This window comes from Streptomyces sp. UNOB3_S3 (genome assembly GCF_020740895.1).
GTDB lineage: Bacteria > Actinomycetota > Actinomycetes > Streptomycetales > Streptomycetaceae > Streptomyces.
In genome coordinates, this window is sequence record NZ_JAILXP010000010.1 from 1 (window position 1) to 42,804 (window position 42,804).

A 42,804-nucleotide genomic window follows, 5' to 3' on the forward strand; every position below is an offset into this window, starting at 1 on the left:
CCCACCCGATTACCCGGAACGGAGCATCCGTACGTGCACGCCAGAGGCCATGGACGCGACCACGCGGACCGCGCGGAGGCCGGTGGCCTCCTGCGGGCGTTACGGCTCGAACGTGGTGTGTCGCTGGCCGAGCTGGCCCGCCTGGCGTTCTACAGCAAGGGGTATCTGAGCAAGGTCGAGAACGGCGAGAAGCCCCTCACCCCGGAACTCGCGCGGGCCTGCGATCAGGCGCTGGACACCGGCGGGCGGCTCGGCGGGCTGCTCGCCGCCGGCCGGGCGCCCGGCCGTCCCCGGAGCGAGGACACCTGTCCGTACCAGGGGCTGTCCTCCTTCGGCCCCGAGTCCGCCCGCTGGTTCTTCGGGCGCGACGAGGCCACGGCCGATGTCGTCGCGCAGCTGACGGAGCGGCTCCGGCGGCCGGGGCCGCTGATGGTCGTGGCTCCCTCCGGAGCGGGAAAGTCCTCTCTGCTGCGGGCGGGGCTGCTGCCCGCGCTGGCGGGCGGCGTGCTGCCGGTGGAGGATTCGCGGGCCTGGCCGGTGGCGCTGCTCACCCCGGGCGAACAGCCCGTCGAGGAGCTCCTGGACCAGGTGGCGCGGGTGACCGGGGGCTCGCGGCGACTGCTCGGCAAGGCCCTGCGCGAAGGGCCCGGCACCTTCGCCGAGGCGGTGCGTGCCGCCATGGTCTCCGCACGGCCGAACGCCTTGGTGCTGCTGGTGGACCAGTTCGAGGAAACGTTCACCCTCTGCCACGACGAGGACGGGCGCGGCACGTTCGTGGCGGCGCTGCTCGCCCTCGCCGGAGGGCGGGAGCAGACCGGGGAGGGCCTGCCGACGGCCCTGGTCGTCCTGGGCGTCCGCGCGGATTTCTACGACCGCTGTCTGGCCTACCCCGGGCTGGCCGCCTCCCTGCGGCACGGGCACGCCACCGTGGGGCCGATGAACGACGCTCAGTTGCGCGACGCCATCACGGGCCCGGCGGGCGAGGCCGGCCTGGAGGTGGAGGCGGGGCTGGTCGAGGTCATGCTGCGGGACGTCGGCCTCACCCCGGGGACCTCCCCGGAGGCCGCGCCGCCGGGCGCCGGGGTGCTCCCCCTGCTGTCCCACGCCCTGCTGGGCACCTGGCAGTGCCGCGAGAACGCCACCCTGACGGTCGCCGGTTACCAGCGGACCGGCGGTATATCGGGGGCCGTGGCGGCCACCGCGGAACGCGCGTACGGCTCGCTGCCGCCGGGGCAGCGGCCGGTGGCCCGGGACATCCTGCTCCGGCTGGTCCACGTCGGGGAGGACAAGGAGACCGGCCGCCGCGTCCGGCGGGCGAGCCTGCTGGAGGGTGGCGCCCCCGAACGGGAGGCGGCCGAGGCCGTCCTCGAGGCGTTCACCCGGGCCCGGCTGGTGACGGTGGACGCCGAGCACGTGGAGCCGGCCCACGAGGTGCTGCTGCGGGTGTGGCCGCGCATGCGCCGGTGGCTCGACGACGACCGTGCCGGTCTGCGCGCCCGTCAGCTCCTCATGGAGACGGCCGCCGAATGGGAGCGGGAGGACCGCGACACGAGCCTGTTGTACCGGGGGAACCGGCTGGCCTCAGTGCGCGAGTGGCTCGCGGACACGCGGCACACCGCCGCGCTCGGCCCCCTGGCGCGGGCGTTCCTCGAGGCGAGCACCGGTCTCGAGGCCGCCGAGCGGCAGGCGGAACGGCGCCGGGTGCGACGGCTGCGGCAACTCGCCGTGGGCCTCGCGACCTTGCTGGTCCTCTCCCTGATCGCCGGCGGGATCGCCGTCCAGCAGAGCCGCACCGCCCGCCAGCAGCGGCACATCGCCGCCTCCCGCGAACTGGCCGCCCGTGCGGACGTCGTGGCCGCCGAGCGTCCCGAGGCCGCCATGCTGCTCGCCCTCGGCGGCTACCGCCGGGCCCCGTCCGCGGAAGCGCGCGGCAGCCTGCTCAGCGCGTACGCCCAGTACGGCGCCCGCGAGTTCACCGGGCACACGGGGCGCGCGAGTGCCGTGGCCTTCAGCCCCGACGGCCGCACGCTGGCCACGGCGAGCGGGGACCACAGTGTGAAGCTGTGGGACGCCTCGACGCGTGAGGTGCTGGCCACGCTGTCGGGGCACACCGACCACGTCGAAGGGCTGGCGTTCGCTCCCGACGGCCGCACGCTGGCCACCGCGAGCTTCGACGGCAGTGTCAAGCTCTGGGACGTGGCCGCGCGCCGCCCGGTCGCCACCTTGCTCGGCCATCGCGGCGAGGCCGGCCCGGTGGCGTTCTCACCCGACGGCCGCACGCTCGCCACGGCCGGGGCCGACCGGACGGTCCGGCTGTGGGACGTGGCCGGACGCCGGCAACTCGCCGCGCTCACCGGCCACACGGACACCGTTTTCGCGCTGGCGTTCTCGCCCGACGGCCGTACCGTGGCATCGGCCGGTGCCGACCGTACGGCACGCCTGTGGGACGTGGCCACGCGGCGGACCCGCGCCGTGCTGACCGGGCACACCGACATGCTCATGGGCCTCGCCTTCGCACCCGACGGCCGCACCCTGGCCACCGCCGGCTACGACAACTCCGTACGTCTGTGGGACGTGGCCACCCGCCGGCAGACCGCCGTGCTCTCCGGGCTCACCAAGGCCGCCTCCGGGGTGGCGTTCTCGCCCGACGGGCGCACGCTGGCCACGACCGGCTACGACCGCACGGTCCGGCTGTGGGACGTCACCGACATGACGCACCCCCGGCAGACCGCCGCCCTCGACACCGGTGCGGGCGACGACGTCGGCACGGCCGTGGCGTTCTCCCCCGACGGCCGTACGCTCGCGGGCACCAACAGCGGCGTCGCCTTCGCCGATCTGTGGGACGTCTCCACCCATGAGCGGATCGGCACCCTGTCCGGAGCGCCCGTCCCCGGCACGGTGACGCGTTTCAGTCCCGACGGCCGCACGCTGGCCACGGCCGACGCCGACGGCCGCGTCCGGCTGCGGGACGCGCGCTCCCTGCGGACCACGGCCACCCTCACCGTGGGAACGGCGGCCGTGCGGGGCCTGGCGTTCGCGCCGGACGGCCGTCGGCTGGCCACCGCCGACGACGCGGGAGCCGTACGCCTTTGGGACCTCGCCACCGGCCGGCCGACCGCCACCCTCACCGGGCACACCGACGCCGTGCAGGCGGTGGCCTACTCCCCCGACGGCCGTACGCTCGCCACCGCCGGCGCCGACGCCACCGCACGGCTGTGGGACGTGGCCACGCACCGGCAGATCGCCGTCCTCACCGGACACACCCGCCTCGTGGCCGATGTGGCGTTCAGTCCCGACGGCCGCACCCTGGCGACCGCGAGCCATGACGACACCGCGCGGCTCTGGGACACCGGCACCCACCGGGCACGGGCGACGCTCACCGGCCACACCTCCGCGGTCGGGGCCGTCGCCTTCTCGCCCGACGGCCGCACGCTGGCCACGGCGAGCAAGGACCGGACGGCACGGCTGTGGGACCTCGCCACCCACCGGCAGACCGGCACGCTCACCGGACACACCAACGGCGTCAACGGGGCGGCCTTCGCGCCGGACGGCCGTACGCTCGCCACCACCGGCGCCGACCGTACGATCCGGCTGTGGGACGTCGCCGCGCAACGGCCGGCAACCCTCCTGACCGCACGTACGTCCGAGAGTTCTCCTGCTTTCTCCCCCGACGGCCGCACGCTGGCGACCGCGAGCGCCGAGAACACCACGCGGTTGTGGTCCCTCGACCCCGACGAGGTGGCCGATCGCGTCTGCGGGCTCGACGACGGCCACCGCTGGTCACAACTGATCCCGGAGCTTCCCCGGCCGCGTCCTTGCGGGTGACGACCGGTCCGCCGGAGTGTCCGGAACACCACGCCCACCATCCGACGCATCCTTGACTCCCCCACCCGCCCGAGCGAGCCTCGGCGCTGAGACACCGGTGTCGCCTGAGGGGTCGTGGTCGCATGAGGGGTCGCAGAAGAGTGACGGTGGCGCTCGCCGTGGCGGCATCGCTGGTCGCCGTCAGCCCCCCGACGGCGACGGCGACCGCCCCCGACGGCGACCTCACCAGCCTCGTCAACCCCTTCATCGGCACCGAGAACGAAGGCAACACCTTTCCCGGCGCCGCCGTGCCCTTCGGCATGGTGCAGCTCTCCCCCGACACCGGTCACAGCACCGGCTACGACTACAAGGACCACCACATCCGCGGCTTCAGCACCGTCCACCTCTCCGGGGTGGGCTGCCGCATCGGCGGTGACCTCCCCGTGCTGCCGACCACGGGCGAGATCACCCAGACCGACAACGCCCGCTACGCCGCCGAGTTCAGCCACAAGAACGAAACGGCCCGCCCCGGCTACTACCGGGTCCGCCTGGGCTCCTACGGCGGGATCACCGCCGAGCTGACGGCCACCACCCGCACGGGCCGGCAGCGCTACACCTTCCCGGCCACCGAAAAGGCGAACGTCCTGTTCAACGCGGGCCAGTCGCTCCACCGGGCGGTCTCCAGCTCCGTCCAGATCGTCGACAACCGCACCGTGCGCACCACCATCACCGGCCGCGGCTTCTGCCAGGACACCCGCCCGTACACCCTCCACACCCTCACCCGCTTCGACCGCCCCTTCCGCGCCTACGGCACCTGGAAGGACGACCAGGTCACCAAGAACTCACGCTCCTCGTCCGCCGCCACCGGCCGCAACGGCGCGTGGGTGCGCTTCGACACCACCGACGAGCGGGAGGTGGAGGCCACCACGGCGATCAGCTACGTCGACGCGGCGGGCGCGGAGCGCAATCTGCGCGCGGAGGAGGACGACTTCGACCGTACGGCGGACGCGGCGCAGGAGGCGTGGGAGAAGCGGCTGCGGGACGTGGAGGTCCAGGGCGGCGGCCCGACGCTGCGGCGGACCTTCTACTCCTCCCTCTACCGCTCCTTCCTCTCCCCCAACGTCGGCAGCGACACCGACGGCCGCTACACCGGCTGGGACCAGCGGATCCACCGCACCCGCGGCTTCACGTACTACCAGAACTGGTCGCTGTGGGACACATACCGCACCCAGGCCCAGCTCCTCGCCCTGCTCGCCCCGCGCGAGGCGCGGGACATGGCCCTGTCGGTGCTGCGCGTGGACGCCGAGGGCGGCTGGCTGCCGAAGTGGGGCTACGGGACGGTCGAGACGAACATCATGACCGGTGACCCGGTGACGCCGTACCTCACCAACGCCTTCCACCACGGGCTGCTGTCGGGCCATGAGGAGGAGGCGTACCGCGTGCTCAGGAGAAACGCGGACGGGGTGCCTCCGGCGGGGAACCCGGGAGTCGGCCGGGAGGGCAACGTCCAGTATCTGCGGAACGGGTTCGTCCCGTACCTGCCGGACCGGCCCCGGGCCAAACCGGGGGACTCGGACTTCCACGAGGGCGCGTCGGCGACGCTGGAGTACGCGCTGGCCGACGGGGCGCTGGCGAGGATGGCCCGGGCGCTGGGCCACCGCGAGGACGCGCGGCGCTACACGGCCCGCTCCCGCAACTACCGCACGCTCTTCGACAGGAGCACCGGCTTCTTCCGGCCGCGCGGGGCCGACGGGGCGTTCACGGGGTCCGCCGACCCGGCGAAGAGCCCGGGCTTCCACGAGGGCACGGCCTGGCAGTACCAGTGGCTGGTGCCGCAGGACCTGCCGGGGCTGGTGGAGCTGATCGGCGGGAAGGACCAGGCGGACCGGCGGCTGGACGCCTTCTTCGCCTACGACAAGCTGCTGGCCGACCCGGCGCGCACCGCCCGCGAGGTGTGGGTCAACGGCCCGTACGACTACTACAACGCCGACAAGTACAACCCGCAGAACGAGCCGGACCTCATCGCGCCGTACACCTACCTCTCCACCGGGCGGCCGTGGAAGACGACCGACGTGGTGCACGCCGCGCTGACGCTCTTCACGGACACCCCGGACGGGATGACGGGCAATGACGACCTGGGGACGATGTCGGCGTGGATGGTGCTGTCGGCCATCGGGGTGTACCCGGTGCAGCCGGGGGCGGACGTGTGGGGGCTGAGCACCCCGGTGTTCGAGCGGGTGGACCTGCGGCTGGACCGGCGCTGGTATCCGCGGGGACGGTTCACGGTGAGCGCGCCGGGCACCTCGCGCACGGACCGGTATGTGCGGTCGGTGCGGCTGGACGGGGAGGCGTACGACCGGACGTATGTGACGACGCAGGCGATCCGGGAGGGCGAGCGGCTGGACTTCCGGGTCGGGCCGCGACCGGGTGACTGGGGCACGGGCGCCTCGGCGGTGCCGCCCGCCATCGGCTGATCCCCGGGGCCGGTGCGGGGCGGCGGCTTCCGTCGGCGCCCGCGCTCGGCCATGATGACGGCGATTCGCCCGAGGGCGAGCCGCCCCCGGGCCGACGAGAGGACGAGGTGCTATGGCCGGGCTCGGGATGGGGCGTGGTGTGCTGCGCCGCAAGCCGATCGAGACGATCGAGGAGGCTGAAGAGGCGGAGGCGCACGGCGAGCGGCTGTCCCGCAGTCTGGGGCTGTGGCAGCTGACCGCGATCGGCGTCGGCGGCATCATCGGCGCGGGCATCTTCAGCCTGGCGGGCACCATCGCCAACGGGGTGGCGGGCCCGGCCGTGCTGGTCTCCTTCCTGATCGCGGGCGTCGCGAGCGCGGCGGCGGCGTTCTCGTACGCGGAGTTCGCGGGGCTCATCCCCCGGGCGGGCTCGGCGTACACGTACGGCTACGCGGTCCTGGGCGAGCTGGGCGGCTGGTTCATCGGCTGGGACCTGCTGCTGGAGTACACGGCGATCGTGGCGGTCGTGGCCATCGGCATCTCGGGGTACATCAACTTCCTGCTCGGGGAGACGAACGCCCATTTGCCCTCCTGGATGCTGGGGGCGCCGGGGACGGGGCACGGGCACCGGGTGGACCTGTTCGCGATGGTGCTGTGCCTGCTGATCGCCTATCTGCTGACCATGGGCATCAAGAACGCGGCCCGGTTCGAGACCGTGGTGGTGGGACTGAAGATCCTCGTGGTGCTGCTGGTGGTCGTCGTGGGGTTCTTCCACGTCAAGAGCGCCAACTACCACCCCTTCTTCCCGTTCGGGCTGAGCGGCGCGTTCACGGGCGCGGCCACGGTGTTCTTCGCGGTATTCGGCTATGACGCGATGTCCACGGCGGCCGAGGAGTCCAAGGACGCGCAGCGCCACATGCCGAAGGCGATCATGTACTCGCTGGCGATCTCGATGGTGCTGTACGTGCTGGCCTGCCTGGTGCTGACGGGCATGCAGAACTACAAGGACATCGACAAGGCGAGCGGTTTCTCCACGGCCTTCAAGTCGGTGGGGCTGGAGGGGATCGCGGATGTGATCGCGGTGGGCGCGATCATCGGCATCCTCACGGTGATGTTCACGTTCATGCTGGGAGTCACCCGTGTCTGGTTCGCGATGAGCCGGGACGGGCTGCTGCCGAAGTGGTTCGCGCACACCCACCCGACGCGGCACGTGCCGACGCGGGTGACGTGGATCGTGGGCATCGCCTCGGCGCTGATCGCGGGGCTGGTCCCGATCGGCGAGGCGGCGGAGCTCACCAACATCGGCATCCTGCTGGCCTTCGCGGTGGTGTGCACGGCGGTGATCGTGCTCCGCTACAAGCGGCCGGACCTGCCGCGCTCCTTCCGCTGCCCGGGGATGCCGGTGGTGCCGGCGGTCGGGGTGGCGGCGTCGATCTGGCTGATCACCTATCTGGCGTGGCAGACGTGGGTGCGGTTCGCGGTGTGGTTCGTGATCGGGCTGGCGGTGTACTTCACGTACTCGTACCGGCACTCGGAGCTGGCGCACGCGGACGCGCGGGGGATTCCGCAGGACTAGCGGGATTCGGCGGGACCGACCGGGGCGGGGGCGCCGCCACGCCGGCCGCCCGGGCCCGACAGGCCGACCGCCCCCGTGAGCAGGGCCACCACCGTGCCGGCCGTGAGGAACGCGCCCGCCGGCGAGGCGTCGACGAGCGGCGGGAGAAGGAGTATCGCGACCACGGTGCCCGCACGCGTGGCGGTGTGCTCGACGGCCATCAGCCGCAGCCGTTCCGCCGGAGGGTACATCCCCAGGCGCGCCCGCATCGTGACGGTCCCCACGGGCACCGCCAGGCCCGACAGCAGGCACAGCGCCCCCAGCGCCGGATCGGAACCCGCCACCGCCATGGAGGCGGTCGCCAGGCCGTCGACCGCCCAGGCGGCGCAGCAGACGGCGAGCCAGGCGCGCGGCCGCAGGCCGCCGGCGACCGGGTTGCCGATGAGCGTGCCGATCCCGGAGACCGCGGTGATCAGCCCGTACGCGCCCGCGCGGGTGTCGTGGCCGTGGGCGAGCAGCGCGGGCAGCCCGATCGTCGTCGCGGCGACGCACAGCGGCACGGCGCCGTGCACTCCGATGGCCAGGCCGATGTCGGGCCGCTCCCGCACCAGCGCCGTGACGCGCACGGCGGGGACACGTGCGGCGGAGGCGGCCCGGGTCGGTGGCGGCAGGCGCCGGGCCATGCCGCCCAGGGCCGCCGCGGAGACGGCGAACGCGGCGCCCACGCACGTGAAGAGCTCGCTCTTGGAGATCACCAGCAGCAGCGCGCCCGCGCAGGCGTGCCCGGTGATGCGGGCCACCCGGCTGGTGAGGTCGAACAGCCCGGTGAGGGACTGGACCTGCCCGGCGTGCCCGAGACCGGGCACCAGCGCCTCGAAGTTCGGGTCGAAGAGCGCCCCGAGCACACCGAGGGCGCACACGCCGCCCAGCACGACGGCCGTGCCCCGGGCGTCGGGAGACCAGGCGAACGGCAGGGCCACGGCGACGCCCGCGCGCAGGGCGTCGACCGCGCACAGCGCTCCGTAGGAGGAGAAGCGGGCGACGACGCGCCGGCCGAGGACGCCGAGGACGACGTAGGGCAGCGACTCCAGGAGGGCCACGAGCCCGGTGAGCGAGGCCGATCCGGTGCCCGCCCACACGCTCCACATCACCGCCATCGCGTACAGCCGGTCCCCCAGCGCGGACAGGCTGCGCGCCAGCCACAGGACCATCACGGGACGCTGCCGCAAGAGCCGCGCGTACTCCATGCGCCCTCACAGTAGGAGGCGGGCGGAGGAACACGGCCGCCCTCTCGTGACAGACCACTCGATCACAGGAGAAGTCATCACATGTGAAAGGAGGGTGCTACTTCAGCAGCCGGGACAGCCTGCGGTCGGCCAGCGGTTTGCCGCCCGTCTGGCAGGTGGGGCAGTACTGGAGGGACGAGTCGCTGTAGGAGACCTCGCGGATGGTGTCCCCGCAGACCGGGCATGGCTGCCCGGTGCGGCCGTGCACCCGCAGGCCCGTCTTCTTCTCCGTCTTGAGGTCGGCGGCGGCGTGGCCGCGCGAGCGCTCGACGGCCTCGCGCAGGGTGGTCTCCAGGGCCTCGTGGAGCGTGGCGCGCTCCTCGTCCGTCAGGGAGTCCGCGAGCTTGAAGGGGGACATGCGGGCGGCGTGGAGGATCTCGTCGGAGTAGGCGTTGCCGATGCCCGCGATGACGCTCTGGTCCCGCAGGACGCCCTTGATCCGGCGGCGTTCGCCGCGCAGCAGCCCGGCGAGGACGTCGGGGGTGAAGCCGGGCGCGAGCGGGTCGGGGCCGAGCCGGGCGACGCCCGGTACGTCCTCGGGGGCGTGGACGCAGTACACGGCGAGCCGCTTGCGGGTGCCCGCCTCGGTGAGGTCGAAGCCCGCGCCGTCGGCCAGCCGGACGCGCAGCGCCAGCGGTCCCTTGCCGGGGCGCGGCGGCGCGGCGGGAAGCGTGTCGTGCCAGCGCAGCCAGCCCGCGCGGGCCAGGTGGAGGATGAGGTGGGGGCCTCCGTCCTCCCCGTCGCCGGTGGCCAGGGCGAGGAACTTGCCGTACCGGCGCACGGCCGTGACCGTGCGGCCCTCCAGGGCGGACGGCGGCGGGTCGTAGGTCTTGAGGACGCTCACCGCGACCGGCAGGACCCGCTCGACCGTGCGGCCGACGAGGCGCTCGGTGAGGAAGCCCGCGAGGGCCTCGACCTCGGGGAGCTCCGGCATGGGTCCAGTCTGCCGGGTGCTGCCGGGTCGGCAACTCAACGAACGGCCGACGGCCGTCAGTGGACCGGCGCGGCCCAGTCGATGCGGTAGCCGGTGAGCCAGTCGCGGACCGGGCGTCCGGGCCTGGCCAGCCGGCGCTCCACCTCGGCGTCGCGGGCGCGCCGCTCCTCGGCGGTCACCGGTCTGCGGCCGGCGAGGGCGGCGCTCAGGGCGACGACACGCTCGACGCGCTCGCGCCGCAGCCGCTCGTACCCGGCGAACGCCCGCCCCGTGCCGGGCAGGTCGCGCAGACAGCGGGCGAGGACGACGCCGTCCTCGATGGCCAGCGAGGCGCCCTGGGCGGCGTTGGGCGCGGTGGCGTGGGCGGCGTCGCCGATGAGGACGGTCCGCTCGTCGTGCCACACGGGGGTGCTGGGCAGGTCGTAGCAGTTGACGCCGACGACGTCGTCGCCGGTGGCGGCCACGATGGCGGCGGCGGGGGTGCGGTCGGCGGCGAACACCTCGTCGAGGCGGCTGCGCCACCCGCCGGGGGTGGCGGCGGCGAGGGCGGCCCGGGGCAGCTCCGGCCCGGGGACGTTGGCGAACCAGAAGGTGCTGCCGTCCGGGGCCGTGGTGCAGCCGAAGAAGCCGCCCCGCCCGTAGTACATGCGGTAGGTGCGCGGCGGGGACGGTTCGGCGCCGGCGACGGTGGTGCGGGGCCCGGTGCGCCCGGAGACGGTGAACTGGCCGGTGTGCCGGGGCGCCGGCGCGGCCGGGTCGAGGAGGGCACGGACCCGGGAGCGGATGCCGTCGGCGCCGATCACCAAGGACCCCTCGGCGTGGGTGCCGTCCGCGAAGGACGCCACCATCCGGCCGTGGGAGCGGGTGGTGAGGCCGACGAGCCGCTTGCCGTGCTCCACGTGGATGCCCCGGCGGGCCGCCTCCTCCCGCAGCACCCGGCAGAGCACGGCCCGGGGGACGGTACGGGGGCTCAGCCCGGCCTCGCCCGAGCCGGACATGGGCCGCCGGCCGAGGAGCCGGCCGGTCTCGCTGTAGGACTCCACCGTGTCGGCGGCGCAGGACACCGCGCGGACGGGACCGTCGGCGCCGATGGCGCGCAGGGCCGCGAGCCCGTTGGCGAACAGGGTCAGGAACGAGCCGGACGGCCCGGCTCCGGCCGGGACCGCCTCGTAGACGGTCGCCTCCAGGCCGGCCCGGCGCAGGGCCATCGCGGCCACGGGTCCGGCGACGCCACCACCGATGATCAGGGCATGGGCCATGGTCCGGTTCCGTCCCCCCACGTCACGTCCGTTCCACGTCGCGTCCGTCCACATCGCGCCCGCCCACGTCGCGTCCGTTCGAACATGCGACTAGGACGTGCCTGTGAGGAGGACGAAACCAGACGGGGTGGGACGCGTCCAGAGCGCGCGGCCCGCCCGTCAGCGCCCCAGGGCGGCGGCGAGATACCGCGCGGTGGCGCTCCCGGCGGCCCGCGCCACCTCTCCGGGGGTGCCGGCGGCGACGACCCGGCCGCCCTCCGCGCCCCCGCCCGGCCCCAGGTCCACGACGTGGTCCGCGCCGGCCACCACGTCCATGTCGTGCTCGACGACCACCACCGAGTGGCCCGCGTCCACCAGGCCGTGCAGCTGACGCAGCAGCACCTCGGTGTCGGCGGGGTGCAGCCCGGTCGTCGGCTCGTCCAGGACATACAGGGTGTGGCCCCGGTGGGCGCGCTGGAGTTCGGTGGCGAGCTTGATGCGCTGCGCCTCGCCGCCGGACAGCTCGGTCGCGGGCTGTCCCAGCCGCAGATAGCCCAGGCCGACGTCCTGGAGGGCGCGCAGCCCGCGCCGGGCGGCCGGCACGTCGGCGAGGAACCCGGCGGCCGCGTCGACGGTCATGTCGAGGACGTCCGCGATGGTGGCGCCCCGGTGGGTGACCTCCAGCGTCTCCGGGTTGTAACGGGCGCCCCGGCAGGCGGTGCACGGCGCGTAGGTGCCGGGCAGGAACAGCAGCTCGACGGCGACGAACCCCTCGCCCTGGCAGACCTCGCAGCGCCCCGCGGCGACGTTGAAGGAGAACCGCCCGGCGGAGTAGCCGCGGGCCCGGGCCTCGTCGGTGTCCGCGAAGACCTTGCGGACGGCGTCGAACAGCCCGGTGTAGGTGGCGAGGTTGGAGCGCGGGGTGCGGCCGATGGGCTTCTGGTCGACGCGTACGAGCCGGCCGACGGCCTCCAGCCCGTCGGCCTTCGCCACCGGTTCCGTACCGTCTTGCGTACCGTCGAGGTGGGCGGCGACGGTGTCCGCCAGCACCTGGACGACGAGCGTCGACTTGCCCGAGCCGGACACGCCCGTGACGGCCGTGAAGACGCCGAGCGGGAAGTCGACGTCGAGGTCGCGGAGGTTGTGCCGGTTCACCCCGCGCAGCCGCAGCGCGCCGGACGCCTTCCGGGGCGTCCGGGCGGGGGCTTGCGCTGCCTCGGGGAAGACGAACCGGCGGGTCTCCGACTCCGCCACGTCCGCGAGCCCTTCGACGGGCCCGCTGTGGAGCACCTGCCCGCCCTGCTCCCCGGCCCGGGGGCCGACGTCGACGATCCAGTCGGCGCGGCGCACGACGTCCATGTGGTGCTCGACGACGAACAGCGAGTTGCCCGCCGCCTTCAGCCGGTCCAGCACGGTCAGCAGGGCGGCGCTGTCGGCGGGGTGGAGCCCGGCGGACGGCTCGTCCAGGACGTACACCACCCCGAACAGCCCGGAGCGCAGCTGGGTGGCGAGCCGCAGCCGCTGGAGCTCGCCGGCGGAGAGGGTGGGGGTGGGGCGGTCGGTGCTGAGGTAGCCGAGGCCGAGCTCGGTGAGCACCTCGATGCGGGCGACCAGGTCACGGGCGAGGGCGGCGGCCACGCCGTCGCCCTCGCGGGCCGGGCGCAGCGTCTCGGCGAGGGCGGCCAGCGGCAGGGCGGCGAGCTCGGCGATGTCCCGCCCGGCGAAGGTGACGGCGAGCGCCTCGGGACGCAGCCGCCGCCCCGCGCACACCGGGCAGTCCGCGCTCACCAGGTGCCGCTCGGCGCGGGCCCGCAGGGCGGCGCTCTTGGAGTCGGCGAAGGTGTGAAGGACATAGCGGCGGGCGCTCATGTACGTGCCCTTGTAGGGCCGCTGGATGCGCTCGGCCTCCCGGACGGGGTGCACGGTGACGACGGGCTGCTCGTCGGTGAACAGGATCCAGTCGCGGTCGGCCCGCGGCAGCTCGCGCCAGGGCCGGTCGACGTCGTACCCGAGGGTGTCGAGGATGTCGCGGAGGTTCTTCCCCTGCCACGCGCCGGGCCAGGCGGCGATGGCGCCGTCGCGGACGGACAGCGACGGGTCGGGGACGAGGGAGTCCTCGGTGACGGTGTGGACCCGGCCCAGGCCGTGGCACTCGGGGCACGCCCCGGCGGGCGTGTTCGGCGAGAAGGCGTCGGAGTCGAGACGCCCGGCGCCCTCGGGGTAGCTCCCGGCGCGGGAGAAGAGCATCCGCAGGGAGTTGGAGAGCGTGGTGACCGTGCCCACGGAGGAACGCGAGGTCGGCGCGGAGCGCCGCTGCTCCAGCGCGACGGCGGGCGGCAGCCCGCTGACCTCCTCCACCTCCGGCGCGCCGACCTGGTGGATCAGCCGGCGGGCATAGGGCGCGACGGACTCGAAGTACCGCCGCTGAGCCTCGGCGTACAGCGTCCCGAAGGCGAGGGAGCTCTTGCCGGACCCGGACACGCCGGTGAAGACGACGAGGGCGTCGCGAGGAATGTCGACGTCGACGCCTTTGAGATTGTGCGTCTTCGCTCCGCGAACGCGGACATAGGGGTCGTGCATCGGCCCGATACTAGCTGCCCCTGGTTGTGGGCAATCGTCCCGCTGGGCTGGGGGCACCTCCCAGCGGTAGCCGGGGGAGGGTGGGCACAACCACGACCACCGGGCCGCACCCGGACCACGCACCCTCCCCGGCCGGCTGCGAAGCTGACCGCATGCACCACATCCTCGTCGTCGACGACGACCCCACCGTCGCCGAAGTGGTCACCGGCTACCTGACCCGCGCCGGCCACACCGTCACCGGCGCCGGAGACGGCGAAACCGCCCTCTCCGAAGCCGACCGCCACCGCCCCGACCTCGTCGTCCTCGACCTGATGCTCCCCGGCGGCCTGGACGGCCTGGAGGTCTGCCGCCGCCTGCGCCGGACGCACGGCCACCTCCCGGTGATCATGCTGACCGCCCGCGGCGACGAGGAGGACCGCATCCTCGGCCTGGAGGTAGGCGCGGACGACTACGTCACCAAGCCCTTCAGCCCCCGCGAGCTCGTCCTCCGCGTGGAGTCCGTCCTGCGCCGCTCGGCGCCCACGAGCGCTCCGCCCCTGCGGGCCGCAGGGCTGGCCCTGGACCCCACGGCCCGCCGCGCCACCAGGAACGGCACCGACCTCGCCCTCACCCTCCGCGAGTTCGACCTCCTCGCCTTCCTCCTGCGTCACCCAGGACGCGCCTGCACCCGCGAGGAGCTGATGCGCGAGGTGTGGGGCTGGGACTTCGGGGACATGTCGACGGTGACCGTCCACGTGCGCCGGCTGCGCGCCAAGATCGAGGACGACCCGGCGAATCCCGCCCTGATCCGGACCGTGTGGGGCGTCGGCTACCGCTTCGAGGCGCCCGGGGAGACGCCCGGGGAGGCGGCCGGCGATGCGTGACACGCTGCTGATCGCCCTCCTCGCCTTCCTCGGCGCGGCCGCCGCCGGGCTGCTGGGCGCGCTCGCGCTGCGGCTCCTGCGCCACCGTTCGGTGATGGTCTCCCTCACCGTGGTGGCCGCGGTGTCGGTGACCGCGATGCTGGCCGGGACGCTGGCCGTGGCCCAGGCGATGTTCCTGTCCGCGCACGACCTGACGGTCGTGACGACGGTGTGCGCGATGGCCGCCGTCGTCTCGCTCGCCACGGCCCTGCTGCTCGGCCGCTGGGTGGTGGCCCGCAGCGCCGCGCTGACCCGCGCGGCGCGGTCCTTCGGCGAGGGCGGCGTCTTCGCCGCCCCCGGCGGCGGCGCCACGGCGGAACTCGACGCGCTCTCCCGGGAGCTCGCCGCCACCAGTGCCCGGCTCGCCGAGTCCCGGGAGCGCGAACGCGCCCTCGACGCCTCGCGGCGCGAGCTGGTGGCCTGGATCTCCCACGATCTGCGCACCCCGCTGGCGGGGCTGCGCGCCATGTCGGAGGCGCTGGAGGACGGGGTCGCCGAGGACCCCGCGCGCTACCACCGGCAGATCCGCACCGAGGTCGACCGGCTGAACACCATGGTGGGCGACCTCTTCGAGCTCTCCCGCATCCACGCGGGCTCCCTGCCGCTGCGGCCGAGCCGGATGTCGGTGTACGACCTGGTGGACGAGGCGCTGGCGGGCGCCGGGCCGCTGGCGCGCGAGCACGGGGTGCGGCTGGTGGGGGACGGCGTGGCGGCGGTGCCGGTGGAGGTGGACGGCAAGGAGATGACCCGGGTCCTGGGGAACCTCCTGGTGAACGCGATCCGGCGGACCCCGGCCGACGGTACGGTCGCGGTGGCCGCGCGGCGCGAGGCGGACTCGGTGGTGGTGTCGGTGACGGACGGCTGCGGCGGCATCCCGGAGGAGGATCTGCCCCGGGTCTTCGAGACGGGCTGGCGGGGTTCGGCGGCCCGGACCCGGCCCGGGGGCGCGGGGCTGGGCCTGGCGATCGTCCGGGGCATCGTCGAGGCCCACGCGGGCCGTGCGTCGGTCCACAACGTGCCCGGCGGCTGCCGGTTCGAGGTGACGCTCCCGGCGGCCGTCAGCGTAGGGGCCGTGCCACCCCGTGAAGGGTGATCACGGCCCAACACGCTGACGTGATCAGGGGTCGTGCGCCACGATGCACCCGCCGGCAGAGCGAGCAGCGACGACCGTGGAGCGGGATGGCCCATGTCCGACACCGGAGCCGAGTCAGATGTCGACGCCGACCCCCTGCGCAGGATCGCGGCGGCGATCGAGCGGGAGCGGGATCCCTCGACCCGGACCTGCCTGACCTGCGGCGGGCCGGCCCTGGTGGTGGTGCGGGAGGAGCCGGCCGGGACCAGCCCCCCGGTGATCAGCGCCCGGAAGGCGTGCGCCGATCAGGGGTGCGAGCGCCCCTGATCGGCGGCCATGCCCCGGCGCCCCCAGGCTCACCCGTCCACGGCAGCCCCCGCCGCAGCCGTCCGTGCCGCCCAGCGCTGCTCGACCTTGGCGAAGCGCCAGTAGCCGAGGGCGACGGCCCAGACCACCACGAACAGCCCGACGATGACGAAGCCGACGTTGTCGAGGTTCAGCCCCGCGATCCAGCCGGTCACCGCGTCGTCCAGGCCGAGCTTCTCGTGCAGCACGCCCACCAGTTCGATGGTGCCGATGAGGAAGGCGACGGCGATGGACAGCCCGGTGATGGTGAGGTTGTAGTAGACCTTTCTGACGGGGTTGGAGAACGCCCACTGGTAGGCGAAGTTCATGAACGTGCCGTCGAGCGTGTCGAACAGGCTCATGCCGGCCGCGAACAGCAGCGGCAGGCACAGGATCGCGTACCACGGCAGCCCGGCGGCGGCACCGCTGCCCGCCATGACCATGAGTGTGACCTCGGTGGCGGTGTCGAAGCCCAGGCCGAAGAGGAAGCCCAGCGGGTACATCTGGCCGGGGCGGCTGATGGAGCGGGTGAAACGCCCGAGGACACGGTTCATAAAGCCCCGCGAGTCGAGCTGCTTCTCCAGTTCGGCCTCGTCGTAACGGCCCTCGCGCATGGCGCGGAAGACCCTCATGATGCCGGCGAGAGCGACGAGGTTGAGGACGGCGATGAGGTAGAGGAAGCCGCCGGAGACCGTGGTGCCGACGACACCGAGGGTCTGATGGGTGGTGGAGTCCTCGTTCATCAGCGTCCCGGCAAGCCGGGTGCCGCCGGTGACCAGCAGCGTCAGCAGGACGACGACGCTGGAGTGGCCGAGGGCGAACCAGAAGCCGACGGAGACGGGACGCTGCCCGTCGGCCATCAGCTTGCGGGTGGTGTTGTCGATGGCGGCGATGTGGTCGGCGTCGAAGGCGTGCCGCATGCCGAGGGTGTAGGCGGTGACGCCGAGGCCGACGCCGAAGACCTTGGAGCCGACGGTGTAGTGGTTCGGCACGACCAGCAGGAAGAGCACGCCGAAGGCGACGACGTGGAGGGCGACGACGACGGCCAGCAGGCCGGCGGTCCGCACGGTGTCCTCACGCCGCCAGCGGAAGGCGGGCGGGGACGGTTCGGCGGATGCGGATGTGGATGTGGGTATGGACATCTTGGGGTGAACGCTCCAGCACCTCGTGGATCATTTCGAGATGCCGTGGCCGGTCTCCTGGCTTACGGGTGGCTGGCGTTGCCGTCCCGCCTTCCCGGCAGCCGGACGCTGCCAGTGGCTCCGCGCGCCGGGGCGCGCGGAAGGGGACGGTCACTCCCCGATCACAGTGGCGAGGGCCGCTCCGGAATCGGCCCACGAGGGGCCTCACCGGTCTTCCCGAACACCACGGCCGGGCAACCATAACGTCCCGGCCGGGTTCCGGGGCGAGAATGTGGCACTTGCCATCTCCTCGCAGCAGGGTCCGACACTCCGCAGGTGATGGACGCGCGGGGCGGCCCGGTGTACGAGTGCAGGAAGACCGCGAGGGACGTCCGGGAGAGGGCTGAGCGCCAATGACGGGCACGGCAGGGGACATCGAGCGGAGGCCCGGGGAACCGGAGCCCGGGGTGCCGGAGGAGCGGACGGCGTTCGTCCGCCGGATCGGGCTGTTCCAGGCCACCGCCATCAATATGAGCCAGATGTGCGGCATAGGGCCGTTCGTCACCATTCCCTTGATGGTGGCGTCCTTCGGCGGGCCGCACGCGGTCATCGGCTTCGTCGCGGGGGCGGTGCTGGCCCTGGCCGACGGGCTGGTGTGGGCGGAGCTGGGCGCGGCGATGCCCGGCGCGGGCGGCAGTTACGTCTATCTGCGGCAGGCGTTCCAGTACCGGACCGGCAGACTCGTGCCGTTCCTGTTCGTGTGGACGGCGATGCTCTTCATCCCGTTGGCCATGGCCACGGGTGTGATCGGGTTCGTACAGTATCTGGGCTATCTCTGGCCGGGTATGACGCAGACCCAGGGGGATCTGACGGGCCTGGCCTTCGTCGTGGTGGTCGTCGGGCTGCTGTGGCGGCGGGTGGAGAGCATCGGGCGGATCACGGCCGTGCTGTGGGGCGTGATGATCGTCTCCGTCCTCCTGGTCATCGTCGCCGCGTTCACCCACTTCAGCCCGGATCTGGCCTTCACCTATCCGGCGGGCGCCTTCGACCTGACGAGCGGCGGGTTCTGGCTGGGCTTCGCGGCGGGCCTGACCATCGGCATCTACGACTACGGGGGCTACAGCACCGTCGCCTACATGGGTGCCGAGATCAAGGACCCCGGGCGCGTCATGCCACGGTCCATCATCTACTCGATCCTCGGCATCATGGCCATCTACCTGCTGCTCCAGATCGGCACCCTGGGCGTCGTCGACTGGCGGGAGATGCTGGACCCGGACTCCACGGCCGGGTCCTCCGTGGCCTCGGCGGTCCTGGAGCAGACCTGGGGCAAGGGCGCGGCGGACGTCGTCACCGTGCTGATCCTCGTCACGGCCTTCGCGTCGGTCTTCACCGGGCTCCTCGGCGGCTCGCGCATCCCCGTGGACGCCGCGCGGGAGAACGTCTTCTTCCGCCGCTTCGGCGCCCTCCACCCGCGGCTGCGCTTCCCGGTGCTGCCGCTGACGACGATGGGGCTGATCTCGGCCGTGGGCTTTCTGATCGGCCGTCATACCGACCTGGCGACGATCATCCAGTTGCTGATGGCGGTCATGGTGATCCTCCAGGCGCTGTCGCAGGTGCTGGCCGTGACCGTGCTGCGGCGCCGGCAGCCCGGGCTGCCGCGCCCGTACCGGATGTGGCTCTATCCGCTGCCGAGCCTGGTGGCACTGGCGGGCTGGCTGGTGATCTACGGCTTCGCGGACCGCAACTCCCCCGGCCGCCATCCCATCGAGTGGTCGCTGGCCTGGGTGGGCGCCGGGTGCGTGGCGTTCGTGCTGTGGGCGGCGAAGGAGAAGGTGTGGCCGTTCGGGCCACGGGAGGTCAGCGAGGACTACCTGCCCGGCGGGGCCTTGGCGCACGGCCTCGCGGAGCCCTCGACCGCCGTCGCCGACGGGCCCGTCACCGACACGGGGGACGACGACCCGGGCCCCGGCACGGACCCGGGCACGGACCCCGGTACGGGCCCCGGAGGCGTGGCGCCGACCCCGGCCTGACGGGGCGTCTGCTCCACCGGCCGGGCCGCCCGGACTCCTGCGGTCCGGCCGAACGGTGATAAAACGGCACCCATGCCCGTGACCACTGCCCCTCCCCCGCCCGTCCCCGACGCCCAGCCGCGCAGGCTGCTCTGGCACCGCCTCATATTCGGGCTCTGGTACCGGCCCGTCGAGGTCCTCGACGAGGCCCGGGACCGGAGCGTCTGGGGAGCGGCGGCCTTCCTGTCCCTGCTGTGCGGGGCGTTGGGGACGCTGGCCAACGACTCCTTCTGGGTGCAGTGGGGGGTCAGCCCCGTGCTGGCGCTGGAGGCCATGGGCATCGGCTCGCTGGTGATGATGCTCGCCAGTCTGCTGCTGGGCGCCGCCACCCACGCCATCGCCCGCCGGCTCGGCGGCAACGGCAGGTTCGCCCCGACGGCGAGCCTGTTCGTCGTGCTGTTCTGGGCGAGCGACCTGCCCCGGCTGGTCCTCGACACCTGGCTGCCGGCCGGTTCGATGCCGGTGCGCGCCGCCGCGTCGGTGACGGCGGCCTTCGGCTACGCGCTCGCCACGCTGCTGATCCGGGGTCAGCACCATCTGCCCACCCACAGGGCGGTGGCGGCGGTGAGCCTGCAGATGCTGGCGGCGGTGACGCTGCTCAAGTTCCCGCCCGGCAGCGCCTGAGCCGGCCCGAGCGGGTCCGAGCGATCCTGAGCGGGCCCGAGCGACGGGGGTGACGACGAAGGCCCGCCCGGTGCGACGGGGGATGCACACCGGGCGGGCTCGAGGACAGTTCTACCTCATCAAGGATGGGTTATGCATCAAAAACCCGTTCGATCGACCGAAGACCATCGGACGGGGAGCGTTTTCAGGCCACGCGCGCGGATGGCCGGACGCCAGGTCAGCTCCTCTCTCGGGATGTCCAGTTCCAGGTTTTCGAAGCGCTCCAGCAGCGCGGTGAGCGCGATCTCCGTCTCCATCCGGCCCAGCGCGGCGCCCAGGCAGTAGTGGATGCCATGGCCCAGCGCGAGGTTCCCCGAGCGGTCCCGTCCCAGGTCGAAGCGGTCGGGGTCGGGAAACCGGGCCGGGTCGCGATTGGCCGAGGCCAGCGAAAGCAGCACGGTCTCACCCGCCGGGACCGGCACTCCGCCGATCTCCATGTCCTCCACCGGGAAGCGCCGGATCGCGACCGGAGTGGGCCCGTCCCACCGGCTGGCCTCGTCCACGACCGCCGCGAGTCCGTCCGGATCCTTACGCACCGTCCGAAGCAGTTCAGGACGGTCCAGCAGGGCGAGAACCGTGTTGCCGATGAGATGGGTCACGTTCTCGTATCCGGCGAACACGATGAGGAAGGCCAGGGACGTCAGCTCGTCCCGGGAGAGCGTGTCCCCGGCCTCCTGCACCGCGATCAGGTCCGAGAGCAGATCGTCGCCGGGCTCCGCGCTCTTGGCCTCGACGAGCTCCGTGAAGAAGGCCAGCAGGGAGGCGACCGCCTCCTTCATCAGATGGGGCCGCGTCCGGTCGGGGGTGATCATCGCGTCCGTCCAGGCCCGGAAGTCGACCCGGTCCGCCTGGGGAATGCCCAGCAGATCGGAGATCACGGCGACCGGAAGCGGGCCCGCGAAGGACTCCAGCAGATCCGCCCGCCCCGCCGGCTCGACGGCGTCCAGCAACTCGTCGGCGAACTTCCGCACCGGTCCGCGCAGCTTCTCCACCCGGCCCGGGGTGAACGCCTTGACCACCAGCCGGCGCAGCCGGGTGTGGTCGGGCGGGTCCATGTTCAGCAGGTTGGCGTCGAGCGCCGGGGGCAGGGAGAAGCCGTTGTAGTTGCCGGGCAGGGCGTTGCTCCGGTCGAGGGAGAGCCGGGGGTCGGCGAGGGCGGCCCGCACGTCGTCGTAACGGGTCACCAGCCAGGCGGGCTTGCCGTCGGGGCCCTCGATGCGGTGCACGGGGCCGCTCTCACGGAGCCGGGCGTAGGAGCCGTACGGGTCGGATATCAGGTCGGCCGTCGTGGGTGGGGTGTCGGTCGGTCGCATGGGATCCGACTCTAGACCGGACCGACCGGCCCTTTTGTCCTAGATCGGATATTCGATCGGCCATCCGGTCGAGGTGCCGGTACAGGTGGGGCGGAATCGCACAAGCGGCGCCGGATTCCGGTGGATCGACGATCCACCGGAATCCGGCGCCGGCCTGTGTCGTAGGCGGCCTTGACCCCCGTCCAGGACCGCCTCGTTCATGGGCCGCGCGCCGTCAGGGACGGCGTGCCGCGCTGAGCTCCCGTAGCTCGGTGAGCACCGCGTCGACCAGCGGATCGTGGAAGACGTCGGCGACGCGTGCCAAGTGCTCGTGCTCCTCCGCCGGGTCGGCGCTCACGGTCATCACCACACTGTCGGCGGACGGCCGTGCCACATGCCCCACGACCTGGTTGCCCAGGCCCCTGCGGAGCGCGGCGGCCTCCACCACCGCGGCGGTGCGGTGCTCGTCGAGGGCGGCGGCGCCGGCCTTCTCCCGGGCGATCTCCAGGGTGACGGGCTCGACATGGCGGCGGACGCCGCGCTGGATGTCACGGATCTCGGCCATCTGCCGGTTGGCCCGCCACTCCAGGTCCGCGAGGGGCCAGCGGGCCGTCCAGCGGGACTCGGGGATGGTGACCTCGGGGGCGTGGGCGGTGACCTCCCGCCACAGCGGCTCCAGCCGGCGCAGCCTGCGCCAGGCGGCGGCCCGGGGGCCGACGGCCGGCAGCGAGAAGCCGAGCAGTACCAGGAGCGCGGCCACCGAGGCGGTCATCGGGGCCACCCCGTTGGACAGCCAGTACTGCTCGTGCCCGGCCCAGCTCAGGGCGAACCCGACGAGCTTGCAGGCGCAGTACACCAGGCCCAGCCAGCAGCCCGCAGCGAGCGTCCGCAGCCCCTTGGCGAGCCAGGAGCGGCCCAGCTGGGCGGCGTAGCGCGGGCAGAGCGTGCCGAGACCGGCGAGGCTCACACCGAAGATCAGCAGATAGAGCACCAGGAAGGCGACGACACCGGGGGCGTCGGCGTAGGCGGTGCTGAAGTCACGCGGGTGCTCCACGTCGTCCGGGCGGCCGACGAGGAAGCAGACGATGGCCACGGCCCAGGTCAGCCCCACCGCCCACACCGCGAGCCGGCTGCGCGCGGCGGCACGGGTGTGGGACTCCTCGTCGCCCCGGCTGGTCCAGCGCAGCAGCAGCACGGTGGCGCCGGAGGCGAACAGCACGACGGCCGAGTAGAGGAAGACCATCGCCAGGTTGGCGACGCCCGTCAGCCGGTCGAAGGCGCGGTAGACGCTGGGCGCGGAGAACAGGAAGACGATCGGCACGCCGGAGGTCATCAGGGCGGTCAGGCCCAGGTCGACATTGTCGCGGTCGCGGAACCAGGCCCGGGCCTTGTAGCCGACGATGGCCCAGGTGACGGCGCTGAAGCTCAGGTAGAGGGCGTCAAACACCGGCACCCCTCCCGTCGGCGGACCCGTCCTGGATCCGCTGCCGGACGTGCTGGAGCGCGGGCCCCAGCGACGCGGCGAGCTCGGCGGCCTGACCCTCCAGCAGGACGTCCTGGCCCGGCGGCGGAGGCACCACCTTGGCCATCAGGAGGGTGCCGAGGATCTCCGTCTCGCGCTCGGTGAGGTTGTCGTAGCAGTGGTGGCGGGCGAGGCCCATGGTGAGCCCCATCCGCCGCATGGCGGTGGCCACGTCTACCGAGGGCGTCCACACCTTGAGGGCGTCCTCGGTGACGGCGGGGTCCTGGTCGTGACCGAGCAGCAGATGGCCGATCTCGTGCAGCACGATGTGGACCTGGTGCCACGGGGAGGTCTTCTGCTCGTAGATGACCCAGTACGCGTCGTCCGTGGTGGCCGTCATGCCGGAGACGACCCCGTCCAGGCTCATGGGCACCAGATGGATGGGCCGGCCCACATGACGGGCGACGGCGTCGCACATGCCCTGGAGATCCGTCGACGCGGGCAGGGCGAGCTCCTGGATGAGCTGCTTGCACCGGCGACGTATCCGCCCCACGCGCATGCTTGCACCGTCCTCGTCCTCGGTACGCCGCCAGTTGGTGAAGAGGCCGTCCTCCGCTGTCACGGTCACGGTCGCTCCGCACCCCCCGCGTCGGGCGGGTCGGACGGAAGGTTCATCTGCTGCCGGAACTGGCTGATGATCGTGGTCAGGCTGTCCTGCACCTCGGGGGGCAGGCCCACCGAGCGCAGGGCGATGGCCCGGACGCGCTGGTCCCTCATCGCGACGAGGAAGCGGACCTCCTCCTCCACGCGCTCGGCCTGGGAGGCCGACAGATCGCCCATCAGATACCCCACCGGCACGGCGAAGAACTTCGCCAGCGCCCGCAGGACGTCCGGGCTGGGGTTGGCGCGCTTGCCGTTGCGCAGCATCGACAGATACTGCTCGGTCAGCGTGACGCCGCCGTACTCCTCCCCGCGGCTGATCTCCTCGGCCACATGCCCGTTGGTGTACGGCGCGCCGGGCGGGTGCATGTTCGCGAACAGGTAGTTGAGCCGCTGCGCGAGCGGGCTGCCCGCGTCACCGGCCGATGCCGGCCTGTCCCCCCCGTTTGCCATCTGCCCCGTTCCTTCACGCGCGTGTGTCCCGCGGCCGCATGGCCTGGTACGACATACGACCAATTACTGCCTTTCACGGCCAGTTAAGTCCGTGTCGACTACGAGTGGCATCCTGCCATGACCGGAACGCCACGCACTAGTCCGCCGGGCATCACAAGCGGATGACGGACTTAACCACGGGTTGAGACGCACCGGATCGTGCCGGATCCGCCCACGGTGGGGCGGTGACGGGAGCGGGAGCGTGGTGACGCGAAAGTGTGTACGGCGGTGGGTGTGCCGTAGTACTTGTGGTGGTCCCGGAGACCTGTCCGTTCTCACCTGGAGTCGTCGATGACCGTTCGCCGTGTCGTGCCCAACGTTCAGTCGGAGGCCGTGGAGGAGAGCCGGGAGTTCTACGGCCTGCTGGGCTTCGAGGAGGTCATGAACCACGGCTGGATCATGACCCTCGCCTCCCCGTCCAGCCCGGCGGCGCAAGTCAGCTTCATGGCCCGCGACAAGACCGCCCCGGTCACCCCCGACATGAGTGTCGAAGTGGACGACGTGGACGCCGCCTACGCGGCCGTGCGGGACAGCGGCGCGGAGATCGTCCACCCCCTGCAGGACGAGGAGTGGGGCGTACGGCGGTTCTTCGTCCGCGACCCCAACGGCCGCGTGGTCAACGTGCTGGGCCACCGCTGACGCCCCACGGGCCGGGGAGGGGGTTGCCCCCGGCCCCCGGCCCGCGAAGTGGTGGGCCGTCTCAGCGCCCGATGGTGAAGTCCCGCCCCTGGTACAGGTGGGTGGCCTGGCCTCCGGAGAAGGTGTTGTTGACCGTGCTGTTGTCCACGGACACGCGTACGGCCTCGGCCTGCTCGGCCCACCGGCGGTACTCCTCGGCGAAGGCGGTGTCCTGGTAGACACGCCCGAAGATCAGCGCGGCCAGCGACTGGACCTGCTGCTCGTCCCCCGGATCGAGCGGCAGCACCGCCGCGTTCGCCTCGTCCTCGCCGGCCGGGCCCCGGCCGAACGCGCGGCGGGCCAGCTGCACCAGTGACCCCCAGACCTGGCGCCCCGCCTCCGTACCGACGGATCCCGCGGCCGCGGTGACCGCGCTCGTGATCGCTCCCAACGACACCGGATCGACCATCAGTCGACTCCCCCCTCGTGAGCGGGCGGACCGGACGTCCGCCCGTCCGCGCCAGGCTACCGCCCGCCTCCGGTGGTCACCCCCGGGACGTCCGGGGCCGCTGTGCGGCGTCCCGGTGAATCCTGTCGCGTCGGCGACTCACCCCTCGCGCCCCCGCCGTAGGACGATGACACGCTCACCTCGTACGCGCCCCCCACGCACATCGTGCGCACACCAGGGAGGAACCGCTCATGGACAGACCCGGATCCAGACCGTTCGCCATACGCGGCGTCGTGGCGCTGCTGTCCGGCCTGGTGGCGGTGGCGGCGTCCGTCGCCCTGCCGGGCCCGGCGCTGGCGGCGGGAGCGCCGTCCGCCGGGCATCGCGCGTCGGCCGCGTCGGCCGACGCCTACTGGACGCCCGCGCGGATGCGGGCCGCCCTCCCCGCCGTGGACACCGGCAAGCGGACGGGGGCCCCGGCCGGCGTCGCCGGGCCCGTGCCGCCCAGCCATCCCTTCGACGGACTGCCGCAGGTGGGGACGTTCTTCTGGACCGACGGGCACAACACCGGCCGGTTCTGCGGCGGGACGGTCGTCCGCAGCCCGCACCGCGATCTCGTGGTCAGCGCCGCCCACTGCCTGCGCTCGCCCGACCCGAAGAAGCAGTTCTCGTTCGTGCCGCAGTACCACGACGGCCTCAAGCCCCACGGTGTCTTCCCCGTCGAGGAGATCTACCTCGACCAGCGCTACTACGACCTGGGCACGGACGGCGGGGCGCGCTGGGACTACGCGGTGGTGCGGCTGGGCGACCGGGCGGACGGAACCCCTGTCCAGCGGGCCGTCGGCGGCTTCGGCCTGGGCATCCGGCCGGGGTACGCCCACGACGTGGTACGGCTGATCGGCTACCCGGGCAGCAGCGACGCCGTCTACCCCAAGCCGCTCGACTGCACCTCCTCCACGCACCGTTACACCAGTACGGATCCGGCCGCGCCCGGCGACTTCCTGGAGATCGCCTGCGCGGGGTACGTCGGGGGCACCTCGGGCGGGCCGTTCCTGGTGCCCGGCGACGGCGGGTACGAGGTGATCGGTGTCATCGGCGGGTATCACACCGGTGGTGACACACCCGACATCTCCTACAGCTCCTACTTCGGCGACGATCTGCTCGACCTGTTCACGGACGCGGTCGAGGGCGCGGCGCCGGCCGAGCCGGGGCGCGGGCGCTGACGCCAGCGAAGCGAACGGCGGCGCCCCCCCGGACGTTCTGGACGTCCGGGGGGCGCCGCCGGGTGGGTACAACAGTCGCTATCCGTTCACCGCGGGCCGGTGGGGGCTTGTCGCGCAGTTCCTCGCGCCCCTACGGGGCGCTCAGCGTCGGCGCGGGTGGCGGGTCAGTGTGTACCCGCCGATGGCCGCGAGCGCGCAGAGCACGGCGCCGCCGACGGTCCAGCCCCAACGGCCGGACCACCAGCTGCCGTTCCAGCCGCCGTCGGGCTCGGCGAGGGCCGCCGCGTGCAGGGGCTTGCCCAGCTCGCCGCCCTCGGCGTGGCCCCCGCCCATGTCCTCGGACGTGGCCTCGACCTCCGCCTTCACGGGCAGTCCCTGGTCGCGGTCGGGCGCGTCGGTGACGGTGAGCCGCACGTAGTAAGCGCCGGGCAGCGGGTCGTTGGACCAGCGCTCGGACCAGGGGCGGACCGTGCGCAGCGTGCACGTCAGGGTCACACTGGCGGCCTGCTGCCCGGCGGTCGAGGCCTGCTCGCCCGAGGTGCAGGCCTGGCGGCGGCGCAGTCCGTCGAAGACGTCGAGGCGCCAGGTGGCGGCGCCGGTCCGGGTGGCCGCGTCGGGCAGGGTGACGGTGGCCTTCACCGTCGGCCGCTGCCCGGCGCCCGCCGGGAACTGCCAGTAGAGGTAGTCGCCCGTGGAGGCGTTGGCCGTGGCCTTCTGCCCCTGCTGGATGGCGACGGCGGTACGGAAGGCGGTGCCGGCCTCACTGGGGGCGTCGTCGGCGACGGCCGCCCCGGCCGGGGCGAGCAGGGCCGCGCCCGTGAGCAGGACGGCGGTCAACGCGCGTTTCATCCGCATCAGTTCTCCCTCCACACGGCGATGCGCCAGCGGGCCAGCCAGCCGAACAGCAGGCCGGCGAGCAGTCCGGTCAGGCCCAGGACGAGGAGCAGCACCCAGCCCCGGCCGAGGCCGAAGGCGGCCAGGTCGGACGGGTCGTCGGGACCCTTGACCACGTCGACGGCCAGTTCCACCGGCAGTCCGGGGTCGCGCTTGACGGAGGCGGGCGCGGAGAAGGAGTTGGAGACCTCCACGCAGACGGTCCGCGGCTCCTTGTGGTCCTCGTCCTCGGCGACGGGGTAGCGCAGTCCGGAGGCCAGCACATCGGTGCGGCCGCTGCCCGCGTCGCTGCCGCGCACGAGCTCCTGCCCGTTCTCGCCCATCGCGCGGACCAGTACGCCGTAGTCCCGGTCGACGGCGCGGTCGGCGGCGACGCTCGCCGCGAAGCGCAGCTCCTGGCCGGGCTTGACCTTGACCTTGTACACGCGGTGCTGGGAGAAGGTCTCGCGGTCGGTCCAGATGCCGGCGCCGATCTCGGGCGCGGTCCGGCACTCCTCGGTGCCCGAGACGGGCTTGGGCGTCTCGACGGGCGTGTCGGCCCGCTTCACCAGCTGCTTGATGCGGCCGGAGAGCTCCTTGCGGTGCCGCACGGTGGTGTACGTGCCACCGGTGGCCTCGGCGATGCAGCTCAGCTGCTCGCGGGTCTTGTCGTCGGAGGCGAGGCCGAGGGTGTCGATGGTCAGGTGCGTGCCCTTGGCGGCGAGTTCGCGGGCCACGTCACAGGGGTCGGGCAGGCCGCAGGAGTCCTCGCCGTCGGTGATGAGCACGATCCGGCGCGTCCCGCCGTCCGTCCCCAGGTCCTGGTCGGCGCCGCGCAGGGCGAGGCCGATGGGCGTCCAGCCGGTGGGCTTGAGGTTGGCCACGGACGCCTTGGCGTCGGCCTTGTCCACATTGCCGACGCGGTACAGCTGCTGGCTGTCGCGGCAGCCGAGCGTCTTGTCCTCACCGGCGTAATTGGCGCCGAGCGTGCGGATGCCGAGCCGGACACCGGTCGGCACCGAGTCGATGACCTCGTTGAACGCCTCCTTGGCGGCCGTCATGCGCGACTGCCCGTCGATGTCCGTCGCGCTCATCGAGCCGCTGACGTCGAGGACCAGCTCGACCTTCGGCGAATTCTTCGAGGGCCCGTCCGCGGCGTTCGCCGGTGTGACGCCCAGGGCCAGGGCGGCGAGCAGGGCGCAGGCCCCCGCCGCCAGCCGTTTTCTGATGATCATCCAAAGGATCCTAGTGCCCCCGAGGGGGGCCGTCGCCGGCGTACCGGCGCACGACAAAGGCGAGGAACGCAACCATTCCTCGCCATGCTCAACTTATAGCGCACAGGGGGCCTTGCCGCAAGGCCCCGGTCATACCGCACAATCACCGGGCTGAAGCCAGGAACTGCGGAAATGAGACTTGTGATGATCGACGTGATCGTTGTCGGCGGTGGACCGACCGGCCTGATGCTGGCCAGTGAGCTGCGGCTGCACGGGGTGCACGTGGTCGTTCTCGAGAAGGAGACGCAGCCTGCCCCGATGGTCCGTGCGCTGGGCCTCCACGTGCGCAGCATCGAGGTGCTGGACCAGCGCGGCCTGCTGGACACGTTCCTCGCGAACGGCACGAAGTACGAACGGTTCCCCGGGTTCTTCGCCGGCATCGGCAAGCCGTGGCCCGAGCGGATGGACACGGCGCACTCGTACGTCCTCGGCATCCCGCAGACCGTCACCGACCGCCTGCTGGAGGAGCACGCCACCGCGGCCGGCACGGAGATCCGGCGCGGCCGCGAGGTGGCCGGGCTGAGCCAGGACGAGGACGGGGTGACCGCCGAGCTGACGGACGGCACACGGCTGCGCGCCCGTTACCTCGTCGGCTGCGACGGCGGCCGCAGCACGGTCCGCAAGCTCGCCGGGGTCGCCTTCCCCGGCGAGCCCAGCAGGGTCGAGACGCTGCTGGGCGAGATGGAGGTGACCATGCCGCAGGAGGAGCTGAACGCGGTGATGGCCGAAGTCCGCAAGACGCAGAAGCGGTTCGGCTTCATGCCCCTCGGGAACGAGACGTTCCGCGTCATCGTGCCCGCCGAGGGGGTGGCCGAGGACCGCACGGTCGCGCCGACCCTGGACGAGTTCAGGCGACAGCTGCGGGCGACCGCCGGGACCGACTTCGGCGTGCACTCGCCGCGCTGGCTCTCCCGCTTCGGCGACGCCACCCGGCAGGCCGAGCGCTACCGCGTCGGCCGGGTGCTGCTGGCCGGCGACGCCGCGCACATCCACCCGCCGACCGGCGGGCAGGGCCTCAACCTCGGCGTCCAGGACGCGTTCAACCTCGGCTGGAAGCTGGCCGCCGAGGTGGCCGGCTGGGCCCCCGAGGACCTGCTGGACAGCTACCACGCCGAACGGCACCCGGTGGCCGCCGACGTGCTGGACAACACCCGCGCGCAGATGCTGCTGATGTCCACCGAGCCGGGCCCCCAGTCCGTACGCCGGCTGGTGTCGGAGCTGATGGACTTCGAGGAGGTGAACCGACACCTGATCGAGAAGATCACCGCGGTCGGCGTCCGCTACGACTTCGGCGACGGCCACGGGCTGCTCGGCAAGCGGATGCGGGACGTGCGGCTGAAGCGGGGGCGGCTGTACGAGCTGACGCGCGGCGGCCGCGGACTGCTCCTCGACCAGACCGGCCGGCTCTCGGTGGAGGGCTGGGCGGACCGGGTCGACCACGTCGTCGACGTCAGCGAGGAACTGGACGCGCCCGCCGTGCTGCTGCGGCCGGACGGCCATGTGGCCTGGGCCGGTGAGGACCAGCGGGAGCTGGTCGACCACCTGCCGAAGTGGTTCGGCGCCGCCGCCTGACGACAGCGCGGCTCCGGCCCGGAGTGCTCCGGGCCGGAACGAACCGGCCGGTTCAGTCGTCGCCGCCCTCCAGGTTCCCTTCCGTCTCCAGGAACAGCTGCCGCAGCGCTTCCAGCGTCTCCGCGTCCGGCTTGGCCCACATGCCGCGGCTCTCCGCCTCCAGGAGGCGTTCGGCGATGCCGTGGAGGGCCCAGGGGTTGGCCTCCTCCAGGAAGGCGCGGTTCTCCGGGTCCAGGGCGTAGGTCTGCGCGAGCTTGTCGTACATCCAGTCGGGGACGACGCCGGTGGTGGCGTCGTAGCCGAAGAGGTAGTCGACGGTGGCGGCGAGTTCGAAGGCGCCCTTGTAGCCGTGGCGGCGCATCGCCTCGATCCAGCGCGGGTTGACCACACGGGCGCGGAAGACGCGGGACGTCTCCTCGACGAGGGTGCGGGTGCGGACCGTCTCGGGGCGGGTGGAGTCGCCGATGTACGCGGCGGGGGCGGTGCCCTTCAGGGCCTTCACCGTGGCGACCATGCCGCCGTGGTACTGGAAGTAGTCGTCGGAGTCGGCGATGTCGTGCTCGCGGGTGTCGGTGTTCTTGGCCGCGACCGCGATGCGCTTGTAGGCCGTCTCCATGTCCTCGCGGGCCGGGCGGCCCTCCAGGCCCCGGCCGTAGGCGTAGCCGCCCCAGACCGTGTACACCTCGGCCAGGTCCGCGTCGGTGCGCCAGTCGCGGCTGTCGATCAGCTGGAGCAGACCGGCGCCGTACGTGCCCGGGCGGGAGCCGAAGATGCGGGTGGTGGCGCGGCGTTCGTCGCCGTGGGCGGCGAGGTCGGCCTGGGTGTGGGCGCGGACGAAGTTCCGGTCGGCCGGCTCGTCGAGGGCGGCGACGAGCCGCACGGCGTCGTCCAGCAGACCGATGACGTGCGGGAACGCGTCACGGAAGAAACCGCTGATGCGCAGGGTGACATCGACGCGGGGGCGGCCCAGCTCGGCCGGCGGGATCGGTTCCAGGCCCGTGACGCGGCGCGACGCCTCGTCCCAGACCGGGCGGACGCCCAGCAGCGCCAGCGCCTCGGCCACGTCGTCGCCCGCCGTGCGCATCGCGCTCGTGCCCCACAGGGACAGGCCCACGGACTCCGGCCAGTCACCGTTGTCCGTGCGGTAGCGCTCCAGGAGGGAGTCGGCGAGGGCCTGGCCGGTCTCCCAGGCGAGGCGGCTGGGGACGGCCTTGGGGTCGACGGAGTAGAAGTTGCGGCCGGTCGGGAGGACGTTGACGAGGCCGCGCAGCGGGGAACCCGACGGGCCTGCCGGGACGAAGCGGCCCTCCAACGCCTTGACGGCGTTGTCGAGTTCGCCGGTGGTCGCCGACAGGCGCGGGACGACCTCGCGGGCGGCGAAGTCCAGGACGGCCGAGACGGGGTCGGCCTGCGCGGGAGCGGTGCCCGGCACCGTGGGTTGTGCCCACCCTCCCCCAAGCTCTCGGCTTCGCTCGAGCAGGGGGGACCCCCATCGCCCTGCGGGACGATTGCCCACAACGGTACGTACCGCTGCCGGGTCCCAGTTCGCGGCCTCCATCGCCTCCACCAGGGCTCGGGCCTCCGCCTCCGCTTCGTCGGCGGTGGTGCGGGTGGCGGCCGACTCGTCCAGGCCGAGGGCCTCGCGCAGGCCCGGCAGGGCCGTCGTGCCGCCCCAGATCTGGCGGGCGCGCAGGATCGACAGGACCAGGTTGACGCGGTCGGCGCCCGCCGGGGCGGAGCCCAGGACGTGGAGGCCGTCGCGGATCTGGGCGTCCTTGACCTCGCACAGCCAGCCGTCGACGTGGAGGAGGAAGTCGTCGAAACCGTCGTCCTCCGGGCGCTCCTCCAGGCCCAGGTCGTGGTCGAGGCGGGCGGCCTGGATCAGCGTCCAGATCTGGGCGCGGATCGCGGGGAGCTTGGCCGGGTCCATCGAGGAGATCTGCGCGTACTCGTCGAGGAGCTGCTCCAGGCGCGCGATGTCGCCGTAGGAGTCGGCGCGGGCCATGGGCGGCACGAGGTGGTCGACGAGCGTGGCGTGGGCGCGGCGCTTGGCCTGGGTGCCCTCGCCGGGGTCGTTGACGAGGAACGGGTAGACCAGCGGCAGGTCACCGAGGGCGGCGTCGGGGCCGCAGGCGGCGGACAGGCCGGCGTTCTTGCCGGGCAGCCACTCCAGGTTGCCGTGCTTGCCCAGGTGGACCATCGCGTCGGCGCCGAAGCCGCCGTCCTCGCGGGAGGCGGCGATCCAGCGGTAGGCGGCGAGGTAGTGGTGGGAGGGCGGCAGGTCGGGGTCGTGGTAGATGGCGATGGGGTTCTCACCGAAGCCGCGCGGCGGCTGGATGAGGATCAGCAGATTGCCGCGGCGCAGGGCGGCGAGGACGATATCGCCTTCTGGGTCGCCTTCGGCAGCGCGGCTGCGGTCGACGAACATCTCGCCGGGCGCCGGGCCCCAGTACTCCTCGACGGCCTCGCGCAGCTCGCCGGGGAGCTGCTCGTACCAGCGCTTGTAGTCGGCGGCCGGGATGCGGACGGGGTTGCGGGCGAGTTGCTCCTCCGTCAGCCAGTCCTGGTCGTGGCCGCCGGCCTCGATGAGGGCGTAGATGAGCTCGTCGCCGTCGCCGGACGCGAGCCCCGGGACCTCCTCGTCGCCGAAGTCGTAGCCCTCCTCGCGGAGCCGGCGCAGCAGGGCGACGGCGCTGGCGGGGGTGTCGAGGCCGACGGCGTTGCCGATACGGGAGTGCTTGGTGGGGTACGCGGAGAGGACGAGCGCCAGCCGCTTCTCGGCGGCGGGGATGTGGCGGAGGCGGGCGTGGCGTACGGCGATGCCCGCGACGCGCGCGGCGCGCTCGAGGTCGGGGACGTAGGCGGGGAGGCCGTCCGCGTCGATCTCCTTGAAGGAGAAGGGGACGGTGATGATGCGGCCGTCGAACTCGGGCACGGCGACCTGGGTGGCGGAGTCGAGCGGGGAGAGCCCCTCGTCGTTCTCCTCCCAGGCCTCGCGGGTGCCGGTCAGGCAGAGGGCCTGGAGGATCGGCACGTCGAGGGCGGCGAGCGCGCCGGCGTCCCAGGACTCGTCGTCGCCGCCCGCGGAGGCGTCGGCGGGCCGGGTGCCGCCGGCGGCGAGGACGGTGGTGACGATGGCGTCGGCGTCGCGCAGGGCGTCGATCAGCTCGGGCTCGGGGGCGCGCAGCGAGGCGACGTACAGCGGCAGGGCGCGGCCGCCCGCGTCCTCGACGGCGCCGCAGAGGGCGTCGACGAAGGCGGTGTTGCCGCTCATGTGGTGGGCGCGGTAGTAGAGCACGGCGACGAGCGGGCCGGTCGCACCGGGCTTGGGGGTGCGCTCCAGCTCGCCCCAGGCGGGGGCGGGGGCCGGCGGCTCGAAGCCGTGGCCGGTGAGCAGCACGGTGTCGGAGAGGAAGCGGGCCAGCTGTTCGAGGTTGGCGGGGCCGCCGTGGGCGAGGTAGGCGTGGGCCTCGGCGGCGATGCCGACGGGGACGGTGGACGCCTCCATCAGCTGGGCGTCGGGGGCCTGTTCGCCGGTGAGGACGACGACGGGGCGCGGGCCGGCCAGCAGCTGGTCGAGCCCCTCCTGCCAGGCGCGCAGGCCGCCGAGGAGGCGCACGATGACGAGGTCGGTGCCGTCCAGCAGGTCCGGGAGTTCTTCGAGGGCGAGCCGGGCGGGGTTGGCGAGCCGGTACGGGACCGGGCCGCCGGCCGCACGGGCGCTGAGCAGGTCGGTGTCGGACGTCGACAGGAGCAGGATCACGGCATGCCTTCCTCGGGGTCCGCGCCCCGGGCGGTGGGAGGACGGCGGGAGTTCCTGACTCACCGCGGCCGCGCGCTTGCGCTGCCGGGCACACAGTGGCGGGACCGTGCCGGGATCACACCGGCTTCCTCCCCTGTCGCCGTCGCTGGCGAAAGTCATAGTAGCGATGCGGGGTCCCGCCCAGGGGGTTCGAGGGGGCGGAGCCCCCTCGGAAACGGTGAAAGGGCGGGACTGGGGCCCTTCCGCCCCCGTCGGTATGCTCGCCGCCATGTCCACTCCCCCCGAACCCCCTGGTCGCGAGCGCGGCGACGCCTGCCCCGGCGCGCTGCGGCTGCACACGGCGGATGACGGGGCGCTGGCCCGCGTGCGCCTGCCCGGCGGGCTCCTGACAGCACGTCAAGCCGACGTACTCGCCGACCTCGCCGACGACTTGGGCGACGGCCGGCTCGACCTCACTTCCCGCGGCAACGTCCAGCTCCGCGGCCTCGCCGACGCCTGCGGCGCCCCCCTGGGCGCCCGGCTGCGCGAGGCCGGCCTGCTGCCCTCGGACCGCCACGACCGGATCCGGAACGTCGCGGCCTCCCCACTCTCCGGCCTGGACGGAAAGGGCTTCTCGGACATCCGGCCCTGGGTGCGCGAACTCGACCGCCTCCTCTGCGCGTCCGACGACCTCATCGCCCTCTCCGGCCGTTTCCTCTTCGGGCTCGACGACGGCCGCGGCGACATCGCGGCCCTCGAACCCGATGTGACATTGATCGCAACCGAGGGCGGCCACCAGGCCCTCCTGTGCTTCGGCACCGGCCCCGACGCCCTGCGCGTCGCCGTCGAGGACGCGCCGCGCGCGGCCGTCCTGGCGGCCCGTGAGTTCCTCGCGGTGCTGCGCGAGAGCGGCGGCGCGGCGTGGCGCGTCCGTGAACTGCCCCCTGGGCTGCGGCCGCGCCCGGACCGGCTCGCGGCCCGGCTGGCGGCGGCCGGCATCGGCTCCGCGCCCGTACCCGGCGCCACGCTCCCCCTCGGTTCCCCGCCCGCGCCCGGCGCGGTCCACGGCCCCGGCGGGCGGTGGGCGGTGTCGGTGGCCGCGCCCCTGGGCCGGTTCTCCTCCGCGCAGTGGCGGCTCCTCGCCCGTACCGCCGCCGACCAGGACGGCGGCGACAGCGGCGGCGAACTCCGCGTCACGCCGTGGCGCGGGGTCGTCGTCACGGGGCTCACCGCCCCGGTGGCCGCGGCGCGCCTCGCGGCGCTCGCGGACGCGGGCCTGGTCACCTCCGCCGCCTCCCCCTGGCACGGCGCGGGCGCCTGTACCGGCCGGCCGGGGTGCGTCAAGTCCCTGGCGGATGTACGGGCCGACGCGACCGCCTCCCTGGCGGCCGCGCGCCCTGGCGGCCCCGGGACGCTGCCCGTGTACTGGTCCGGGTGCGAACGGCGCTGCGGCCACCCCGGCGGCCGGTGGGTCGACGTCCTGGCGACCGGCGACGGCTACCGGATCGCCGTACGACGGGAGGCGGAGGACGAGGCGGTCGCCATGACGACCGCCGCCGGTCTGGCCGACGCGGTCACGGCGGCACGAGACGCACACCCCACACAGCCGACGACGGCCGACGGCCCCCACGGTTGAGCGGACCACGGCGGCACCCCGGCAAACCCCCACGCAGAACCAGCGACATGCACCACCCAGCGAGCGAGGGCACAGTGTTCGACTACGACAAGGACGGCGCGTCCATCTACCGCCAGTCCTTCGCCACCATCCGCGCCGAGGCGGACCTCGGCGGGCTGCCGCCCGACGTCGGCCGGGTCGCGGTCCGCATGATCCACGCCTGTGGGATGACCGACCTGGTCCAGGACCTCGCGTATTCGCCGGGGGTCGTGGCCCGGGCCCGTGAGGCGCTGCTCGCGGGCGCGCCGATCCTGTGCGACGCGAACATGGTCGCCAGCGGCGTCACCCGCAAGCGGCTGCCCGCGGACAACGAGGTGGTGTGCACCCTCGCCGACCCAGCCGTGCCGGAGCTGGCGCGGCGCATGGGCACGACCCGCAGCGCGGCGGCGCTGGAGCTGTGGCGCGACAGGATGGAGGGCGCGGTGGTCGCGGTGGGCAACGCCCCCACGGCGCTGTTCCGTCTCCTGGAGATGATCCACGAGGGCGCGCCCCGCCCGGCCGCCGTGCTGGGCATCCCGGTGGGCTTCATCGGCGCGGCGGAGTCGAAGGACGCGCTGGCCGGGAGCCCGCTGGGGCTGGAGTATCTGGTGGTGCGGGGCCGGCGCGGTGGCAGCGCCATGGCCGCGGCCGCGATCAACGCGATAGCGAGCGAGGAAGAGTGAACGAGAAGCCCATGCCCACCGGGCGGCTGTACGGGGTGGGGCTGGGGCCCGGCGACCCCTCGCTGCTGACCGTACGGGCCGTCGAGGTCATCGGGGCGGCGGACGTCGTCGCCTACCACAGCGCCCGGCACGGGCGCAGCATCGCGCGCTCCATCGCCGAACGCCATCTGCGCCCCGGCCAGATCGAGGAACCGCTGGTCTATCCGGTGACGACGGAGACCACCGACCACCCCGGCGGCTACCGGGGCGCGCTGGAGGAGTTCTACGAGAAGGCCGCGGCCCGGCTCGCCGCGCACCTGGACGCCGGGCGGACGGTGGCGGTGCTCGCCGAGGGCGACCCGCTCTTCTACAGCTCGTACCAGCACATGCACAAGCGGCTCGCGCACCGCTATCCGACGGAGGTCGTGCCGGGAGTGACGTCGTTCAGCGCGGCGGCGGCCCGGCTGGGCAGGCCGCTGGTGGAGGGCGAGGAGACGCTGACGATCCTGCCGGGCACGCTGCCCGAGGAGGAGCTGACGGCACGGCTGGCCCAGGCCGACTCCGCCGTGGTGATGAAGCTCGGCCGGACGTTCCCGGCGGTGCGGGGCGCGCTGGAGCGCTCCGGGCGGCTGGCGGAGGCGCGGTACGTCGAACGCGCGACGATGAGCGGGGAGCGCACGGGCCGGGTGGCGGACGTCGACCCGGAGTCGGTGCCGTACTTCTCGCTGGCCGTGCTGCCGAGCCGGGTGGCCTCCCACGGGGGCGTCCTTTCGGACGCCGACGCGGCAGCCCGCGCGAACGCCGCCGGCCGTGGCGAGGTCGTGGTCGTCGGCCTCGGCCCGGCGGGACCGCTGTGGCTGACGCCGGAGGCCCGGGGCGCGCTGGCGGCGGCGGAGGACGTCGTCGGCTACACCACGTACGTGGACCGGGTACCCGTACGGCCGGGCCAGGAGCGGCACGCCTCGGACAACAAGGTGGAGTCGGAGCGCGCCGAGTTCGCCCTCGACCTGGCCCGGCAGGGCCGCCGCGTCGCGGTGGTGTCCTCCGGCGACCCGGGCGTCTTCGCGATGGCCTCCGCCGTGCTGGAGGTCGCCGCCGAGGACCCCTACCGCGAGGTCCCGGTCCGGGTCGTCCCCGGGATGACCGCCGCCCACGCGGCCGCCGCCCGCGCGGGCGCCCCGCTGGGCCACGACTACGCCGTCGTCTCCCTCTCCGACCGGCTCAAGCCGTGGGAGGTGATCGCGGAACGGCTGCGCGCGGCGGCCGCGGCCGACCTGGTGCTGGCCCTGTACAACCCCGGTTCCCGCAGCCGCCTCTGGCAGGTCGGCGCGGCCCGCGACCTGCTCCTGGAGCACCGCGCTCCCGAGACGCCGGTGGTCATGGCGCGGGACGTGGGCGGTCCGGAGGAGTCCGTGCGCGTCGTCCGCCTCGGCGAACTGGACCCCGCCGAGGTCGACATGCGCACGCTCCTCATCGTCGGCTCCACGCAGACGCGCACCGCGCGGCGGGGCGAGGACGGCGCGGAGCGGATCGTCTGGACGCCGCGCCGCTACCCGGAGGGCTGACGGTTCCAGGGGCTCCGCCCCCGGACCCCCGCTCCTCAAACTCCCCCAGCTACCGCTGGGAGGTGCCCCCAGCGGGCTGATTTCAGCCCGTCCGGCGTTTGAGGACACGCGGCGCAGCCGCGTCCGGGGTCCGGGGGCGGAGCCCCGGTCACGGGAAGGGGCGGGATCGGGGAAAGAGCCCCCTCAGCCACTCCACGGCCGCCTCCGGGCCCGGCACCTCCGGCACCCCCTCCGGTACCGGTGGCCGGCGGACCACCACCACGGGGACGCCCGCCTCGCGCGCGGCGCCCAGCTTCGCCGCCGTCGCCGCCGCGCCGCTGTCCTTCGTCACCAGGACGTCGATCGCGTGGCGCCGCAGCAGTTCCCGCTCGCCCTCCAGCGTGAACGGGCCCCGGTCGAGGAGGACTTCCATGCGCGGCGGCACCGGCGGCTCGGGCGCGTCCACGGAGCGGACCAGGAACCACTTATCCTCGAGGTGCGCGAAGGCGCCCAGGCCCATCCGGCCCGTGGTCAGGAACACCCGCTCGCCCATCGCCGGCAGGGCCCGCGCCGCGTCGGCCAGGGAGGCGACGTCACGCCAGTCGTCGCCCGGCCCCGCCACCCAGCCGGGACGGCGGACGGCCAGCAGGGGCACCCCGGCCGCGGCGGCGGCCCGCGCCGCGTTGAAACTGATCGTGCCGGCGAAAGGATGGGTGGCGTCGATGAGCGCGGCCACCTGCTGCTCACGCAGCCAGTGGGCGAGGCCCTCGGGACCTCCGAACCCCCCGATCCGCACCTCCCCCGCCGGCAGCCGCGGCGCGGCGACCCGCCCCGCGAGCGAGCTGGTGACCCGGAGCGCCGGGTCGGCGGCCAGTTCCTCCGCGAGCCGTCGCGCCTCGGTCGTACCGCCCAGGATGAGGATGTGGCGCTCCGCGCCGGCGTTCACGATCCACTGCCCTTCCGTCGTCTCCGTCGTCGTCCGGTCCCGCGTCGTCGTCCGGCCGTCGGCCCAGCCTACGGGCGGGGGCCGGCATGGCTGACGGCACGGCTGACGGCACGGCTGACGGCACAGCCACCGGGGGCCGCGCCGCCCAGCTCCAGCACACCGGGATGCGGCACGGCTGGACGACGGGCGCCTGTGCCACCGCCGCCACCACGGCGGCGTACACAGCGCTGCTCACCGGGGAATTCCCCGATCCCGTGGGAATCACGCTGCCCAAGGGGCAGACGCCCGCGTTCGCGCTCGCCGCGGAGCGGCTGGACGAGGACGGGCGCGCCGCCATGGCCGCCATAGTCAAGGACGCCGGCGACGACCCGGACGTCACCCACGGCGCCCTGATCCGGGCCACGGTCCGGCTCCTGCCGCCCGGCTCCGGGGTGGTCTTCCGGGCCGGCCCGGGTGTCGGCACGGTCACCCGGCCCGGGCTGCCACTGGCCGTGGGCGAGCCCGCCATCAACCCCGTGCCCCGGCAGATGATGCGCGATCACATCGCCGAGGCAGCCGCCCGGCACGGCGGCACGGGGGACGTCGAGATCGAGGTGTCCGTCGACCACGGCGAGGAGATCGCCCGCTCCACCTGGAACCCGCGCCTGGGCATCCTCGGCGGGATCTCCATCCTGGGCACGACCGGCATCGTCGTCCCCTACTCCTGCTCGGCGTGGATCGACAGCATCCGGCGCGGCGTGGACGTGGCCCGGGCGGCGGGCCGTACGCATGTGGCGGGCTGTACGGGGTCGACGTCCGAGAAGGTCGCGGTGGCCGTGCACGGGCTGCCCGAGGACGCGCTGCTGGACATGGGCGACTTCGCGGGGGCGGTGCTCAAGTACATCCGCCGCCACCCGGTGGACCGGCTGACCGTCGCCGGCGGCTTCGCCAAGCTCTCCAAGCTGGCGGCCGGCCACCTCGACCTCCACTCGGCCCGCTCGCAGGTGAACAAGGAGTTCCTCGCGGAACTCGCCCGGCACGGCGGCGGTGACGACGCGCTCGCGGCCGCCGTCACCGGCGCCAACACGGGCCTGGAGGCACTGCGCCTGTGCGAGGCCGCGGGCGTCCCCCTCGGTGACCTCGTCGCCGTGACCGCCCGCGACGAAGCGCTGGCCGTGCTGCGCGGGGCGCCCGTCGCGGTCGACGTCATCTGCATCGACCGCGCGGGCGTCATCGTGGGCCGAGCGGGCCCGAAGGGCCCGTAAGGGGCGCGAGGAACTGCGCGACCGGCCCCGGACGGCCCGCAGCCGCACTCAGCGGTTGACCGGCTTCGCCGCCGCCGTACCGCAGAACGCCCCCTCAAACATGTTCTCGAACGGCGGGGACTGGTCCAGCCAGTCACCATTGATGTTGAACGTGAGCGCGTTCTTGCCGTCACGGGTCACGGCCGCGCCGGACAGGGAGCCCCAGACCACCCCGTCGTGGCCCCAGACGGTCGTGCCGCAGGTGAGGGCGCGGGACATGATGCCCAGGCCATAGCGGAACTGCTGCCCGGTGTCCACGGTCGTGAGCATCTCGTCGAGCTGCTTGCGCGGCAGGAGCCTGCCCTGGAGCAGGGCGCTGTAGAAGCGGTTGAGGTCGCCGCTGGTGCTGACGACCTCGCCCGTCGCCCCGGACCAGGAGGGGCGGTACTCGGTGGCGTCGTGGATCTCCGGGCCGGGGTTCTGGACGTAGAGCTTGGAGTAGCCCACCGGGTGCGGGGCGGGCAGCTTGGGGTCGGTGCCGGGGAAGGTGGTCTCCGTCAGGCCCAACGGCTTGACGATGCGGCGCTCGATCTCGCTCGCGTAGGGCTTGCCGGTGACCTTCTCGATGATCATTCCGGCGAGGACGAAGCCGGTGTTGGAGTAGGTCCAGCCCTGGCCCGGCGCGAAGTCGGGCTTGTGCCGGAGGCCGATGGCGACGATCTCCTGGGGCGTCTTGACGTCGTAGCGGTGCTGGAGGAAGCCGGTGCCGTTCATGGCCTTGTCCCACTCCTCGGTCGACACCATGTCGTGGACGCCGCTGGTGTGGTTGAGGAGCTGACGGATCGTGATCTTGTTGCCGTCGTAGCCGTTGCCCTGGACGACCCCGGGCAGCCACCGCTCCACGGAGTCGTCCAGGCTCAGCCTGCCCTCGGCCGCCAGCTGGAGGACGGTGGTGGCGACGAAGGTCTTGGTGATGCTGCCCGCCCGGAAGTGGTCGGCGGCGGTCCGCTTCCGCTTGCTGTCGGTGTCGGCGTGGCCGGACGTCCCGAACCAGGTCCCCCGGGGCGTACGGGTCTCGGCGGCGACGCCCGGCATCCCGGCCGCGACGAGGCCGTCGAGGGCCCGCTGCGTCGCGGCGCGGTGGTCGCCCCGCTCCGCCGCCGGGGCCGCCGCGCCCGCCGGCCCGGCCGCGACCGTGCCGCCGACGACGGCGACGGCCGCGGCGAGCGCGACGAGCCGGCCGCGCGTCTTCATTGTGTGCTTCCGCATGGATTCCCCCCTTGGGATTGCGCGGTCCGACCGACCGTCACATGATCATTCCAAGGTGAGCACACCGTGCGGTATGTGACTATGACGGATCACACATCCGGTTTCACCCGGTTCCGGTCACCGGCTCCACCGGCTCCTGGAGCTCCGTCACCCACCCGGCGGGGTCGCCCTCGCCGTACGCGAGGTACACCTCGCGCGCGTAGCCCGTCGAGCGGTAGCCGTTGGCGTCGATCCAGCGGGCCAGGGCCTGGACGGTGGGCACCACATCGTTCATGGGCCCGTGGTGCACGACCGCCGCCACCTTGGGCAGGGCCGGCAGCTCGGTGATCCGGACGCCGTCGCCGCGCGCGTCGGCGGGGACGGGGAGCCCGGCGTGGACCACGATCCCCTCGCCGTCGGGCGCGTCCTCGTACCACATGACCGACGAGCCCGTCGGCTCGATCCCTGCCGTCTCCAGCAGACCGCACAGCTCCTCGAAGAGCCGGTCGGCGACCGGGCCGATCTCCTCCGGGCCGAAGCTCGCCACCCGCCCGCTCAGTTCGGCGACCCGGACGGCCGGCGCGCTCTTGATCACCACGTCGTGGGTGCTCATCTGTCCCTCGCTCTCGATGGTGCGGAGCCTCGCCTCGACCCGCGCCAGCCGGGCCGCGGCCGCCGCGGCGGCGGCCTCCAGCTCGGCCCGGCGCAGCCTCAGCATCCCGCGCAGCTCCTCGGCGCTCACCTCGTCGTCCACGATCGCCTGGACCTGTTGGAGGGTGAATCCGAGGTCCTTGAGGGCGATGACGCGGTTGAGGCGGGCGAGCTGTCCGGCTTCGTAGAAGCGGTAGCCGCTGTGCGGGTCGACACGGGCGGGGCGCAGCAGTCCGATGGTGTCGTAGTGACGCAGCATGCGGACGGACACGCGGCCGTGGCGGGCGAAGTCTCCGATGGTGAACATGATGAGTTCAGTTACGGGCCTGACACGGTGTGAGGGTCAAGCGTTCAGCCGTTCGCGCCGTCCGGGACCGTCCGGCCGCAGGTGTCCCGGTCCCGTTCGGCCGAGTACAGGAAGCTGTCGGGGAACTGCCCGGCGGCGAGGGCGCGGCCGACGAGGATGACGGCGGTGCGGACGACGCCGGCCGCCTTCATCTGCCCGGCGATGTCGGCGAGGGTGCCGCGCAGCACGATCTCGTCGGGGCGGCTGGCCATGGCGACGGCGGCGGCCGGGCAGTCGGCGCCGTAGCGCGGGAGGAGTTCCTCGACGACGCGGTCGGCGTGGCGGGCGGCGAGGTGGAGGACGAGCAGGGCGCCGCTGCGGCCGAGGGTGGCGAGGTCCTCGCCGGGGGGCATGGGGGTGGCCCGCTGGGCGACACGGGTGAGGATGACGGTCTGGCCGACGGTGGGCACGGTCAGCTCACGGCCGAGGGCGGCCGCGGCGGCGGCGAAGGCGGGGACGCCGGGGACGATCTCGTAGGGGATGCCGTGGGCGTCGAGGCGGCGGATCTGCTCGGCGACGGCGCTGAAGACGGCGGGGTCGCCGGAGTGGAGCCGGGCCACGTCCTGGCCGGCCTCGTGGGCGCGGACGAACTCGGCGGTGATCTCGTCGAGGTCGAGGTGGGCGGTGTCGACGAGCCGGGCGCCGGGCGGGCACTCGGCGAGGAGCTCCGTGGGGACGAGGCTGCCGGCGTAGAGACACACGCCGCACCGGGCGAGGGTCCGGGCGCCGCGCACGGTGATGAGATCGGCGGCACCGGGCCCGGCACCGATGAAGTAGACGGTCATAGAGGAGTCTCCTGACGTTTCGGGGTGATCGGGCTGGGGGCACCTCCCAGCGGTAGCTGGGGGAGGG

Annotated in this window: 32 protein-coding genes and 2 riboswitches; of the genes, 15 read left to right on the forward strand and 17 right to left on the reverse strand. The window is 73.5% G+C overall.

Annotated features, from left to right (window positions below; all coding sequences use genetic code 11):
- Positions 1 to 33 precede the first annotated feature (33 nt).
- From K6I33_RS02290 to K6I33_RS02300, 3 genes are all read left to right on the forward strand, one after another.
- Positions 34 to 3,825 carry a helix-turn-helix domain-containing protein gene (locus K6I33_RS02290; RefSeq protein WP_229347957.1) on the forward strand — a complete coding sequence of 1,264 codons (3,792 nt, stop codon included), beginning with the start codon at positions 34 to 36 and terminating at the stop codon, positions 3,823 to 3,825.
- A gap of 122 nt (positions 3,826 to 3,947) precedes the next feature.
- Complete coding sequence (locus K6I33_RS02295; RefSeq protein ID WP_229347958.1) at positions 3,948 to 6,278, forward strand: GH92 family glycosyl hydrolase; 2,331 nt, start codon at positions 3,948 to 3,950, stop codon at positions 6,276 to 6,278.
- Positions 6,279 to 6,390: 112 nt separating this feature from the next.
- Entirely contained in the window at positions 6,391 to 7,833 is a 1,443-nt protein-coding gene (locus K6I33_RS02300) for an amino acid permease (RefSeq protein WP_229347959.1), read from the forward strand.
- On the opposite strand, the gene K6I33_RS02305 is transcribed toward K6I33_RS02300, so the two are convergent.
- From K6I33_RS02305 to uvrA, 4 genes are all read right to left on the reverse strand, one after another.
- Entirely contained in the window at positions 7,830 to 9,059 is a 1,230-nt protein-coding gene (locus K6I33_RS02305) for an MFS transporter (RefSeq protein ID WP_229347960.1), read from the reverse strand. The two genes, K6I33_RS02300 and K6I33_RS02305, sit on opposite strands and share 4 nt — an antisense overlap.
- A 97-nt stretch (positions 9,060 to 9,156) precedes the next feature.
- Positions 9,157 to 10,032: an Fpg/Nei family DNA glycosylase gene (locus K6I33_RS02310; protein WP_229347961.1), complete on the reverse strand. Its 876-nt coding sequence runs from the start codon at positions 10,030 to 10,032 to the stop codon at positions 9,157 to 9,159.
- A 56-nt stretch (positions 10,033 to 10,088) separates the two neighbouring features.
- The gene (locus K6I33_RS02315; protein WP_229347962.1) at positions 10,089 to 11,291 is read right to left on the reverse strand and encodes an FAD-dependent monooxygenase; all 1,203 of its coding nucleotides are present in this window, start codon (positions 11,289 to 11,291) and stop codon (positions 10,089 to 10,091) included.
- Positions 11,292 to 11,450: 159 nt separating this feature from the next.
- Positions 11,451 to 13,850: an excinuclease ABC subunit UvrA gene (gene uvrA / locus K6I33_RS02320; RefSeq protein WP_229347963.1), complete on the reverse strand. Its 2,400-nt coding sequence runs from the start codon at positions 13,848 to 13,850 to the stop codon at positions 11,451 to 11,453.
- A 152-nt stretch (positions 13,851 to 14,002) separates the two neighbouring features.
- Between uvrA and K6I33_RS02325 the strand changes: the two genes are divergently transcribed.
- The 3 genes from K6I33_RS02325 (at position 14,003) to K6I33_RS02335 (ending at position 16,151) form a co-directional block, all read left to right on the forward strand.
- Positions 14,003 to 14,713: a response regulator transcription factor gene (locus K6I33_RS02325; protein WP_229347964.1), complete on the forward strand. Its 711-nt coding sequence runs from the start codon at positions 14,003 to 14,005 to the stop codon at positions 14,711 to 14,713.
- Positions 14,706 to 15,845 (forward strand): sensor histidine kinase KdpD, encoded by a 1,140-nt coding sequence (locus K6I33_RS02330; protein ID WP_229347965.1) that lies wholly within the window; start codon positions 14,706 to 14,708, stop codon positions 15,843 to 15,845. The genes K6I33_RS02325 and K6I33_RS02330 overlap by 8 nt, the downstream gene beginning before the upstream one ends.
- A gap of 93 nt (positions 15,846 to 15,938) precedes the next feature.
- Complete coding sequence (locus tag K6I33_RS02335; protein ID WP_229347966.1) at positions 15,939 to 16,151, forward strand: hypothetical protein; 213 nt, start codon at positions 15,939 to 15,941, stop codon at positions 16,149 to 16,151.
- A 29-nt stretch (positions 16,152 to 16,180) separates the two neighbouring features.
- On the opposite strand, the gene K6I33_RS02340 is transcribed toward K6I33_RS02335, so the two are convergent.
- A complete protein-coding gene (locus K6I33_RS02340) occupies positions 16,181 to 17,311 on the reverse strand; it encodes a HoxN/HupN/NixA family nickel/cobalt transporter (RefSeq protein WP_229347967.1) in 1,131 nt (376 codons plus the stop codon).
- A 29-nt stretch (positions 17,312 to 17,340) separates the two neighbouring features.
- Positions 17,341 to 17,554, reverse strand: a riboswitch (cobalamin riboswitch).
- Positions 17,555 to 17,703: 149 nt separating this feature from the next.
- Here K6I33_RS02340 and K6I33_RS02345 point away from each other — a divergent pair.
- Both K6I33_RS02345 and K6I33_RS02350 read left to right on the forward strand, forming a co-directional pair.
- Complete coding sequence (locus K6I33_RS02345) at positions 17,704 to 19,320, forward strand: APC family permease (protein ID WP_229347968.1); 1,617 nt, start codon at positions 17,704 to 17,706, stop codon at positions 19,318 to 19,320.
- A 72-nt stretch (positions 19,321 to 19,392) separates the two neighbouring features.
- Complete coding sequence (locus K6I33_RS02350) at positions 19,393 to 19,983, forward strand: YIP1 family protein (protein WP_229347969.1); 591 nt, start codon at positions 19,393 to 19,395, stop codon at positions 19,981 to 19,983.
- Positions 19,984 to 20,120: 137 nt separating this feature from the next.
- On the opposite strand, the gene K6I33_RS02355 is transcribed toward K6I33_RS02350, so the two are convergent.
- The 4 genes from K6I33_RS02355 to K6I33_RS02370 form a co-directional block, all read right to left on the reverse strand.
- A complete protein-coding gene (locus tag K6I33_RS02355) occupies positions 20,121 to 21,335 on the reverse strand; it encodes a cytochrome P450 (RefSeq protein ID WP_229347970.1) in 1,215 nt (404 codons plus the stop codon).
- A 214-nt stretch (positions 21,336 to 21,549) separates the two neighbouring features.
- Positions 21,550 to 22,761 (reverse strand): MAB_1171c family putative transporter, encoded by a 1,212-nt coding sequence (locus K6I33_RS02360; protein ID WP_229347971.1) that lies wholly within the window; start codon positions 22,759 to 22,761, stop codon positions 21,550 to 21,552.
- Entirely contained in the window at positions 22,754 to 23,404 is a 651-nt protein-coding gene (locus K6I33_RS02365) for a hypothetical protein (protein WP_229347972.1), read from the reverse strand. The genes K6I33_RS02360 and K6I33_RS02365 overlap by 8 nt, the downstream gene beginning before the upstream one ends.
- Complete coding sequence (locus K6I33_RS02370) at positions 23,401 to 23,889, reverse strand: helix-turn-helix domain-containing protein (RefSeq protein WP_229347973.1); 489 nt, start codon at positions 23,887 to 23,889, stop codon at positions 23,401 to 23,403. Before K6I33_RS02370 ends, K6I33_RS02365 begins: the two co-directional genes overlap by 4 nt.
- A 330-nt stretch (positions 23,890 to 24,219) precedes the next feature.
- Here K6I33_RS02370 and K6I33_RS02375 point away from each other — a divergent pair, with 330 nt between their 5' ends.
- A complete protein-coding gene (locus tag K6I33_RS02375; protein ID WP_229347974.1) occupies positions 24,220 to 24,567 on the forward strand; it encodes a VOC family protein in 348 nt (115 codons plus the stop codon).
- A 61-nt stretch (positions 24,568 to 24,628) separates the two neighbouring features.
- Here the strand turns inward: K6I33_RS02375 and K6I33_RS02380 are convergent, their stop codons facing one another.
- Positions 24,629 to 25,015 (reverse strand): hypothetical protein, encoded by a 387-nt coding sequence (locus K6I33_RS02380; RefSeq protein ID WP_229347975.1) that lies wholly within the window; start codon positions 25,013 to 25,015, stop codon positions 24,629 to 24,631.
- Positions 25,016 to 25,245: 230 nt separating this feature from the next.
- On the opposite strand from K6I33_RS02380, the gene K6I33_RS02385 reads away from it, so the two are divergent.
- Entirely contained in the window at positions 25,246 to 26,217 is a 972-nt protein-coding gene (locus K6I33_RS02385) for a serine protease (protein ID WP_229347976.1), read from the forward strand.
- Positions 26,218 to 26,358: 141 nt separating this feature from the next.
- Here the strand turns inward: K6I33_RS02385 and K6I33_RS02390 are convergent, their stop codons facing one another.
- Complete coding sequence (locus K6I33_RS02390) at positions 26,359 to 27,072, reverse strand: hypothetical protein (protein WP_229347977.1); 714 nt, start codon at positions 27,070 to 27,072, stop codon at positions 26,359 to 26,361.
- Complete coding sequence (locus K6I33_RS02395) at positions 27,072 to 28,325, reverse strand: VWA domain-containing protein (protein ID WP_229347978.1); 1,254 nt, start codon at positions 28,323 to 28,325, stop codon at positions 27,072 to 27,074. Before K6I33_RS02395 ends, K6I33_RS02390 begins: the two co-directional genes overlap by 1 nt.
- A 183-nt stretch (positions 28,326 to 28,508) precedes the next feature.
- Here K6I33_RS02395 and rox point away from each other — a divergent pair, with 183 nt between their 5' ends.
- Complete coding sequence (gene rox / locus K6I33_RS02400; RefSeq protein WP_229347987.1) at positions 28,509 to 29,936, forward strand: rifampin monooxygenase; 1,428 nt, start codon at positions 28,509 to 28,511, stop codon at positions 29,934 to 29,936.
- A gap of 52 nt (positions 29,937 to 29,988) precedes the next feature.
- On the opposite strand, the gene cobN is transcribed toward rox, so the two are convergent.
- Positions 29,989 to 33,699, reverse strand: coding sequence for a cobaltochelatase subunit CobN (gene cobN, locus K6I33_RS02405; RefSeq protein WP_229347979.1), 3,711 nt, complete (start codon positions 33,697 to 33,699; stop codon positions 29,989 to 29,991).
- 48 nt (positions 33,700 to 33,747) lie between these two features.
- Positions 33,748 to 33,830, reverse strand: a riboswitch (cobalamin riboswitch).
- A 137-nt stretch (positions 33,831 to 33,967) separates the two neighbouring features.
- Here cobN and cobG point away from each other — a divergent pair.
- Genes cobG through K6I33_RS02420 form a run of 3 tightly spaced genes read left to right on the forward strand, consistent with a single transcriptional unit; the run spans position 33,968 to position 37,559 of the window.
- Entirely contained in the window at positions 33,968 to 35,314 is a 1,347-nt protein-coding gene (gene cobG, locus K6I33_RS02410) for a precorrin-3B synthase (RefSeq protein ID WP_229347980.1), read from the forward strand.
- A gap of 47 nt (positions 35,315 to 35,361) precedes the next feature.
- Positions 35,362 to 36,015 (forward strand): precorrin-8X methylmutase, encoded by a 654-nt coding sequence (locus tag K6I33_RS02415; protein ID WP_229347981.1) that lies wholly within the window; start codon positions 35,362 to 35,364, stop codon positions 36,013 to 36,015.
- Positions 36,016 to 36,026: 11 nt separating this feature from the next.
- Complete coding sequence (locus K6I33_RS02420; RefSeq protein ID WP_229347988.1) at positions 36,027 to 37,559, forward strand: precorrin-2 C(20)-methyltransferase; 1,533 nt, start codon at positions 36,027 to 36,029, stop codon at positions 37,557 to 37,559.
- A 148-nt stretch (positions 37,560 to 37,707) separates the two neighbouring features.
- Here the strand turns inward: K6I33_RS02420 and K6I33_RS02425 are convergent, their stop codons facing one another.
- Positions 37,708 to 38,484 carry a cobalt-precorrin-6A reductase gene (locus tag K6I33_RS02425; RefSeq protein ID WP_229347982.1) on the reverse strand — a complete coding sequence of 259 codons (777 nt, stop codon included), beginning with the start codon at positions 38,482 to 38,484 and terminating at the stop codon, positions 37,708 to 37,710.
- An 86-nt stretch (positions 38,485 to 38,570) separates the two neighbouring features.
- On the opposite strand from K6I33_RS02425, the gene K6I33_RS02430 reads away from it, so the two are divergent.
- Complete coding sequence (locus K6I33_RS02430; RefSeq protein ID WP_229347983.1) at positions 38,571 to 39,728, forward strand: cobalt-precorrin-5B (C(1))-methyltransferase; 1,158 nt, start codon at positions 38,571 to 38,573, stop codon at positions 39,726 to 39,728.
- Between the two features lie 48 nt (positions 39,729 to 39,776).
- Here the strand turns inward: K6I33_RS02430 and K6I33_RS02435 are convergent, their stop codons facing one another.
- The 3 genes from K6I33_RS02435 to cobM all read right to left on the reverse strand — a co-directional run bounded on the left by K6I33_RS02435 (position 39,777) and on the right by cobM (position 42,737).
- Entirely contained in the window at positions 39,777 to 40,976 is a 1,200-nt protein-coding gene (locus K6I33_RS02435) for a serine hydrolase (protein ID WP_229347984.1), read from the reverse strand.
- A gap of 103 nt (positions 40,977 to 41,079) precedes the next feature.
- Complete coding sequence (locus K6I33_RS02440; protein WP_229347985.1) at positions 41,080 to 41,913, reverse strand: MerR family transcriptional regulator; 834 nt, start codon at positions 41,911 to 41,913, stop codon at positions 41,080 to 41,082.
- Between the two features lie 44 nt (positions 41,914 to 41,957).
- Positions 41,958 to 42,737 carry a precorrin-4 C(11)-methyltransferase gene (gene cobM, locus K6I33_RS02445; protein WP_229347986.1) on the reverse strand — a complete coding sequence of 260 codons (780 nt, stop codon included), beginning with the start codon at positions 42,735 to 42,737 and terminating at the stop codon, positions 41,958 to 41,960.
- Positions 42,738 to 42,804 lie beyond the last annotated feature (67 nt).

Coding starts and splice junctions, on each gene's coding strand:
- K6I33_RS02295 (WP_229347958.1), top strand. CDS start 3,948: ATGAGGGGTCGCAGAAGAGTGACGGTGGCGCTCGCCGTGGCGGCATCG.
- K6I33_RS02300 (WP_229347959.1), top strand. CDS start 6,391: ATGGCCGGGCTCGGGATGGGGCGTGGTGTGCTGCGCCGCAAGCCGATC.
- K6I33_RS02305 (WP_229347960.1), bottom strand. CDS start 9,059: ATGGAGTACGCGCGGCTCTTGCGGCAGCGTCCCGTGATGGTCCTGTGG.
- K6I33_RS02310 (WP_229347961.1), bottom strand. CDS start 10,032: ATGCCGGAGCTCCCCGAGGTCGAGGCCCTCGCGGGCTTCCTCACCGAG.
- K6I33_RS02315 (WP_229347962.1), bottom strand. CDS start 11,291: ATGGCCCATGCCCTGATCATCGGTGGTGGCGTCGCCGGACCCGTGGCC.
- uvrA (WP_229347963.1), bottom strand. CDS start 13,850: ATGCACGACCCCTATGTCCGCGTTCGCGGAGCGAAGACGCACAATCTC.
- K6I33_RS02325 (WP_229347964.1), top strand. CDS start 14,003: ATGCACCACATCCTCGTCGTCGACGACGACCCCACCGTCGCCGAAGTG.
- K6I33_RS02330 (WP_229347965.1), top strand. CDS start 14,706: ATGCGTGACACGCTGCTGATCGCCCTCCTCGCCTTCCTCGGCGCGGCC.
- K6I33_RS02335 (WP_229347966.1), top strand. CDS start 15,939: ATGTCCGACACCGGAGCCGAGTCAGATGTCGACGCCGACCCCCTGCGC.
- K6I33_RS02340 (WP_229347967.1), bottom strand. CDS start 17,311: ATGTCCATACCCACATCCACATCCGCATCCGCCGAACCGTCCCCGCCC.
- K6I33_RS02345 (WP_229347968.1), top strand. CDS start 17,704: ATGACGGGCACGGCAGGGGACATCGAGCGGAGGCCCGGGGAACCGGAG.
- K6I33_RS02350 (WP_229347969.1), top strand. CDS start 19,393: ATGCCCGTGACCACTGCCCCTCCCCCGCCCGTCCCCGACGCCCAGCCG.
- K6I33_RS02355 (WP_229347970.1), bottom strand. CDS start 21,335: ATGCGACCGACCGACACCCCACCCACGACGGCCGACCTGATATCCGAC.
- K6I33_RS02370 (WP_229347973.1), bottom strand. CDS start 23,889: ATGGCAAACGGGGGGGACAGGCCGGCATCGGCCGGTGACGCGGGCAGC.
- K6I33_RS02375 (WP_229347974.1), top strand. CDS start 24,220: ATGACCGTTCGCCGTGTCGTGCCCAACGTTCAGTCGGAGGCCGTGGAG.
- K6I33_RS02380 (WP_229347975.1), bottom strand. CDS start 25,015: ATGGTCGATCCGGTGTCGTTGGGAGCGATCACGAGCGCGGTCACCGCG.
- K6I33_RS02385 (WP_229347976.1), top strand. CDS start 25,246: ATGGACAGACCCGGATCCAGACCGTTCGCCATACGCGGCGTCGTGGCG.
- K6I33_RS02390 (WP_229347977.1), bottom strand. CDS start 27,072: ATGCGGATGAAACGCGCGTTGACCGCCGTCCTGCTCACGGGCGCGGCC.
- K6I33_RS02395 (WP_229347978.1), bottom strand. CDS start 28,325: ATGATCATCAGAAAACGGCTGGCGGCGGGGGCCTGCGCCCTGCTCGCC.
- rox (WP_229347987.1), top strand. CDS start 28,509: ATGATCGACGTGATCGTTGTCGGCGGTGGACCGACCGGCCTGATGCTG.
- cobG (WP_229347980.1), top strand. CDS start 33,968: ATGTCCACTCCCCCCGAACCCCCTGGTCGCGAGCGCGGCGACGCCTGC.
- K6I33_RS02415 (WP_229347981.1), top strand. CDS start 35,362: ATGCACCACCCAGCGAGCGAGGGCACAGTGTTCGACTACGACAAGGAC.
- K6I33_RS02420 (WP_229347988.1), top strand. CDS start 36,027: ATGCCCACCGGGCGGCTGTACGGGGTGGGGCTGGGGCCCGGCGACCCC.
- K6I33_RS02430 (WP_229347983.1), top strand. CDS start 38,571: ATGGCTGACGGCACGGCTGACGGCACGGCTGACGGCACAGCCACCGGG.
- K6I33_RS02435 (WP_229347984.1), bottom strand. CDS start 40,976: ATGCGGAAGCACACAATGAAGACGCGCGGCCGGCTCGTCGCGCTCGCC.
- K6I33_RS02440 (WP_229347985.1), bottom strand. CDS start 41,913: ATGTTCACCATCGGAGACTTCGCCCGCCACGGCCGCGTGTCCGTCCGC.
- cobM (WP_229347986.1), bottom strand. CDS start 42,737: ATGACCGTCTACTTCATCGGTGCCGGGCCCGGTGCCGCCGATCTCATC.